The sequence below is a fragment of the Streptomyces sp. NPDC050528 genome, from assembly GCF_044457795.1.
In the GTDB taxonomy this organism is placed as follows: domain Bacteria; phylum Actinomycetota; class Actinomycetes; order Streptomycetales; family Streptomycetaceae; genus Streptomyces.
In genome coordinates this window covers 677,694-732,871 of record NZ_JBITHH010000003.1, presented here as the reverse complement: position 1 = coordinate 732,871, position 55,178 = coordinate 677,694, and the positions used below count along the sequence as shown (strand labels likewise).

At 71.8% G+C, this 55,178-nt stretch carries 52 protein-coding genes and 1 pseudogene (1 of these 53 only partly in view); 26 read left to right on the top strand and 27 right to left on the bottom strand.

What is annotated here, in order from left to right; all coding sequences use genetic code 11:
- Positions 1–249: 249 nt before the first annotated feature.
- Both ACIBK4_RS14780 and ACIBK4_RS14775 read right to left on the bottom strand, forming a co-directional pair.
- A complete protein-coding gene (locus ACIBK4_RS14780; RefSeq protein WP_398995019.1) occupies positions 250–765 on the bottom strand; it encodes a DUF2231 domain-containing protein in 516 nt (171 codons plus the stop codon).
- A gap of 133 nt (positions 766–898) precedes the next feature.
- Positions 899–3,265: a heavy metal translocating P-type ATPase gene (locus ACIBK4_RS14775; RefSeq protein WP_398995018.1), complete on the bottom strand. Its 2,367-nt coding sequence runs from the start codon at positions 3,263–3,265 to the stop codon at positions 899–901.
- 133 nt (positions 3,266–3,398) lie between these two features.
- On the opposite strand from ACIBK4_RS14775, the gene ACIBK4_RS14770 reads away from it, so the two are divergent.
- The 10 genes from ACIBK4_RS14770 (at position 3,399) to ACIBK4_RS14725 (ending at position 11,918) form a co-directional block, all read left to right on the top strand.
- Complete coding sequence (locus tag ACIBK4_RS14770) at positions 3,399–4,085, top strand: response regulator transcription factor (protein ID WP_398995017.1); 687 nt, start codon at positions 3,399–3,401, stop codon at positions 4,083–4,085.
- The gene (locus tag ACIBK4_RS14765; RefSeq protein WP_398995016.1) at positions 4,082–5,485 is read left to right on the top strand and encodes a sensor histidine kinase; all 1,404 of its coding nucleotides are present in this window, start codon (positions 4,082–4,084) and stop codon (positions 5,483–5,485) included. Before ACIBK4_RS14770 ends, ACIBK4_RS14765 begins: the two co-directional genes overlap by 4 nt.
- A 115-nt stretch (positions 5,486–5,600) precedes the next feature.
- Positions 5,601–5,900, top strand: a complete 300-nt coding sequence (locus tag ACIBK4_RS14760) for a hypothetical protein (RefSeq protein ID WP_398995015.1) — start codon at positions 5,601–5,603, stop codon at positions 5,898–5,900.
- Positions 5,901–5,941: 41 nt separating this feature from the next.
- On the top strand, positions 5,942–6,973 hold the full coding sequence (locus tag ACIBK4_RS14755) for an FAD:protein FMN transferase (protein WP_398995014.1): 1,032 nt from the start codon (positions 5,942–5,944) through the stop codon (positions 6,971–6,973).
- Positions 6,970–7,761 carry a ferric reductase-like transmembrane domain-containing protein gene (locus tag ACIBK4_RS14750; protein WP_398995013.1) on the top strand — a complete coding sequence of 264 codons (792 nt, stop codon included), beginning with the start codon at positions 6,970–6,972 and terminating at the stop codon, positions 7,759–7,761. The genes ACIBK4_RS14755 and ACIBK4_RS14750 overlap by 4 nt, the downstream gene beginning before the upstream one ends.
- Positions 7,758–9,080, top strand: coding sequence for an NADH-ubiquinone oxidoreductase-F iron-sulfur binding region domain-containing protein (locus ACIBK4_RS14745; protein ID WP_398995012.1), 1,323 nt, complete (start codon positions 7,758–7,760; stop codon positions 9,078–9,080). Before ACIBK4_RS14750 ends, ACIBK4_RS14745 begins: the two co-directional genes overlap by 4 nt.
- Positions 9,077–9,379 (top strand): ferredoxin, encoded by a 303-nt coding sequence (locus ACIBK4_RS14740; RefSeq protein WP_398995011.1) that lies wholly within the window; start codon positions 9,077–9,079, stop codon positions 9,377–9,379. Before ACIBK4_RS14745 ends, ACIBK4_RS14740 begins: the two co-directional genes overlap by 4 nt.
- A gap of 243 nt (positions 9,380–9,622) precedes the next feature.
- The gene (locus ACIBK4_RS14735; RefSeq protein WP_398995010.1) at positions 9,623–10,522 is read left to right on the top strand and encodes a universal stress protein; all 900 of its coding nucleotides are present in this window, start codon (positions 9,623–9,625) and stop codon (positions 10,520–10,522) included.
- Between the two features lie 15 nt (positions 10,523–10,537).
- Positions 10,538–10,807 (top strand): SHOCT domain-containing protein, encoded by a 270-nt coding sequence (locus ACIBK4_RS14730; RefSeq protein ID WP_398995009.1) that lies wholly within the window; start codon positions 10,538–10,540, stop codon positions 10,805–10,807.
- Between the two features lie 283 nt (positions 10,808–11,090).
- Positions 11,091–11,918 carry a universal stress protein gene (locus ACIBK4_RS14725; RefSeq protein WP_398995008.1) on the top strand — a complete coding sequence of 276 codons (828 nt, stop codon included), beginning with the start codon at positions 11,091–11,093 and terminating at the stop codon, positions 11,916–11,918.
- 118 nt (positions 11,919–12,036) lie between these two features.
- Here ACIBK4_RS14725 and ACIBK4_RS14720 read toward each other — a convergent pair whose 3' ends face one another.
- Positions 12,037–13,041, bottom strand: a complete 1,005-nt coding sequence (locus ACIBK4_RS14720; protein ID WP_398995007.1) for an Acg family FMN-binding oxidoreductase — start codon at positions 13,039–13,041, stop codon at positions 12,037–12,039.
- 132 nt (positions 13,042–13,173) lie between these two features.
- On the bottom strand, positions 13,174–13,875 hold the full coding sequence (locus tag ACIBK4_RS14715; protein WP_398995006.1) for a response regulator: 702 nt from the start codon (positions 13,873–13,875) through the stop codon (positions 13,174–13,176).
- A 225-nt stretch (positions 13,876–14,100) separates the two neighbouring features.
- Between ACIBK4_RS14715 and ACIBK4_RS14710 the strand changes: the two genes are divergently transcribed.
- Positions 14,101–14,679: a hypothetical protein gene (locus tag ACIBK4_RS14710; RefSeq protein ID WP_398995005.1), complete on the top strand. Its 579-nt coding sequence runs from the start codon at positions 14,101–14,103 to the stop codon at positions 14,677–14,679.
- 76 nt (positions 14,680–14,755) lie between these two features.
- Here the strand turns inward: ACIBK4_RS14710 and ACIBK4_RS14705 are convergent, their stop codons facing one another.
- Both ACIBK4_RS14705 and ACIBK4_RS14700 read right to left on the bottom strand, forming a co-directional pair.
- The gene (locus ACIBK4_RS14705; RefSeq protein WP_398995004.1) at positions 14,756–15,415 is read right to left on the bottom strand and encodes a CBS domain-containing protein; all 660 of its coding nucleotides are present in this window, start codon (positions 15,413–15,415) and stop codon (positions 14,756–14,758) included.
- Between the two features lie 47 nt (positions 15,416–15,462).
- Positions 15,463–15,927 (bottom strand): Crp/Fnr family transcriptional regulator, encoded by a 465-nt coding sequence (locus ACIBK4_RS14700; RefSeq protein WP_398995003.1) that lies wholly within the window; start codon positions 15,925–15,927, stop codon positions 15,463–15,465.
- A 196-nt stretch (positions 15,928–16,123) separates the two neighbouring features.
- Here ACIBK4_RS14700 and ACIBK4_RS14695 point away from each other — a divergent pair, with 196 nt between their 5' ends.
- A complete protein-coding gene (locus tag ACIBK4_RS14695) occupies positions 16,124–16,324 on the top strand; it encodes a hypothetical protein (protein ID WP_398995002.1) in 201 nt (66 codons plus the stop codon).
- A 694-nt stretch (positions 16,325–17,018) separates the two neighbouring features.
- On the opposite strand, the pseudogene ACIBK4_RS14690 reads toward ACIBK4_RS14695, so the two are convergent.
- Together ACIBK4_RS14690 and ACIBK4_RS14685 are read right to left on the bottom strand one after the other, a co-directional pair.
- Positions 17,019–17,256: pseudogene (locus ACIBK4_RS14690) on the bottom strand (hypothetical protein); the annotation flags it as partial.
- The gene (locus ACIBK4_RS14685) at positions 17,256–17,573 is read right to left on the bottom strand and encodes a PadR family transcriptional regulator (protein WP_398995001.1); all 318 of its coding nucleotides are present in this window, start codon (positions 17,571–17,573) and stop codon (positions 17,256–17,258) included. The gene ACIBK4_RS14685 and the pseudogene ACIBK4_RS14690, both read right to left, overlap by 1 nt.
- A 205-nt stretch (positions 17,574–17,778) precedes the next feature.
- Between ACIBK4_RS14685 and ACIBK4_RS14680 the strand changes: the two genes are divergently transcribed.
- From ACIBK4_RS14680 to ACIBK4_RS14640, 9 genes are all read left to right on the top strand, one after another.
- Positions 17,779–18,405: a DoxX family protein gene (locus ACIBK4_RS14680; protein ID WP_398995000.1), complete on the top strand. Its 627-nt coding sequence runs from the start codon at positions 17,779–17,781 to the stop codon at positions 18,403–18,405.
- A 148-nt stretch (positions 18,406–18,553) separates the two neighbouring features.
- A complete protein-coding gene (locus ACIBK4_RS14675) occupies positions 18,554–19,447 on the top strand; it encodes a universal stress protein (RefSeq protein ID WP_398994999.1) in 894 nt (297 codons plus the stop codon).
- Positions 19,448–19,477: 30 nt separating this feature from the next.
- On the top strand, positions 19,478–20,503 hold the full coding sequence (locus tag ACIBK4_RS14670) for a zinc-dependent alcohol dehydrogenase (protein ID WP_398994998.1): 1,026 nt from the start codon (positions 19,478–19,480) through the stop codon (positions 20,501–20,503).
- Between the two features lie 5 nt (positions 20,504–20,508).
- The gene (locus tag ACIBK4_RS14665; protein WP_398994997.1) at positions 20,509–21,381 is read left to right on the top strand and encodes a universal stress protein; all 873 of its coding nucleotides are present in this window, start codon (positions 20,509–20,511) and stop codon (positions 21,379–21,381) included.
- An 85-nt stretch (positions 21,382–21,466) separates the two neighbouring features.
- Positions 21,467–23,857 (top strand): phosphoketolase, encoded by a 2,391-nt coding sequence (locus ACIBK4_RS14660; protein WP_398994996.1) that lies wholly within the window; start codon positions 21,467–21,469, stop codon positions 23,855–23,857.
- 46 nt (positions 23,858–23,903) lie between these two features.
- Positions 23,904–24,917: a type I glyceraldehyde-3-phosphate dehydrogenase gene (gene gap, locus ACIBK4_RS14655; protein ID WP_398994995.1), complete on the top strand. Its 1,014-nt coding sequence runs from the start codon at positions 23,904–23,906 to the stop codon at positions 24,915–24,917.
- Between the two features lie 148 nt (positions 24,918–25,065).
- Positions 25,066–27,756 (top strand): GNAT family N-acetyltransferase, encoded by a 2,691-nt coding sequence (locus tag ACIBK4_RS14650; protein WP_398994994.1) that lies wholly within the window; start codon positions 25,066–25,068, stop codon positions 27,754–27,756.
- 12 nt (positions 27,757–27,768) lie between these two features.
- Entirely contained in the window at positions 27,769–28,500 is a 732-nt protein-coding gene (locus ACIBK4_RS14645) for a CBS domain-containing protein (RefSeq protein WP_398994993.1), read from the top strand.
- 21 nt (positions 28,501–28,521) lie between these two features.
- The gene (locus ACIBK4_RS14640; RefSeq protein WP_384884269.1) at positions 28,522–29,031 is read left to right on the top strand and encodes a flavodoxin domain-containing protein; all 510 of its coding nucleotides are present in this window, start codon (positions 28,522–28,524) and stop codon (positions 29,029–29,031) included.
- An 81-nt stretch (positions 29,032–29,112) separates the two neighbouring features.
- Here the strand turns inward: ACIBK4_RS14640 and ACIBK4_RS14635 are convergent, their stop codons facing one another.
- On the bottom strand, positions 29,113–30,102 hold the full coding sequence (locus ACIBK4_RS14635; protein ID WP_398994992.1) for a GerMN domain-containing protein: 990 nt from the start codon (positions 30,100–30,102) through the stop codon (positions 29,113–29,115).
- Between the two features lie 145 nt (positions 30,103–30,247).
- On the opposite strand from ACIBK4_RS14635, the gene ACIBK4_RS14630 reads away from it, so the two are divergent.
- On the top strand, positions 30,248–31,234 hold the full coding sequence (locus ACIBK4_RS14630; RefSeq protein ID WP_398994991.1) for an Acg family FMN-binding oxidoreductase: 987 nt from the start codon (positions 30,248–30,250) through the stop codon (positions 31,232–31,234).
- Between the two features lie 5 nt (positions 31,235–31,239).
- Positions 31,240–31,827, top strand: coding sequence for a hypothetical protein (locus ACIBK4_RS14625; RefSeq protein ID WP_398994990.1), 588 nt, complete (start codon positions 31,240–31,242; stop codon positions 31,825–31,827).
- A 19-nt stretch (positions 31,828–31,846) separates the two neighbouring features.
- Here ACIBK4_RS14625 and hypE read toward each other — a convergent pair whose 3' ends face one another.
- The 12 genes from hypE to ACIBK4_RS14565 all read right to left on the bottom strand — a co-directional run bounded on the left by hypE (position 31,847) and on the right by ACIBK4_RS14565 (position 43,242).
- Positions 31,847–32,881, bottom strand: coding sequence for a hydrogenase expression/formation protein HypE (hypE, locus tag ACIBK4_RS14620; protein WP_398994989.1), 1,035 nt, complete (start codon positions 32,879–32,881; stop codon positions 31,847–31,849).
- A complete protein-coding gene (gene hypD, locus ACIBK4_RS14615) occupies positions 32,878–33,981 on the bottom strand; it encodes a hydrogenase formation protein HypD (RefSeq protein ID WP_398994988.1) in 1,104 nt (367 codons plus the stop codon). Before hypD ends, hypE begins: the two co-directional genes overlap by 4 nt.
- Complete coding sequence (locus ACIBK4_RS14610) at positions 33,978–34,598, bottom strand: CBS domain-containing protein (protein ID WP_398994987.1); 621 nt, start codon at positions 34,596–34,598, stop codon at positions 33,978–33,980. Before ACIBK4_RS14610 ends, hypD begins: the two co-directional genes overlap by 4 nt.
- Positions 34,591–35,952 (bottom strand): Ni/Fe hydrogenase subunit alpha, encoded by a 1,362-nt coding sequence (locus tag ACIBK4_RS14605; protein ID WP_398994986.1) that lies wholly within the window; start codon positions 35,950–35,952, stop codon positions 34,591–34,593. Before ACIBK4_RS14605 ends, ACIBK4_RS14610 begins: the two co-directional genes overlap by 8 nt.
- Positions 35,949–36,704 carry an oxidoreductase gene (locus ACIBK4_RS14600; protein WP_398994985.1) on the bottom strand — a complete coding sequence of 252 codons (756 nt, stop codon included), beginning with the start codon at positions 36,702–36,704 and terminating at the stop codon, positions 35,949–35,951. The genes ACIBK4_RS14605 and ACIBK4_RS14600 overlap by 4 nt, the downstream gene beginning before the upstream one ends.
- Before the next feature lies 1 nt (position 36,705).
- Positions 36,706–37,512, bottom strand: coding sequence for an FAD/NAD(P)-binding protein (locus tag ACIBK4_RS14595; protein WP_398994984.1), 807 nt, complete (start codon positions 37,510–37,512; stop codon positions 36,706–36,708).
- Positions 37,509–37,973 carry a Crp/Fnr family transcriptional regulator gene (locus ACIBK4_RS14590; RefSeq protein WP_398994983.1) on the bottom strand — a complete coding sequence of 155 codons (465 nt, stop codon included), beginning with the start codon at positions 37,971–37,973 and terminating at the stop codon, positions 37,509–37,511. The genes ACIBK4_RS14595 and ACIBK4_RS14590 overlap by 4 nt, the downstream gene beginning before the upstream one ends.
- Positions 37,973–39,112 (bottom strand): 4Fe-4S dicluster domain-containing protein, encoded by a 1,140-nt coding sequence (locus ACIBK4_RS14585; RefSeq protein WP_398994982.1) that lies wholly within the window; start codon positions 39,110–39,112, stop codon positions 37,973–37,975. Before ACIBK4_RS14585 ends, ACIBK4_RS14590 begins: the two co-directional genes overlap by 1 nt.
- A 227-nt stretch (positions 39,113–39,339) precedes the next feature.
- Positions 39,340–39,597: a HypC/HybG/HupF family hydrogenase formation chaperone gene (locus tag ACIBK4_RS14580; protein WP_093623720.1), complete on the bottom strand. Its 258-nt coding sequence runs from the start codon at positions 39,595–39,597 to the stop codon at positions 39,340–39,342.
- Between the two features lie 6 nt (positions 39,598–39,603).
- On the bottom strand, positions 39,604–41,889 hold the full coding sequence (gene hypF / locus ACIBK4_RS14575; protein WP_398995062.1) for a carbamoyltransferase HypF: 2,286 nt from the start codon (positions 41,887–41,889) through the stop codon (positions 39,604–39,606).
- On the bottom strand, positions 41,889–42,395 hold the full coding sequence (locus ACIBK4_RS14570) for a hydrogenase maturation protease (protein WP_398994981.1): 507 nt from the start codon (positions 42,393–42,395) through the stop codon (positions 41,889–41,891). Before ACIBK4_RS14570 ends, hypF begins: the two co-directional genes overlap by 1 nt.
- Before the next feature lie 16 nt (positions 42,396–42,411).
- Positions 42,412–43,242 carry a universal stress protein gene (locus tag ACIBK4_RS14565; protein ID WP_398994980.1) on the bottom strand — a complete coding sequence of 277 codons (831 nt, stop codon included), beginning with the start codon at positions 43,240–43,242 and terminating at the stop codon, positions 42,412–42,414.
- Between the two features lie 166 nt (positions 43,243–43,408).
- Here ACIBK4_RS14565 and ACIBK4_RS14560 point away from each other — a divergent pair, with 166 nt between their 5' ends.
- Complete coding sequence (locus tag ACIBK4_RS14560; RefSeq protein WP_398994979.1) at positions 43,409–44,308, top strand: universal stress protein; 900 nt, start codon at positions 43,409–43,411, stop codon at positions 44,306–44,308.
- A gap of 15 nt (positions 44,309–44,323) precedes the next feature.
- Positions 44,324–47,026, top strand: coding sequence for a pyruvate, phosphate dikinase (ppdK, locus tag ACIBK4_RS14555; protein WP_398994978.1), 2,703 nt, complete (start codon positions 44,324–44,326; stop codon positions 47,024–47,026).
- A 246-nt stretch (positions 47,027–47,272) separates the two neighbouring features.
- Here the strand turns inward: ppdK and ACIBK4_RS14550 are convergent, their stop codons facing one another.
- Both ACIBK4_RS14550 and ACIBK4_RS14545 read right to left on the bottom strand, forming a co-directional pair.
- Positions 47,273–48,118 (bottom strand): hypothetical protein, encoded by an 846-nt coding sequence (locus ACIBK4_RS14550; RefSeq protein WP_398994977.1) that lies wholly within the window; start codon positions 48,116–48,118, stop codon positions 47,273–47,275.
- Positions 48,119–48,149: 31 nt separating this feature from the next.
- Positions 48,150–48,281, bottom strand: coding sequence for a hypothetical protein (locus tag ACIBK4_RS14545; protein ID WP_398994976.1), 132 nt, complete (start codon positions 48,279–48,281; stop codon positions 48,150–48,152).
- Positions 48,282–48,466: 185 nt separating this feature from the next.
- Between ACIBK4_RS14545 and ACIBK4_RS14540 the strand changes: the two genes are divergently transcribed.
- Positions 48,467–49,174 carry a hypothetical protein gene (locus ACIBK4_RS14540; RefSeq protein ID WP_398994975.1) on the top strand — a complete coding sequence of 236 codons (708 nt, stop codon included), beginning with the start codon at positions 48,467–48,469 and terminating at the stop codon, positions 49,172–49,174.
- A gap of 527 nt (positions 49,175–49,701) precedes the next feature.
- Here the strand turns inward: ACIBK4_RS14540 and ACIBK4_RS14535 are convergent.
- The 4 genes from ACIBK4_RS14535 to ACIBK4_RS14520 form a co-directional block, all read right to left on the bottom strand.
- Complete coding sequence (locus ACIBK4_RS14535) at positions 49,702–51,255, bottom strand: acetolactate synthase large subunit (protein ID WP_398994974.1); 1,554 nt, start codon at positions 51,253–51,255, stop codon at positions 49,702–49,704.
- Positions 51,256–51,315: 60 nt separating this feature from the next.
- The gene (locus tag ACIBK4_RS14530) at positions 51,316–52,689 is read right to left on the bottom strand and encodes an FAD-binding oxidoreductase (RefSeq protein ID WP_398994973.1); all 1,374 of its coding nucleotides are present in this window, start codon (positions 52,687–52,689) and stop codon (positions 51,316–51,318) included.
- A 166-nt stretch (positions 52,690–52,855) separates the two neighbouring features.
- Positions 52,856–54,448 carry an oleate hydratase gene (locus ACIBK4_RS14525; protein ID WP_398994972.1) on the bottom strand — a complete coding sequence of 531 codons (1,593 nt, stop codon included), beginning with the start codon at positions 54,446–54,448 and terminating at the stop codon, positions 52,856–52,858.
- Positions 54,449–54,710: 262 nt separating this feature from the next.
- Positions 54,711–55,178, bottom strand: the 3' portion of a protein-coding gene (locus ACIBK4_RS14520) for a DUF4142 domain-containing protein (RefSeq protein ID WP_398995061.1). 222 nt of this gene lie beyond the right edge of the window; only the last 468 of its 690 coding nucleotides appear in the window; its start codon lies beyond the right edge, outside the window; its stop codon occupies positions 54,711–54,713.

Below are 55,178 nucleotides of genomic sequence, written 5' to 3'. Positions count from 1 at the left end.
GTCCGCCGGTCCCGACGGCTTCGTCGCCGGACGCGCTGGTGGCCGCCGGGGATCGTCTTCGTGATGTCGACGGGCGGTGCGGGAGAGGTGGCTGCTGCTGTTTCCCGGCGGGAAGGTACCGAGTTCGCCGATGGTGCTCATGAGGGGTGCGAGGAAGACGACGGAGGTGTTCTTGTCGCCGGCGATGTCCACCAGGTTCCGCAGGTCGCGCAGTCGGAGGAGCCAGCCCCCAAAGTCGCCTTCGTCCCGTCAGCCGCCGTTCTGCGTGGCCGTCTTGGAATAGTTGTCCTTCCAGGCTGCCTTGGCCCCCGAGTCGCCGATCCGGTAGACGTCCACCACGGCGCCGACCGCGACAGCGAGGGAAACAACCACGACCACGCCCCGAACTAGTGCCGAGGGCGATGACGAGGCCCCCGCCGCGCCGTCCGCGGCGGGGGCCGACCGGCGGGCCGTCCACCAAACGACGGCCGAGATCACGAAGAGTCCGAGAGCCCACGGGAGCAGGCCGTCGCCGAGTTCGGCGTGCTTGCGCACCAACGGGTCGCTGCCGACGTGCTGTTCCAGCCATTCCCCCGCATGGGTGGCCACCGGCACGCTGGCCAAGGACACGAGCGCGAGGATGGGCAGCAGCAGGCCGAGTCGGCGGGCACCCGCGGGCCAGGCCGCGCACACCACGAGTGCCAGGGCGCTCAGGGGCACGAGCACGATGACGAAGTGCACGAACAGAACGTGCGCGGGCAGTCCGTTGACGACGGTGAGGCTCATGAGGGTGTTCTCCATGGGGGGTTGGCCGGACTGTGGACGCTGCGGGAGCCTCGGCACTTTTTCACAGGGACTTCTCAGTTACTTCTGAGTCTCGTCCGAATCACTGCCCCGTGGCACCCACAGGCGGGCGGGCTCAGGGAGCGAGTGAGAAGTAGCTCTCCTCCTCCTGGCTGAAGTGCAGGCGGACGACGGAGTGGAGCCCGTACAGGCAGGCGCGCAGGTCGTCGATTTGTTCCGGCTTCAGCGCGCCCGTCTCGTCCGCTATACGGAGGTGGGTCGTGATACGTCGGGACAGGCGGCCGATCTCGGTGTGGGCCCGGCTCATGGTCTCGGTGGTTTCCGGTCCGCCGAGCTGTCTGTTCAGCGCGGGGTAGAGCTGGTCTTCCTCCGCGTATTCGTGGGGGAGCAGCCGGGTGGTGAGCAGCTCGTCGACATGGCGCACGGCGGCCAGCGATCCCGGACCATCCTGCGCGGAGAGCAGACCGGCGGCTTCGCGGATGGCGTCGAGGGCGTCCCTGAGGTCGTCGTGCTCGGCCGCGAAGCGGTGGATGAGGTCCTCCGCGTCCGGTTCGAGAGCGGTACGGGCGCCACGGGCCGGCAGCAGTGCACGCAGGGCGTTGAGGATGACGGCGACGTCGATGCCTTCCTGGAGAAGGGCGCCGACGGCAGGGGGCAGCCAGCCGAGGAGGGCCGCGATCATGGCGAGCAGTGACATCGCCATGCCGCCCGCAGCGCTCTGTACCGCGATCCGGCGGGCCCTCACGGCGATCTCCATGGCGTCGGCGAGGCGGTCGACCCGGTCCGTCGTGAGGACGATGTCGGCGGCTTCGGAGGTCGCCGTGGAGCCGCGGGCGCCCATGGCCACGCCGATGTCGGCGGCGGCCAGGGCGGGTGCGTCGTTGACGCCGTCGCCGACCATGACGGTGACTGCCCGTGCGCGTTCCTCCTGTACGGCCGCGACCTTGTCGGCGGGGAGCTGACCGGCCCGGACGTCGTCGAGGCCCAGGACGGCCCCCACTTCACGGGCGGGTTCGGCGCGGTCACCGGTGAGCATGAGCAGCCGGGTCAGCCCCACCGACCGCAGTCGGCGGACGGTGCGTGGGGCGTCGTGGCGCAGCGGGTCCTGGAGCAGGACGGCACCGGCGAGGGCGTCGTCGACGGTGAGCCAGGCGATGGCGGCCCCGTCGAGAATGGCCCGGTTGTCCACGGCATGGGCCCACTCGGGGAGGGCCTCCTGCGGAACACCGGACTTGCCGACGCCGAGACGCAGGCCGTCCACTGTGCCCGCGGGTCCGCGCCCTGGTTCCTCCGTGGCGTCGGCAGGCATGGACAGCGTGAGGTTTCGGGCTCGTGCTTCGCGGACGATCGCCTCGGCCAGCACATGGGCGGAGACCTGGTCGAGCGAGGCGGCGAGCCGCAGCACCTCGGACGGGGACCGCCCGGGGGCGGCGGCGACCGCCAGGACGTGCGGTCGGCCGACGGTCAGGGTGCCGGTCTTGTCGATCACCAGGGTGCGGGCCCGGCCCAGGCGCTCCAGCGCCCCGCCGTCCCGGACGATGACACCGCGGCGGGCCGCCCGCGACAGTCCGGAGACGACGGCGACCGGTGCGGCGAGCAGGAGTGGGCAGGGGGTCGCCACGACGAGGACGGCGACCGCGCGGACGGCGGATCCGCTCAGCAGCCAGGCGAGAGCGGCCAGCCCCAGCGACAGCGGCAGGAACCAGGCCGCGTAATGCTCCGCCAGCCGCACGGTCGGTGCCCGTTCCGCGCCCGCGTGCTGTGCCAGCCGTACGATCTCCGCGTACGTGCTGTCCTGCGCGGTGGCGGTCGCCCGGAGTTCGAAGACACCGCCCGCGTTGACCACACCGCTGCGTACGGGCTCGCCGGTGCCGCGCTCGACCTGGGCGGACTCGCCGGTCAGCACGGACTCGTCGAGTTCCGCAGTGCCGGTCAGGACGGCGCCGTCGACGGGGACCACGTCTCCCGGGCCGACCACGAGCACGTCACCGACGGCGACCTCGGCGAGCGGGACCACGGTCACCTCACGGCCGTTCCGGCGGCGGGCCGAGCGGGGGGCGTGCTCCAGCAGGGCCCGCAGGTCGTGCGAGGCCCGGCGTTCGGCGGCGGCGTCCAGCGCCCGGCCGGTCGCCAGCATCAGCGCGATCAGCGCACCCGCCAGGTACTCGCCCACCGCCAGGGTCCCGGCCAGCGCCAGCACCGCGATCAGGTCGACGCCGGCCCGCCCCTTCCGCACCGCGGCCAGGACCCAGGCCACGGCGGGAACGACGGCCAGTACGGTGCCGGCCGCCCAACAGGCGTCGGCGACACCCCGGCTCCCGGCCGCCCAGGCGATTCCCCCGCTCAGCAGGGCGGTCGCCGTCACGGCCAGCAGGGCCGGTTCGAGCAGTCCACGGGCACTCCAGGCCTGCCGCCCCTGCCCGTCTCCGGTGGCTCCCAGCTGTGACACGGCAGTGGACCTCTGGCTTCTCCGGGCATGCATGCCGCCGGACGCGACAGTGTTCCCGGATGTCCATGCAATCGCACACCCGGCGACGGACGGCAGGGCCGAACAGCCCACAACCCCGGGCCGGTCGGCCAATCCGGGCAAGGCGGCGGAATCGTAGGATGTCGGCGTGCGTGTACTGGTGGTCGAGGACGACCCGGGGATCGCTGCCTCCCTGGTGCTGGGGCTGGAGCGGGCCGGGTACCGGGCGCGCAGCGTCGACACCGGGCGGGAAGCGCTGGCCGCGGACCCGGAGCCCGATGTGGTGCTGCTGGATCTGGGGCTGCCCGACCTGGACGGTGTCGAGGTCTGCCGTCGGCTGCGGAGCCGTTCCCGCGCGGCGATCATCGTGGTGACGGCGCGCGGGGAGGAGGCCGACCGGGTCGCGGCCCTGGACGAGGGCGCGGACGACTACCTGGTCAAGCCGTTCGGCCTGGCGGAGCTGCTGGCGCGGATCCGGGCCGTGCTGCGCCGCGTCCAGCCGTCCGACTCCGAGTTGCTGCGGCACGGCCCCCTCGCGGTGGACCTGCGGACCCGCAAAGTGACCGTCGACGGCCGCGAAGTCGCCCTCACACCAAAGGAGTTCGACATCCTGGAGTGCCTGGCCGCCGACCCGGGACGGGTGGTCACCCGACAGGAGGTCCTGGAACGCGCCTGGGACGCGCACTGGTACGGCCCCACCAAGGTGCTCGACGTGCACATCGCGGCGCTGCGCCGCAAGCTCGACGTACCCGGACTGGTGGAGACCGTGTACGGCCGGGGATTCCGCCTCGGCGCACCCGATCCCGGCCAGGACCCTGACGCCGGTGCACGATGACCCGGCGCATCGCACTGGCCTTCATCGCGCTGATCGTCATGCTGCTGGTGCTGGCGGTGGTGCCGCTGGGACTGTCCCTGTCACAGCGTGAGCGCACCTCTTTCCGGGACACGACCGAGGCGGTGGACCGGACGATCGCCGCCGCGGCCGAGGAACACCTCTCGGACCACCGTTCCTCCGCCTCCATGCGACAGCTCCTGGAACAGGCCGGGCGGGCCGGGGACTGCGCCGCCGTCTTCGACGCGGCGGGACAGGTCGTGGCGGCCACCGAGTGCCCCGGGCGGACAGGCGACGACGACACGGAGGACGAGGCCGCCGACACCTGGGGCAACCTGGCGCACCAGGTGCTCGCCCACCCGGAGACGGCCACCCGCGAGCGGGATGACCGGCTGGTCGTCGCCGTGCCCATCGGCGACACCACGCGTCCGGTCGGGGTGGCCGTACTGTCCCGGTCGGCGGAGGACACGAACGACCGGATCAGCGCGATGTGGGGGCGGCTTGCGCTGATCGGCGCCGGTGGTCTGGTGGCGGGCGTGCTGTTGTCGGTGGCGCTGGCCCGGTGGGTCGGGCGCCCGCTGCGGGCCGTGGACGCCGCCGCGCTGCGGCTGGGCGAGGGCACGCTCGACGTACGGGCACCGAGCGGGCGCGGTCCGCAGGAGGTACGCAGGCTCGCCTCCACGTTCAACACCATGGCGGCACGGATGGAGGCCCTCATCCACGGCCATCGGGCGGTCGTCGCCGACGTCTCGCACCAGCTGCGCACGCCGTTGACGGCACTGCGGCTGCGGCTCGACCTGCTGGCGGCGGGCGCCGACGAGGCGACGGCGGCGGAGTTCGCCGGTGCGCAGGAGGAGATCGCCCGGTTGTCCCGGCTGGTGGACGGGCTGCTCGCGGTGGCCCGCGCGGAGACCGCGGTGCCCAGGCCGGTTCCGGTCCGGGTCGACCAGGTGGTCGACGAGCGGGTCACCGCCTGGGAGCCGGTGGCGCGCGAGCGTCGGGTCTCGCTCGTCGGCCGTTGCGGCGCCGGGCTCACGGCGTACCTGGGTGCGGGAGATCTGGAGCAGGTGATCGACAACCTGGTCGCCAACGCCCTGGACGCGGTGGGTGAGGGTGCGACGGTCCGCGTCGAGGGGAAGGCGACGCGCGAAGGCGTGCTCCTGCGGGTGGTGGACGACGGTCCCGGGATGAGCGCGGCGGCACGCGAGGCGGCCTTCCGGAGGTTCGGCAATCCTGAGGCGTCCGGCAGCGGACTGGGGCTGGCCATCGTGCACCGGCTGGTCACCGCCAACGGGGGCACCGTACGGCTTCAGGACACGGCCGACGGGGGGCTGACCGTCCTCCTGGAACTTCCCGCGCCGCCGTCGCAGGGGACCCCGCGCGGCCGGCGGGCTGGGGCCTGACCGCTGCTCGGGCGAGATCTTAACCGCTTCTGAAGAACTCCTGAACCGGTTCCCGACGGGCCACCGGGCAGCCTGGGTGGTGGGACAAACCGGCCTCCTAGCGAGGAGTTCATCGATGCCTCTTCCCGAGCAGCCCGCAGCCGCCGACCGATCCGTTCGCGATGCCGTCCGGCGCCGCGAACGAGGACTGCGCCGGGTGGGCGCCACGACCCGTTGGGTGGCCGCCGCGGCCGTCGCGGGCACCGCTGTACTGGGCGCCGGGTACGCGCACGCGCTCCCCGGCATCGCCGTGCCGGCCGGATCCGCACGGCACGGCAGCGGCACCAGCACGGGAACGAGCGGTGGCCTCCAGCCCGCCGGGCAGGCCCCCGCGCCGACCTCGCAGGCACCGCAGACCCAGTCGGGTGCGTCATGAGCGCCACGTCGGCGAACGCCCGTGGCCGAGTCGGAAGCGGCGTGGAGCCCGCCACCGCGGTCTTCACCGCGCTGGGCACCACAGCTGTGCTGCTCACCGCAGATCCGGCCCGCGCCGACGACGCGCTACTGATTCTGCGAGCCGAGCTGGCCGCCATCGACGCGGCGTGCAGCCGGTTCCGGCCCGACTCCGAGCTGTCCCGCGCCAACACCGCTGCGGGCAACGGGCCCGTACCGGTGAGCGCCCTGCTCGCCGAGGCCGTGGAGGTGGCCCTGCGCGCCGCCGAACTCACCGACGGAGCCGTCGACCCCACGGCGGGCCCGGCGGTCGTAGCGCTCGGCTACGACCGCACCTTCGCCCAGGTGGCCGCGCGTCGGCCCGAGGACACCGGTCCTGCGACCGCGCCGCGTCCCGCCGCCGGCTGGCGGACCGTCCGCTGGGATCCGGCCCTGCGGCTGCTGCGGCTGCCCGCCGGTACGACGCTCGACCTCGGCGCCACGGCCAAGGCCCTGGCCGCAGACCGTGCGGCTCGCCGGGCTGCCGCGGCGGTGGGCTGCGGAGTCCTGGTCAACCTCGGCGGCGACCTGTCGGCGGCCGGCGAACCACCGTACGGCGGCTGGCGAGTGGCCATCGCCGACGACCACGCGGCCCCGGAGGGTGGTCGGCGGATCGGGACTGCCGAAGCTCACGCGACCCCGTGTACCGGCCTCCGGCCCCCGACAACCGATGACCGCACAACCCCGTGCACCGGCCCGAGACACCCCGTCGTCTCGATCCGCGACGGCGGCCTCGCCACGTCCGGTACGACCGTACGGACTTGGCGGCGCGGCGGCCGGACCCTCCACCACATCGTCGACCCGGCCACCGGCGACGTCCCGCCGCCCGTCTGGCGCACCGTCAGTGTCGCCGCGGGCAGTTGTGTGGACGCCAATACCGCGACCACCGCCGCGCTGGTCCTCGGCGAAGGCGCCCCCGACTGGCTGCGCGGCACCGGCCTGCCGGCCCGGCTGGTCCGCGTCGACGGCAGAGTGCTGTGCCTCGGAGCCTGGCCCGCCGAGGGAGGCGCCCGATGAACGGCGCCGTCCTGCTCGTCGCGGGAACCTCCGGCCCCAGCCCGCTCTGGTACGCGACCCGGGCCGGCGGCACCGTCGCACTGGTCCTGCTGACCGCGACGGTCGCGCTCGGCATTGCGACGGCGGGACGGTACGCGCCCGCCCGCTTGGGCCGGTTCGAGGTGTCCGCGCTGCACCGCAACCTGTCGCTGCTCACCCTGGCCTTCCTGGGAATGCACATCGTCACCGCCATCGCCGACAGCTACGCCCACCTCACCTGGCCGACGGCCTTCGTGCCGTTCGTGGCCTCCTACCGTCCGCTGTGGGTGGGCCTGGGCGCGGTGGCGCTCGATCTCCTGCTGGCGGTCGCGGTCACCAGCGCGGTCCGCGGACGCCTGGGCCTGCGCCGGTGGAAGGCGGTGCACTGGCTGGCGTACGCGTCCTGGCCCGTGGCGCTCTTCCACGCGGCCGGCACCGGCACGGACACCCGCCTGAGCCCGCAACTGGTGCTGTACGCGGGCTGTCTGCTGACCGTCGTGGCCGCCGTGTGGTGGCGGCTGGCCAGGGCCGGGACAACGGCACTCCGGGTCCGCCGGTGGGCGACGGCCGCCCTGGTGCTGGTGCTGGTGCCCGTGGCGCTGGTCGCGTTCCTGGCCGGCGGCCCGTTGCGGCCCGGCTGGGCGCAGCGCGCGGGCGGCACAGCACAGGCCCCGGCGTCGGCCACCGCCCCAGCGGCCCCCCATCAGTCGTCGACCCCACAGCAGCAGTCCGACCAGCAAGCCGCACCCGAGGGAGACGACGCCGAATGAACTCCGACACCGGAACCGGGACCGTACTCGCCGGAGAACATGCGACGGCCCCCTGCGGCCCCTACGGCGAACGCCTGCTCCACGGCTGGTATGACACCGGCCGGACCGCCGACCTGACGGAACACCTCGGCCGGTACGGCCCGGTACCGCTGTCGTCGGCACGCAGCCGCGGAGCCGCCATGCCGCTGGTACGCGCCGTGGAGGAGGCCGGGCTCACCGGCCGGGGCGGCGGGGGCTTCCCCACCGGCCGCAAGCTCCGTTCCGTGGCCGGGGCGAAGGGGCCCGCCGTGGTGGTCGCCAACGGCATGGAGAGCGAGCCGGCCAGCCACAAGGACGAGGTGCTGCTCTCGCTCGCCCCGCACCTCGTCCTGGACGGCGCGGTACTGGCCGCCGTCGCGGTCGGCGCTAACGTGGTGCACCTGTGCGTGCCCCGTACCCGGGCGACGCAGGCGGACCAGCTCACCGCGGCGGTCGCCGAGCGGCGCCGCGCCCGGCTCGACCCGGTACCGGTGAAGGTCCACACACTGCCCCACCACTTCGTCTCCAGCGAGGAGACGTCTCTGGTGAACTGGCTCAACGGCGGCGACGCCCGCCCCCTCGCCACCCCACCGCGCCCCTTCGAGAAGGGCGTCGGCAAACGGCCCACCCTGATCGGCAACGTGGAGACCCTGGCCCACCTCGCGCTGATGGCCCGCTACGGCCCCGCCTGGTTCCGCGAGAGCGGCAGCCCCCGGACACCGGGCACCACGCTGGTCACGGTCTCGGGCGCCGTCCGGTACCCGGGGGTGTATGAGATCCCGGCGGGCAGTCCGGTGCCCACAGCGCTGGGCCGAGCCGGTGGCCCGCTGGGGCGGCTCGGTGCCGTGCTCGCGGGAGGCTTCTTCGGCAGCTGGCTGCCGGTGCCGCTGAGCACCGCGGCACCGGAACGGGGGGCGGGTGTCCTGGTGGCGTTGCCCGAAGGCACCTGCGGCCTCGCCGAGACGGCAGCCGCGCTGGAGTACCTCGCCACGCAGAGCGCCCGGCAGTGCGGGCCGTGCCGGTTCGGACTGCCGGCCGTCGCCGAGGACTTCGCCGCGCTCGCCCGGGGCAGCGCCGACGCCCAGCGGATCGACCGGCTCCACCACCGCCTCGGACTGCTCCCGGGACGCGGCGCGTGCAGCCATCCCGACGGCGGAGCACGGCTGGCCGCCTCCGCGCTGCGGGTCTTCGCCGACGACGCCCACCGGCACGTACACACAGGACCGTGCCGCGCCGCGTACGCCCCCCTCGTCCTGCCCGTGCCCGCAGCCCGGCCCCCCAAGGAGGAGGAATGGCGATGACCCGCGCCCAAGCCGAAGCCCAGGCCCACGTACTGGCCGTCGATTTCGCCGCCTGCGACGGACACGGCCTCTGCGCCGAACTGCTCCCCGAACTGGTCGGCCTGGACGAATGGGGCTACCCCGTGTTGCACAGCGCCACGGTCCCGGCCGAACTGCTCCCCCACGCCCAACGCGCGGTGGCCGCCTGCCCGGTGATGGCACTCCGTCTGAACCGTGCGCCCACCCCTGCGCCCGATCAGCTCCCGACCTGCGGCACAGCCGCACCACGCCGAGCGGTGTCCCACGGACAGCCGGGGTGACCGTCGATCGCCGTGCTGTCGGCGGACCGTTCCGCGATCGACGTGCGACTGCCTGACTGCCTGATCGGGCGATCCGCGTCCAGCCTGGCGACTCGCGTCGGCTCGGACTCGCCAACTGACCGTCGGCAACAGGGGGATGGGGCCGAATGGCCCCGTGCGCGGCCCCGGTGACCCCTCCCGCAAGGGCAGTTGAGGGACGACGGTGGCAGGGAGGAACACACCGAGCAAGGGGAGGTGCGGATCATGCTTGCGTCCGTCATGGCCGGAGTGGACGGATCTGCGGAGAGTCTGGCCGCTGCCGAATGGGCGGCCTGGGAAGCGCTGCGCCGCGGCCTGCCGTTGCGGCTCGTGCATGCCTGGGACCGGCCTTCGCACCCGGCGGAGGAAGAGTCCGAGAGTGCGGTCCAACGGCATCTGGCGCGCAGTTCTCTGCGGCAGGCGCAGGATCGGGTCCTGGCTGCGTGCCCGGATGTGCGCCTGGTCAACGAGCTGGTGGAGGGGCCTGCGGTCGCGGAGCTGCTGAAGGCGGCCGAGGAGTCCGAGCTGTTGGTGCTGGGCTCGCGCGGCCTGAGCGGGTTCACCGGGTTCCTGGTGGGCTCGGTCGCACAGGGTGTGGTGGCCCGTGCCACGCGCCCCGTGGTCCTTGTCCGGGGCGGCGAGACGACTGCTGACGAGCTCCTGCCGACCGACGACAACGGGATCGGCCGGCGGACCGGGTACCGGGACGTGGTGCTGGCCGTCGACCTGGACGCACCCGGCGACGCCGAGATCGAGTTCGCCTTCGAGGCGGCCCGGCTGCGCGGCGCGCGGCTCCGTGTCGTCCACGCCTGGCAGACACCGGTCCTGGGGCTCGGTCCCGGCGAGGTCGACCTGCTCAACGACCCGCACCGGGCCGAGGAGTGGCAGAACCTCCTGACCGGCGCGCTGCGATTGTGGCGCGACAAGTACCCGGACGTCGAGGTCGTCGCGACGGTGACCAAGGACCGGCCCCAGACCGCGCTGATCCGGGCCGCCTCCGGAGCGTGTCTGCTCGTCGTCGGCCACCGCATTGCCGAGCGGCCCATCGGCCGCCGTACCGGCCCCGTGACCCACGCCGCCGTCCAACACGTCGACTGCCCGGTCGCCGTGGTCTCGCACGTCTGAGGAGCGACCACCGTGATGACGTACTGGAACCACCACGACATGAGCGGCTGGGACTGGTTCGCGATGTCGATCGGCTCGGTCCTGCTGTGGGCCGTGCTCCTGACCGTCGCCGTCCTGCTCATCCGCAACCAGATCCTCTCCTCCCGGCGTCCGAACACCCTCGCCGCGCCCTCGCCCGAGCAGGTGCTCGCCGACCGGTTCGCCCGCGGGGAGATCGACGAGGAGGACTACCGCAACCGCCTGGCCGTACTGCGCACGGACGGTTCCAGGCTCACCGAACACTGAGGTCCGGGGTGGGGCGACGACCGGCGGGAGAGACCCGTCCGCCGCCCCACCCCGTTTGCCTTTTCCCGTGCGGCTCTGTCCCGGTGACGGCGGCGCGGGGTGTCCACCGAAAGCCTCGATCCCCCGGGGACTCATCGGGCCCAACCAGTCTGCAACCGAGGGCCAGTCGGTGTGCTGATGGGTCCGTCCGGCCCCTGTGGGAGCGCCGGGGGCCGCACGAGTCTGGAGTCCAGTGGAGCGCCTCTTCCGTCCAGGGAGGGTGCCTGGAGAGGGGTGGACCGTGATGAGTGGACCGGTGGTCGTGGGAGTGGATGGTTCGCGGTCGAGCCTTGCGGTGGTGGAAGTCGCCGCGAGGCAAGCCGAACGGCTCGGAGTCGGCCTGGAGTTGATGCAGGTCATCGCTTGGCCGTCCGGAGGCGCACGGTCGGGAGTTGCCTCGTGGGACGCGGCCGGGACCGGCGCGCTGGCCGAGGCCGAGCGACGTGCGCTCAGCGCAGCTCCGGGGGTACGTGTCTCGCGCGAAGTTCTTGTCGGCGAACCCGGGAACCTGCTGGCGGCAGAGTCGCACCGCGCGTCCCTGACCGTCGTCGGAAGCAACGGCACACGAGGGCACGGCACCCTGCGCGACGACTCGCTCGCCGGGCGCCTGTCGGCACGCGCGTCCGGTCCACTGCTGGTGGTGCGTGGCAGGCCGAACCCGGCCGGCCCCGTGCTGCTCGCCGTCCACGGCACGTCGACACTCCGTGAAGCCGCCGAATTCGCCTTCGCCGAGGTCTCGTTGCGGGGAGCCGACCTGGTGGCCGTGCATCTGCGGCACGTCGTTTCCACGCGGCCGCAGAGCGGGTCCGCTACCGCCGTGGCGGACGACGACGAGGACCTCGCGCTCGCCGAGACCCTGTCCGAACTGCGCAAGCGGTACCCGGACATCACCTTGCGCTGCCGTCGCCCCCCAAGCCGATCCCGCCGAGCCCTCGTCGAGGCCAGCGGTGACAGCCAGCTCCTGGTGGTAGGAGTGCGTGGCCGGTCCCGGTTCGGAGGCGGCCTGCTGGACCCGGTCGGGCGGACCGCCCTGCGCGAGGCCGACTGCCCCGTCGCCCTGGTCCGCTGCTAGCCCCCGGTGGACGACCGAAACGGAGAGTGGCCGGTGGAGCACCATACGGTGTTCCACCGGCCACTCGCACGTGCGACGGACGACCCGATCCAGGGCTGTGGCCTCGGACAACGGCCGTTCAACGCGGGGCCACACCCGGCACGGCGGTCGGCTGTGAACCCTGCTCCAGCGACTGACCCACCGACCGGCGCGGCGAGGCCGGCCCCTGCCTGCCGTAGCCGAGGCGGAGCACCATCTGTGCGTGCTGCCGTTGGCCGTCCGTGAGGTGCTCGCGCAGGTCGGGCCACTCCAGTGCCTGGTGGAGGAGGGATGCCTTCACGCCGTGGACGGTGGCCACCAGCAGGACGCGTTCGAGCGCCTCCCCGGCGCGCAGCCAGTCGGTGCGGCGGTCGTGGAGGGTGGACAGTACGGCGATGGAGGGCCGCTTCTCGAAGGGGCGGGCGGCGAGAACCGTCGGGTGGCGGTGGGCGCCGAAGTCCCGGAGGGGTAGCTGCTCCCGGGCGTCCTGTGGACCGATCGCCTCCGGTGGCATGCCGAGGGATTCGCCGTCGGGCGGGTGGACCCAGCGGCGGCTCTCCACGGCCCGGCCGGTGTCCGCGGTGTTGCGCTGCTCGGCCTCTCGCGTCAGCCGTAGCAGCCGGTCGGTTTCCGTGGGGCCGGGTAGGTCCAGCACGGCGCCTTCCGCGTGGGCGGCCTCGGTCAGTTCGGTCAGTACGGAGGCGGGCACCGGCCGGTCGGAGAACGGGAAGCGGCTGCTGTGCCGGCGCCACAAGGCGTCGTACAGCTCCGGTGCCGCTGAGAACCGGGTGGTTCCGGCGAGCCGTACGGTGGCGAGCAGTTCTGGTTCGCCGGGCCGGGGGAGTCGCCTGGTCACGGGTTCCCAGCCGCAGTGGGCGACCGCGACGCGCAGGTTGAACAGCGCGCAGCCGACCGATATGTGCAGGGCGCGTCCTGATGGGTCGGTGTGCCGCAGGCCGCGTTCCGCGACGGCTCGGATCTCCAGGGTGACCGTGTCCGGGTCGAGCCGGAAGCGCCAGGGCTGGGTGTTGTGGATCGAGGGCGCGGCGACGGATGCCGCGATCAGTGTTTCCAGGGTCGGGACGTCGAGAACCGTGCTGGACATGGGGTCTCCTCCCCGCCCCGCGCCCGAAGGGCGGCCGGGCTGTTGGCTGTGCCTGTCCAGCGTGGTTCCGCCGGGAGGGCCGGGGGAGGGGCCGTACGGCCCGGGGTCGCGCCGGATGGCCCGGCGGGTGGCTCAGCGGCCCGAGCTGTCGCTGGACTCCGGCTGTTCCAGGTGGGAGGCGAGGACGGCGGCCTGTACCCGGCGCTGGACGCCGAGTTTGGCGAGGAGCCGGGAGATGTGGTTCTTGACGGTCTTCTCCGACAGGTAGAGCCTCTTGCCGATCTCGCGGTTGGTGAGTCCGTCTCCGATCAGCGCGAGGATTTCCCGCTCGCGCGGCGACAGGCTCGCCAACTCCGGTGCCGTCTCAGGGGCTTGGGCTGGCTCGGCGCGCAGTGAGCGCATCAGGCGGGCCGTTGTCGCGGGGTCGAGCATCGACTGCCCGGAGGCGACGGTGCGTACCGCGGAGACCAGGTCGGTGCCCTTGATCTGCTTGAGGACGTAGCCGGACGCCCCGGCCATGATGGCGTCGAGCAGGGCGTCCTCGTCGTCGAACGAGGTGAGCATGAGGACGGCCAACTCCGGCATCTGGTCGCGGAGTTCGCGGCAGACGGTGATGCCGTTTCCGTCGGGGAGGCGTACGTCCAGGACGGCGACGTGCGGGCGTACCGCGGGGGCGCGTACCAGGGCGTGTTCGACGTTCTCGGCGTCGCCGACCACCGAGATGTCCTCCTCGGCGTCCAGGAGGTCGGACAGACCGCGGCGGACGACCTCGTGGTCGTCCAGCAGGAAGACGCGGATGGGGTCCTGCGCGGTGAAGGTGTGTGCCTCGGCCATCTCGACGCCTCGTTCCCCGGAGTATGAACGGACTGCGGGCCGTCCGTGACCTCGATCATCACGCGCCCGGTCCGGAAGCACTAGGGCCGACCGGCCCAACCGGTCCTCGCGACGTGTCCTGACCGGCCCCCGCGCGACGGTCCGGTGGCCCCTCCCGGCGGCGGTTGGCCGGTGAGACCTTCCTGTTGTTCTCGTCTCCATGAGGCCCGTGAGGGGGTGTGACCGATGCGGAAGATCCAGCGCGTGAAGGTCCTGGGGTGGCGCTGGCGGCGCAACGAACTGCGCCGGCCCAGCGACGCGGTCGAGGCGTGGATCGTCCTGGCCGCCTGGGCGTTCGCGGCGGCCGGTGGGACCGTTGCCGGGGTGGCGGTCGCTCAGGCCGTCGACGCCGGTCAGGCGAGGGACGGAGCGGTGCATCAGTCGGCCACTGCCGTGATGCTCCGTACTGTGCCGCGGGGTGCGCGTGCCGCGGCCGACTACAACCGGGTGCGGGCGAACGTGCGCTGGACCGACGCGCAGGGCACCGTCCGTACCGCCACGGCGGACGTGAAGGCGGGAATCGCCGTCGGCAGCACGGTGCCGGTGTGGACGGACGGGCGCGGCCACCTGGTGGACGAGCCCGCGAGCCCGGTGGTGGAGACGGCACGTGTGGTGCTGGCCGGAACGGGGGTCGGACTGGCGGGTGGGCTGTTCGTGCTCGCGGGCGGACGGCTGATCCGGCTGCGGGTGGAGCGGCGGGTCACCGAGCGGTGGGGCGAGGAGTGGGAGCGGACCGGGGCACGCTGGGGGCGCAGGACCGGCTGAGGCGCCGTTGCTCCGCCGGTCGTCGGTGGCCGACGGGGCAACGGCTTACAGGCTCATGGCCCTTTCGGCGCTCTCGCTACGCCGAGCGGTCGCCGGGCCCGTCGAGTCCGAACTCAACGTCCACGACCCCTTCGACGGCTCGCACCAGCCGCGCGGCCACGGGCACCAGGGACGTGTCCCGTACCCGGCCGCCGAGCCGTACGACACCGTCCCGGACCTCGACCCGCACCAAGGACGCCGGGCCGGGGAACAGATTGGCGACAACCTCGCGCCGCACCTCCTCCGCGATCTCCTCGTCGTCCCGGAGGAACACCTTCAGCAGGTCGGCCCGGCTGACGACGCCCTCCAGCCGGCCCGCATGATCGACGACGGGGAGTCGCTTCACCTTGGCCCGGGCCATGGTCCGCGCTGCCTGCGCGAGGGTCGCGCCCGGCTCCACGGTCAGGGCGGGGGCGGTCATCAGGTCGCCCGCGGTCACCGAACCGGCCTTCGCGAGGTCGGACAGCCGGCGCAACTGGGTGTGCCGGTCGGGGTCGCTGTCGCGGAACTCCTCTTTGGGCAGCAGGTCGGCCTCCGAGACGATCCCGATCACGCGGTCCGCCGCGTCGAGCACGGGCAGGGCGCTGACCTTCCGCTCCTGCATCGTGCGCACGATGTCCTTGAAGGCGGCCCCGCGGCCGACGGTGGCGACGGTACGGGTCATCACGTCGCTCACGATGTGTGGTGATCCATGCATGGTCACTCCTCACTCCTCACTCGTCACGGTCGGTCGGAGCGGTCAGGTCACCGCATGCCGCCGCTGCCGTAGGGGCCGTACAGGTCCAGCAGCCGGGTGCGGGCCGAGCGGAGCCGGTGGGCCACGATGTCGCCCACCCACTGGAAGACGTTCACGCCGAACGCGGGATCGTCCTTGCACAGCGTGCGTACGGCCGTGGCGTCGAACTCCCAGGCACGCACCGGGGTCGTCGCCTCGGCGCCCAGGTGCCAGGTGTGCGGGCCGAACAGCCAGGACCAGCCGACGAGTTCGTTGTGCCCCAGCGACTCGATGACGGCGGCCTGACGGCCGGGCACGTGCATGTCGAGGGCGATCGTGCCGGTGCGGATGATCCAGAACCGGTTCGCGCGGGCGTCCTCCTCGAAGAGCCGGACACCCTGCGGGATGGACACCTCGCGAGCGAACTTCATCAACTGGTCGCGGTGCTCCGGGGGCAGGGCCCGCGGCATGCTCATGGTCGGGGAAGCGTTCATGGCCTACCTCCGGAAAGCGTACGGATCTACCACCTCCAGCGTCCGCCCGTGTGTCCCGACGGACCATGGGCCACCCGGCCCGCCGGCCGGGCCGACCGGTGCCCCAGGAGAGCCGTACGGCACCCTGTGCCACCGGGCTGCCCGCGCTTCGATGAAACCGAGAGAGATACTCGACCGACATGAGGGGGTGGACACCGTGGGTACGACCCTGACACCGGAGTTCTGGAGGCAGTTCACCGTCCTGCTGGTGATCGCGACCGTGGCCACTGTCGTGCTCAGCGCGGCACTCGACGCGCTGGTGCTGCGGATGCGCGCCCATCGGGCACCGCAGGGGTCGTCGGGCACCCACGTGGTCCGCACACATCGGCCGACCCGGGGCACTCCCGTCCACCACTGACGCCGCTCGACAAGGGCTGACCCCGCGCTTGCTCGGCGCCCTCGGCGGCAACGCCCTTTCACGCCGCGCGAGTCGCTATGTGTCCCATCCTTGAGCAGGACATCAAGGCCGCGTTCCTGTTGGCGCCCGCCAGTCCGTAGAACGGACTGGCGGGCGCAGCTGCGCCCGGGGCCTGCCGTGACCGGGTGCTAGACGTCGTTGGAGTCCCTGTGTGCCGACGCGAGTTCGATGTCGCGGATTCTGCGGAGCCGGCCGACGAACAACCGAAGGGCGATACCGCAGCCGGCACACCATCCCCAGCCCTCGGTGACGAGGGCGTGGAAACCGTCCTCGTACTCGATGTACACGACCTGCGCGCCGACAGCCAGGGTGATGAACGCGTGTGTGCGTGTCTCCACCGACAGGAGCCAGTCCACGGGCAGCCACAGGGGAGCGGTGAGGTCGCGCAGCCGCATACGGAGCGCCGCCCAGAGGAACCCGAGGGCGTAGCGCAGCCTGCGGCGCCTGGAGAGGACGATGCCGTTACCGGGATCACCGGCCAGGACCGAGGCCCATTCCTCCCGGAGGTGTGACCTGTACTCTCCGGCGACGAAGGAAGCGAGGTCCAGGGTCCGAAGGCCTGCCCGGGCGTTAGGGGTATCCGTGCTCGGAGTGGTCGCGGGCTCTCGTTCCGCCGCCGACTTCCTGGCGTCGACCGCGGCGAGCAGCAACCCGACGGCGGCGAGACCGATCGCGGCTGCGGTCACGGCGCCGAACACCCATCCGGTGGTCAGCAAGGTCTGCGCGAACGCGGGTTCGGGATCGAGCAGCTTCAGGACGTAGCCGATGAGTAGGCAGATCGCTGCAAATGCGCCGCTCAGTACCGGCGTCAGCACCGCGACAACGGCCACTGTTCCGGCGTCGGAGGTCTCGGCGCGCTCCTCGTCCGTGCTCACGCCGCACCTCCTTCAGCCGCTGAGCGCAGCCCGAAGAGCCGAGGCTTCCGCTCCTTGGCCTGGTTGGCCGCTTGCTGGCCGACGGCGGTGAGTTCGTAGTAGTACCGCTTCGGTCGTCCCGGGTGCTCGCCGGATTCCGCATACCGGGTCGCCCATCCCGCGTCGACCAGTCGCTCAAGGATGGGATAGACCGTTCCGGACCCGAGGTCGGCTTCCTCGCAGATCTTGAGTCCCCACGCGGGGTCGTCGGCAGTGGACGTCAGAAGCACCTTGATGACCTCAAGTGTCGGGCGCGTAAGACGAATTGATGCCATGTCACTAGTGAAGCAGTACGCCGACCATGTGTCGAGTACGATATTCGGTCGGTCTTGGCGCCGTCGAGTCGGAGGTCCAACCGGCCCTGTGGAAGGGGTCGTTCAGCCCCGCACCGGCGGACCAACGGCATCAGGTGGCGGACGGCCCGGCACACGAGAGTCAGGGGTGCAACGAACGACCTGACACCTCGAAGGGACCACGACCATGGCCGTGCACGAGCACCCGCACCGCACTTCCGGCTTCCGCCTGCCCACGTCCCGCAGGAACGGCTCGGCGGCGGACGGCGCCGTGACGGCAGCCCCCGCGACGACCACCGCCACCCGTGCCTACGCGTTCGCTTCCCTGCGTCTGCTGACGGGGTTCGTTTTCCTGTGGGCGTTCCTGGACAAGACGTTCGGGTTCGGTTATGCGACGCCGTCCGGCAAGGGCTGGATCGACGGTGGTTCGCCGACCAAGGGCTTCCTGAGTTCGGTGGCGGCGGGTCCGATGGAGTCCACGTTCCATGACTGGGCCGGTGCGGGCTGGGTGAACTGGCTGTTCATGCTCGGTCTGCTGGGCGTCGGTGTCGCGCTGGTTGCCGGTGTCGGACTGAGGCTCGCTGCCGTCGCCGGTACGGCGATGATGGCGCTGATGTGGATCGCCGAGTGGCCGCCCGCGAAGCACCTGTCCGACGGCACGCCGAGTATGTCGTCCAATCCGTTCGCCGACTACCACCTGATCTACGCCGTGGTCCTGATCGCCCTCGCGGTCGCAGGAGCCGGTGTCACGTGGGGTCTCGGCAAGGTCTGGGCGAAGCTCCCGATCGTCCGCGACCACACCTGGCTGCGCTGACCGCAGGAGAAACAGCGGGCTCTCGCGAGGGGGCCCGCCCTCCGGCTGCCCATTGGGCCGATCGGCCCCTATCGGGGACCTGCGGCCCCTGCTGCGGGAACCCCTACGCCACGAAGCTGAAATCACATCCCGTTGAGGAGGACGAACCATGGTCCGCAGTGTTGTCGCAGGTCTCGATGGTTCACCCGAGAGCCGCGCCGCCGCCGAGTGGGCGGCCCGCGAGGCGGAACTGCGCGGTCTGCCGCTGAAGATCGTCCATGTCTGGGTACCCGCCCCGGACCCGTTGGCCCAGGCCCCGTTCATCGGCACGGAGACGCAGCAGCAGTGGAGCGAGCGGATTCCGCGTGAGGCGGGCGAGGGCCTGCGGCGGCGCCACCCCGGCGTGGACGTGACCGTGGAGCAGGTGTCCGGCACGCCCTCGGACGCGCTGGTGCATGCCGCGAAGGACGCCGAACTCCTGGTCCTCGGCTCGCGCGGACTGAGCGGTGTCGGAGGCTTCCTCGTCGGTTCCGTCGGTCTCTCCGTCGTAGCGCGCGTCGAACTGCCCGTGGTCCTGGTCCGGGCCGACGAACAGACCGCCGACCGAGATGAGACGAGCCCCGCGTCTGCCGCCTCGAACCGGCCCGTCGTCCTCGGCCTCGACGCCGACGCACCCGCCGACACGGTGATCGAGTTCGCGTTCGCCGAGGCCGCCCGGCGCGGCACCGGCCTGCGGGTCGTCTACGGCTGGAACCTTCCGCCGTACTACTCCTACGGTTTCGCGCTCGACGCGGGCCTGCACGACGAACTCTCCCGTGAGGAGACCGACTCCCTCACCGAGGCCCTGCGTCCCTGGCGGCAGAAGCACCCCGACACCGAGGTCGTCCTGGAGCCGCGCGTCGGCAGCGCCGCCGACCACCTGGTGGACGCCTCCCGTGAGGCCTCCCTCGTCGTCATCGGCCGCCGGGTCCGCCGCGCTGCGCTCGGCGCCCACATCGGCCCCGTCGCGCACGGCGTCCTGCACCACTCCGTCGCCCCCGTGGCCGTCGTCCCGCACGACTGACCCACCCCCGTCGCCTGAGGAGCAGTAGTCATGAAGGCAGCCGTTGTACGAGCGTTCGGCGATCCCCTCGTCATAGAGGAGCGTCCCGATCCCGAGCCCGGCCCCGGGCAGGTCCGCGTCCGGGTGGAGGCGTCCGGGCTCTGCCACACCGACATCCACGCCGCGCACGGCGACTGGCCGGTCAAGCCGAACCCGCCGTTCGTGCCCGGCCACGAGGGCGTCGGCCTCGTCGAGGAACTCGGTGACGGCGTCACCCACCTGAGCATCGGCCAGCGCGTCGCCGTGCCATGGCTCGGCAAGGCCTGCGGCCGGTGCGAGCACTGCCTGTCGGGCTGGGAGACGCTGTGCGAGCAGCAGATCAACACCGGCTACGGCTGCGACGGCGGCTACGCCGAGAAGATGCTGGCCTGGGCCGACTTCGCCCAGCCGGTGCCCGACGGCGTCAGCGCGATCGACGCCGCCCCGCTGACCTGCGCGGGCGTCACCACGTACAAGGCACTCAAGGTCGCCGGCGTGCGGCCCTCCCAACTCGTCGCCATCTCAGGGGTCGGCGGGCTCGGGCACCTGGCGGTGCAGTACGCGAAGATCGCGGGGGCGACGGTCGCGGCGATCGACGTCACCGACGAGAAGCTCGAACTCGCCACGGCGCTCGGCGCCGACCTCGTCATCGACGCCCGCAAGGACGACGTGGGAGAGGTGCTCAAGCGGCACGGCGGCGCGCACGCGGCGATCGCCCTGGCCGTGAACGAGGCCGCGTTCGCCGCGGTCAACTCGGGCCTCAGGCGCGGCGGCAAGCTCGTCATGGTCGCCCTGCCCGCGCACGGCAGCATCCAGATCCCGATCTTCGACACCGTCCTGAACGGCACCTCGGTGATCGGCTCGATCGTCGGCACCCGGCAGGACCTCACCGAGGTCTTCCAGCTGCACGCCGCCGGCCAGACCAAGGTCATCTCCGAGACCCGCCCGCTGGACTCCGTCAACGAGTCCATCGAGGACGTGCTGCGCGGCGACGTCAAGGCCCGGATCGTGTTCGACCTCCTCGGCACAGGACGGTGAGCGCGATGACACTCCCGATCGTCGTCGGCGTCGACGGCTCCGAGCCCAGCCTGCGCGCCGTCGACTGGGCGGCCGACGAGGCCACCCTGCGCGGGGCACCGCTGCGGCTGGTGTATGCCTCGCTGTGGGAGCGCTACGAGGGCACCTCGATCGCGGAGGACCTCACCAAGCCCGACGAGCAGGTCAGGGCCGAAGACATCGTCGACACCGCCGCACGCCGCGCACGTCGCCGCCGACCCGAACTCGACGTGCGGGTCGAGGTGTTGGCGGAGGAACCCGAATACGCGCTGGTGCGGGAGAGCCGCAGTGCCTCGATGATGGTGACAGGCACCCGAGGCCGCAGCGGTCTCGCCGAGGCGCTGCTGGGTTCCGTGAGTCTGATCGTGGCCGGGCACGCGCAGTGCCCGATGGTCGTCGTGCGCGGCAACCACGACAACCAGGCCCGGAACGGCACGCACGGCCGTGTCGTCGTGGGCGTCGGAGAGAAGCCGGCGGGCTCGGCGGCGGTGCGCTTCGCCTTCGAGGAGGCGCGACGGCGTGGGGTGCAGGTGGAGGCCGTACGGGCCTGGCGCTGGCCCGCGCGCGAGACCACCGACCATCCGCTGATGGCCGGCGAACCCGCCCGGCTGCACGAGCAGCAGGCGGTGGAGACGCTGGACGCGGCGCTCCGGGACGCTCCCGCCGATGTCGAAGCGAGCCGCCGAACGGTCGAGGGCCACACCCGGCCCGCCCTCGTGGACGCCTCCCGGGACGCCGACCTCCTGGTCGTCGGAGCGAAGCGCCGCCCAGGCCACTTCGGGCTCCAACTGGGCCGCGTGGCCCACGGGGTGCTGCACCACTCCGCCTGCCCGGTCGCCATCGTGCCCGAAAAGGGATGAGCGCGATCGTCCCCGACTCCAGCCGCTGGCGCGGTAGTTCCGCCTCCACCGCCCGTTGACCCATCGACGACTTACGGAGCCTCCGATGTCCAAGGCCGAACACCACGACTCCACCGTGTTTTCCGACCTCTCCGACGAAGAGCTGCACACCCTGGACGCCCACTGGCGGGCCGCCAACTACCTTGCCGCAGGCCAGATTTACCTGATGGCGAACGCCCTGCTGGCGGAGCCCCTCCGCCCCGAGCACATCAAGCCGCGACTGCTCGGCCACTGGGGTACCTCGCCCGGCCTCAACCTCGTCTACACCCACCTCAACCGGGTCATCAAGGCGCGTGACCTGGACGCGCTGTGCGTGTGGGGACCCGGGCACGGTGGTCCCTCCGTGCTCGCCAACTCCTGGCTGGAGGGCAGCTACAGCGAGACCTACCCGAACGTCTCGCGCGACGGGGCGGGCATGGAGCGGCTCTTCAAGCAGTTCTCCTTCCCCGGCGGCGTGCCCAGCCACGTGGCGCCCGAGACACCCGGCTCGATCCACGAGGGCGGCGAACTCGGCTACTCCCTCGCGCACGCCTACGGCGCCGCCTTCGACAATCCGGACCTCCTCGTCGCCTGCGTCATCGGCGACGGCGAGGCCGAGACCGGCCCGCTCGCCGCCGCCTGGCACTCCAACAAGTTCCTCGACCCGGTCCACGACGGTGCCGTCCTGCCGATCCTCCACCTCAACGGCTACAAGATCGCCAACCCGACCGTGCTGTCCCGCCTGCCCGAGGCCGAACTCGACGAACTGCTGCGCGGCTACGGCCACGAGCCGATCCATGTCACCGGCGATGATCCGCTCAAGGTGCACCGCGCCATGGCCGCCGCGTTCGACGACGCCCTGGACCGCATCGCCGTGATGCAGCGCACCGCCCGCGAGGACGGCGTCGCCGAGCGCGTGCACTGGCCGATGATCGTGCTGCGTACCCCCAAGGGCTGGACCGGTCCGGCCGAGGTCGACGGTGTCCCGGTCGAGGGCACCTGGCGCGCACACCAGGTCCCGCTGTCCGAGGTGCGCGAAAACCCCGAGCACCTACGGCAGTTGGAGGCGTGGCTGCGCTCCTACCACCCGGAGAAGCTGTTCGGCCCCGGGGGCCGGCCCGTCGCGGACGTCCTCGCCTGCCTGCCCGAGGGCACCAAGCGCCTCGGCTCCAGCCCGTACGCCAACGGCGGTCTCCTCGTACGGGACCTGCCGATCCCGTCCCTGGACCGGTTCGCGGTCCCCGTCGACAAACCGGGCACGACCCTGCACGAGCCCACCCGCATCCTCGGCGACCTCCTCGAGCAGGTGATGCACGACACCTCGGCCAGCCGCGACTTCCGCCTCGTCGGCCCGGACGAGACCGCCTCCAACCGGCTGCAGGCCGTATTCAACGCCAGCGGCAAGGCCTGGCAGGCCGGGTTCCTGCCGGTCGACGAACACCTGGACCGGCACGGCCGCGTGATGGAGATCCTCTCCGAACACACGTGCCAGGGCTGGCTGGAGGGATACCTGCTCACCGGTCGGCACGGACTGTTCTCCTGCTACGAGGCGTTCGTGCACATCGTCGACTCCATGGTCAACCAGCACATCAAGTGGCTGAAGACATCGCGGGAGTTGGCCTGGCGGGCACCCATCGCCTCCCTCAACTACCTTCTGACGTCGCACGTCTGGCGCCAGGACCACAACGGCTTCTCGCACCAGGACCCCGGCTTCGTCGACCACGTCCTCAACAAGAGCCCCGAGGTCGTCCGGGTCTACCTCCCGCCGGACGCCAACACCCTTCTCTCCGTGGCCGATCACGTCCTGCGCAGCCGCGACTACGTCAACGTGGTGGTCGCCGGCAAGCAGCCCTGCTTCGACTGGCTCTCCATGGACGAGGCCCGCGCCCACTGCGCACGCGGCGCCGGGATCTGGGAGTGGGCGGGCACCGAGAACGGCGGCGTACCGGACGTCGTCCTCGCCTGCGCCGGTGACGTCCCCACCCAAGAGGTCCTGGCCGCCGCCCAGTTGCTGCGCCGCCACCTGCCTCAGCTCGCCGTCCGCGTCGTGAACGTGGTCGACATGACGAGGCTCATGCCCCGCGACGAGCACCCGCACGGCATGACCGACTTCGAGTACGACGGCCTGTTCACCGGCGACAAGCCGGTCATCTTCGCCTACCACGGCTACCCGTGGCTCATCCACCGCCTCGCCTACCGCCGCACCGGCCACGCCAACCTGCACGTGCGCGGCTACAAGGAATCCGGCACCACCACCACACCCTTCGACATGGTCGTCCGCAACGACCTCGACCGCTACCGCCTCGTCATGGACGTCATCGACCGCGTCCCCGGCCTCGCGGTACGCGCCGCCGCCGTACGCCAGACCATGGCCGACGCCCGCACCCGCCACCACGCCTGGATCCGCGAACACGGCACCGACCTGCCCGAGGTCGCCGACTGGACCTGGGACGCCTGACCCGGCCCCCCTGTACATCCCCTGCGCCGCAAAGGAGTTCACCGTCATGACCGTACGCGTCGGCATCAACGGCTTCGGCCGGATAGGCCGCACCTATCTGCGCGCGGCACTCGACCGCGCCGAGGCGGGCACCCAGGACGTCGAGGTGGTCGCGATCAACGACATCACCTCGCCCGCCACCCTCGCCCATCTCCTGGAGTACGACTCGACGTTCGGGCGCATCGGCCGCGAGGTCGGCCACGACGACAGCTCGATCACCGTCGACGGCACGCGCATCGCCGTCAGCGCCGAACGCGACCCGGCCGCCCTGCACTGGTCCGACTACGGCGCGAGCGTCGTCGTGGAGTCCACGGGCCGCTTCCGTGACCGCGACTCGGCCGCCCTGCACCTGAAGGCGGGCGCGCACACCGTGCTGCTGTCCGCGCCCGGCAAGAACGCGGACGCCACCATCGTGATGGGCGTCAACGACTCGACGTACGACCGCAGGCAGGACCGGATCGTCTCGGCCGCGTCCTGCACCACCAACTGTGTCGCCCCGATGGTCAAGGTGCTGCACGACGCCTTCGGCATCGAGCGCGGCATGATGACCACCATCCACGGCTACACCAACGACCAGTCCCTCCTCGACTCCCCGCACAAGGACCTGCGCCGGGCCCGCTCGGCGGCCCTGAGCATCATCCCCACCAGCACGGGTGCCGCCCGCGCCGTGGGCCTGGTGCTGCCGGAGCTGGCCGGCGCCCTGGACGGCATCGCGGTGCGCGTGCCCGTCGAGGACGGCTCGCTCACCGACCTCGCCGTCGTGCTGCGGCGCGAGGTGACGACCGAGGAGATCAACGCTGTCTTCGACGAGGCCGCCGAGGGCCCGCTCAACGGCATCCTCCGCGTCTCGAAGGCCCCGATCGTCTCCCGCGACGTCATCGGCGACCCGTCCTCCTGCATCTTCGACCCGGCTCTGACCCAGGCGCACGGCACCCTGGCCAAGGTCTTCGGCTGGTACGACAACGAGTGGGGCTACACCAACCGCCTCCTCGACCTGACAGCACTGGTCGCCGACGACTGAGCACATCGAGAGAGGCCCCATGCGGTGGGCCTGTGCGGCGGGTTCCCGAGGGCCGAAAGGCCCATGGTCCGCCCCCAGGCAGCCCATGGGGCCTCTCTCCGTTCCGCGGGACGCTCGAAGTGTCGAAGAAGCCCTGGAGGAGACCGTGATGACGGACGACGCGCTCAGCCGACCGACAGTCCACGCCCTGCTCGCGGACGGCACCACCGTGTGCATCCGTCCCGTCGTCGCGGGCGACCACGACCAACTGGAGGGGCTCTACGAGGAGATGTCGCCGGAGAACCTGCGGCTGCGGTTCTTCGGGCTGAGCCGCCGGTCCGCCGGGCGGGCGGCCGACCGGGCCTGCCGGCCGCACCCCGGATACCGTGCGCTGCTGGCCGAGGCCAAGGGGCAGGTGATCGGGCTCGCCGAGTACGACAACGGCGGCACCGGGACAGCGGCCGACATCTCCATCGCGGTCGCCGACGGACTGCACCACCGCGGTATCGGCACCCTCCTCGTCGAGCATCTGGTCTCCGCCGCACGCGCCGAGGGCATCACCACGTTCACGGCCGACGCGCTCAGCGAGAACCACGAGATCCTGCGGCTCTTCGCCGACCTCGGCCTGCACACCGCGCGTCGCTTCGAGGGCCCCGAGATGCGCTGCACCATCGAACTCGCCGAGGACGAGAACTATCTGTCGGCCACCGAGGCACGGGGTCGCGCCGCCGACGTCGCCAGCCTCGTACCGCTGCTGCGCCCCGACGCGGTCGCCGTCGTCGGTGCCGGACGCAGGGCCGGCTCCGTGGGCCGGGCTATCCTGCACCACCTGAAAGCAGGCGGCTTCACCCGCCGCCTCTTCGCGGTGAACCCCGCCGCGACCTCGATCCTCGGCGTGCCCAGTTACCCCTCGATCAGCGCGCTGCCGAAGACACCCGATCTCGTGGTTGTCGCCGTACCCGCCGCCGCCGTCCCGGCCACCGCCGAGGAGTGCGGCAAGGCAGGGGCACGCGCCCTCTTGGTCGTCACCGCGGGACTCGACCCGGCCCAGGCCGAGGCACTGACGGCGGCCTGCCGGACGTACGGCATGCGGCTGGTGGGCCCCAACTGCCTCGGTGTCTCCAACACCGACCCGGAACTGAACCTCGACGCGACCTTCGCCGCCGCCCACCCCCGCCCCGGTACCGCGGGCATCGCCGTGCAGTCCGGCGGCGTCGGCATCGCCCTGCTCGACGGGCTGTCCCGGCTCGGCATCGGCGTCTCGACCTTCGTCTCCCTGGGCGACAAGTTCGACGTCAGCGGCAACGACATGCTCCAGTGGTGGGAGAGCGACGGCACCACCGACCTCGCACTGCTGCACCTGGAGTCCTTCGGCAACCCGCGGGCGTTCTCCCGCACCGCGCGCCGCGTGACCCGCCGCATGCCCGTCCTGACCGTCGACGCCGGCCGCACCGACGCCGGCCGTCGCGCCGCCGCCTCGCACACCGCGGCAGCCGCCACCCGCACCATGACCCGGGGCGCGCTGTTCACCCAGGCCGGCATCACCGCCACCCGCTCCGTCGGCGAACTCATGGAAGCAGCAGCGCTGTTGCACTCGCAGCCGCTGCCGACCGGATCCCGGGTCGTGATCGTCACCAACGCGGGCGGAGCCGGGGTCCTTTCCGCCGACGCCTGCGCCGAGGCCGGACTCAGCCTCCCGACCCCCACCCCCGAACTCGTCGACGACCTGCTCGCCGTACTGCCCGAAGGTGCCGCAATCGGCAATCCGATCGATGCCACCGCCGCCGTCACCGAGGACCAGCTCAGGGACTGCGTGGACCGGATCGTGCGGCACGCCGGCGTCGACGCCGTCCTCGTGGCCCTGGTCCCCACGGCGGTCGCCGAGGCGACCGGCGACGACCTTGTACGGGCCCTGACCCAGGCAACGGGCTTCAGCCCCAAGCCAGTTGCCGTGGTGCGGCTCGAACAGCCCCTGCCCGTCGGGCTGTTGCCCACCACCGACGGTCGCACCATTCCTGCCTACGCCGAACCCCAGGCGGCGGCACGGGCGTTGGCCCACGCCGCCCACCGCGCGGCCTGGCTCGCCCGGCCCGCCGGGACGATCCCCGAGCTCGACGGAGTCGAGACGGTGCGCGCCCACACCGTTGTCGAGACCTACCTCGAAGCGAACCCGGACGGCGGCTGGCTCGGCCCGCGCGAGTGCGCCGAACTCCTCGGCTGCTACGGCATTCCCCAGCTCGCCTGGGCCTGGGCGGAGACCGAGGACGACGCCGTCCTCGCCGCCGACCGGCTGCGCGGCGCCGACGGCCGGGTGGTCATGAAGGCCCACTGGCCGGGCCTGCTGCACAAGAGCGAACAGCACGCCGTCCACCTCGACCTGCGCGGCGACGCCCAAGTACGCGCCGCCTTCCGGGACTTGGAGACCCGGTTCGCCGGACTCATGACGGGCGTGGTCGTGCAGCCGCTCGCCGAACGCGGCACCGAACTCTTCGCCGGCGTCGTCCAGGACCAGGTCTTCGGACCGCTCGTCCTCTTCGGCCTCGGCGGCACCGCCACGGAGATCCTCGCCGATCACACCGCCCGGCTCGCCCCGCTCACCGACCACGACGTGCACGACCTGATCACGGCCCCGCGCTGCGCCCCTCTCCTGTTCGGCGCGCACGGCAGCCCGCCCGTCGACCTCGAAGGCCTCGAACAACTGCTGCTGCGGCTCTCCCGGATGGCGAGCGACCTGCCGCAGCTGGCCGAGGCCGACTTCAACCCCGTACTCGCGGCACCGGGCGGCGTCTCCGTCCTCGATGCCCGCGTCCGCCTGCTGCCCACCAGGCCGCAGGACCCGTATCTGCGCCGACTTCGCTGAGGAGGGAACACCATGAAGCACAACAAGGTCGGCTCCGTGATGACCACGGAGGTCGTCCGGGCCACGTACGGAACGCCGTTCAAAGAGGTGGCACGCCTGCTCGGCGAACACCGCATCAGCGGCCTGCCCGTCGTCGACGAGGACGACCAGGTCATCGGAGTCGTCTCCGAGACGGACCTGATGGCCCACCAGGCCGAAGCACCCGACCCGTACGAGCCGAAGAAGCGCTTCCGGTTCGCCGACCTGACGCGCAGCGCCAAGCGGCGGGCCGCGAAAGCGACCGCCCGGACCGCCGGTCAGCTGATGACCGCGCCGCCCGTCACCGTGCACGCCGACGACACCATCGTCGAGGCCGCCCGGACCATGGCGAAGCACCGCGTGGAGCGGCTCCCCGTCCTCGACGAGGAGAACCGGCTCGTCGGCATCGTCACCCGCCGCGACGTGCTCCAGGTCTTCCTGCGGCCGGACGCGGAGATCCGTGGCGAGGTCGTGAGCGAGGTGCTGGTGCGTGCTCTGTGGCTGGCGCCGAGCGCCATCGACGTCTCGGTGGCGGAGGGCGTCGTCACGCTCTCCGGCCACATGGAGCGCAAGAGCGAGACGGAGATCGCCGTCTCCATGGTCCGGCAGATCGACGGGGTCGTGGCGGTCGTCGACAAGCTCTCCTACCGGACCGACGACTCCCGCATCCAGCCGGAGGACCAGCAGTACCACGGTGTCTCCGAGACCTGGCTGCGCCACCTGTGAACTGAGAGGAGGCGGACCGCCATGCCCACCAGCGTGCTGGTCGCCTACGGGACGACGAACGGATCGACCGCGCAGATCGCCGAGGCCGTGGCCGAGGTCCTGCGCAAGGCGGGACTCACCGCCGACCTGTTGCCCGCACGCTCCGTCCTGGACGTGCGGCCGTACGGCGCCGTGGTGGTCGGCAGCGGACTGTACGCCGGCCGCTGGCACCGCGACGCCCGCCGGTTCCTGAGCCGGCACGGCCGCCACCTGGCGAAGCGCCCGGTGTGGCTGTTCAGCAGTGGCCCGCTCGACGCCTCCGCCTCCGAGCGGGACATACCGCCCGTGCGTGGCGTACGGCGTGCCATGGTCCGGCTCGACGCCAGGGGCCATGTCACCTTCGGCGGTTGCCTGGAGGAGGGCGCCAAGGGGTACATCGCCCGGTCCATCGTGCGCAACGGGAAGGGCGGGGACTTCCGCGACTTCGGCGCGATCGAGGAATGGGCGGCGCGGATCGCGGACGAGTTGCTGAAGGAGCGGGAGCAGGAGTGAAGGTGCTGGATCTCTCCAGGGTGGGGAGCAGCCCCGGCGCGGAACCGATGCGCCGGGGCTGCTCCCCACCCTGGACCGGTGTCAGCGGTTCACCGTCAGGGGCACGGTGTCGACGGTCACTGCCCGGCCGTCCTTGGCCGACAGGACGTAGGCGGCCAGCAGACCCGGGCCGGAGCGGCCCGCCTCGCAGGGGATCGTCACGTCGAAGGTGCCGCGGGTGCCGGTACCGGACGTCGCCTTGACCATGACGTCGGCGGCGGTGCGCCCGGTGGAGTCCGTGACCCTCAGCCGGAACCGGGCTTCGAACGTGTTGGCGCTGCCCCACACCCTCAGCGGGGAGCGCGCGGTGTCACCGATCATCGGCGACTCCACCAGTACGGCCGGCGCCCGGTCCTCGAAGTCGGCGCGGCCGACGGGACCGTTCAGAACGACGCCCGCGCGGCCGAAGGACGTGACTGCCTTGCCGTCGAGCTCGAACCCGACCTTGTGGACCGTCGGCAAACGGGTCACCGTGAACACGACCTGGGCGATCCGCTCGCGCAACGACAGGCTGCCGCCTCCGTCGTCGAAGCGGCCGGACAGGTCGACCGTGGCCACGTGGTCGCGGACGACGAGGGAACGCAGACGCGTTCCGGACGGGATGGCCGTAGTTCGGCCGCGGGCCTGCTCATAGCGGTCCGGACCGGCCAGCAAGGCCCGCACGGCGGCGGTGGCGGTCGTCGGCGCGGTCACGGTGCGCGGGGCGGGAGAGACCTTCTGACCGTGCAGGAAGTACACCCCCGTGCGCACACGGGCCGCCGAAGTGCCGCCGACACCAGCGGAGTTGCCGGTGGCGGGGGCCGCAGTCGTCTCCGGGTTCGTTGCCCTGGACGGAGCCGGTGCGCCTGAGGCTCCGCCCGATGTGCCGGTGACCGCCGAGGGAGGCGAGGTCGGGGCGGTGCCGCCCTGGCCTGCCGTACCGGTGGTCGTACCGCACGCGGTGACCGCGAGCAGAGGCAGCGTCAGGGCGGCGGTGAGCACGGTGGACCGGCGCCGGTGGCTGCGGGATGCGAGTGCTGATGTGCTGTTCATGGCATTCTCCTCCGACACTTCCAGCGAACTCCTCCCGTCAGGCGCTCACCAGTGCCGCACGGCTCGTCTCCAGGGCCGGAAGGCTCATGCGCCGGGCGGCGCCGAGCGAGGACCCTGGAAGGGAACGGTCGACGAAGGGGTCACCATGTCTCTGGCCTTCGAACAACACGGCCGCGCGGCCCTGCACTTGGCCCACGCGGCGTCCCTCGCGCCCTCGCCGCACAACAGCCAGCCCTGGTTCTTCGTCGAGGAGGGCCACGACCACGGCTTCGAGATCCACGCGGACCGAGAGCGGCGCCTGGCCCTGACCGACCCGGGCGGCCGGGAGACGGTCATCGCCTGCGGGGCCGCCCTGTTCAACGTACGCATGGCCGTGCGCAACCTGGGATTTCGGCCCGCCGTCGACCTGTTGCCCGAGTTCGGGAACCCGGCCTACCTGGCTCGTGTGGGCTTCGCCGCCCATGCGCCGGCCACGCTCGACGAGGCGCTGATGGCGGGCGCCATGGCACACCGGCACACGCACCGGGGGCCGTTCGGGGCCGAGCGGGTCGCGGAGGAGCTCCTCGACGACCTGCGGCAACACGCACGGGCCGAGGGAGCCGACCTTCAAGTCGTCGTCGATGTCGACCAGTTGGACCGGCTCGCGGATCTGGTGCGCACCGCCGAGGAGACGCATCGCGCCGACCGGGGACACACCGCGGAGATCGCCGGGTGCGTCGGGCCGGCCGGTGTACCCGCCGAGGCGTGCCTGTATCACCCGGACTGTGTCCAGCTGGCCGCCCGTGACTACCTGGGCCTGGTCCGGCAGTTCGCCGTCCCGCCGCAGAAATGGGTGTCGCGCACGGGCACCGTCGTCGTGCTGACCACGCGCTACGACACCCGCGCGGACTGGCTGCGCGCGGGCCAGGCGCTCCAGCGCGTGCTGCTCTACGCGGAGGCCCACGGGGTCCGGGCCGCCTTCCACACCCAGCCCCTCGAAGTGCCCGCCGTCCGCACGGAGGTTCGCACGGGCGTCGCCTTCGGCCGGTACCCGCAGCTGATCCTGCGCCTCGGTCACACGAACCAGACCTGGGCCACCCCACGGCGCGGGCCCGCCGAGACACTGCTCCACAGTGACACGCCGGTCAGGTGAGGATCATGACCCCCAGCAAGCACGTAAAGCCGGCCAAGGTGCGCTGGTGGCGGCTTCGGCCCAACCCGCTCAGGCGCCGCAGCTACCTCGTCGAGGCCTGGCTGCTGATCGCCGCCTGGACCCTCGCGGTCGTGGCGGCGATCGGCACGGGCGCCTGGACGGCCCTCGCCGTCGACCGGCACGTCGATGCCCTGCGCGCCGAGCGCCATCCGGTGTCGGCCGTGCTCGTCGAGGACGCCGTGCGCACCGTGGGCACGAGCGACGGCAGCGACAGCTACCGGGCCACCGTGCGCTGGACCGCGGCGGACGGCACGAGCCGCACGGGACTGGCCCACGTGGACTCCAGCAGCAAGGCCGGGTCCACCACTCACGTGTGGCTCGACACCCGGGGCCGTCTCGTGCCCACCCCCGTGACCGCCGAACAGGCGCGGCTGGAGGGGGTGGTGCTGGCCGTATGGACCGCCGTGGGCGCGGGAGGGACGGTGCTCCTCATCGGCCGGGGCATGTCCGCGCGGCTGGAACGGCGACGACTGGAGCAGTGGGAAGCCGAGTGGGCGCGGGTCGGTCCGCGGTGGGGCCACAAGACCGGCTGACAAACCCGCGGGACAACACTCAGCAGATGCGCGGGAGTTGCTCGCCGAGCGGCATCTCCACGATGCGCCGGGCACCGACCAGTGTCCGCAGGGTCACCCGCTCCCGCTGCCCCTCCCGCAGCACCTCGCCGATCCGCACCGCCTGAGCCCCCTCGGGAAGCGACCGCATCGCGGTCAGTGCGTCCTTTGCCGCGTCGGCGTCGACGAAGGCGACCACACAGCCCTCGTTGGCGACGACCAGCGGGTCCAGGCCGAGCAAGTCGCAGGCCGAGGCGACCGCCTCGGGCACGGGAACCGCGCTCTCCTCGATCTCGACGGCGGCGGACGAGTCGCGGGCGATCTCGTTGAGCGCGGCGGCGAGCCCGCCCCGGGTAGGGTCGCGCAGCACGTGCACGGCGTCACCGAGTGGCGCCAGGGCTCGTACCAGCCGGTGCAGGGGCCGGGAGTCGGAGGCAATGTCGCCCTCGAAGCCGAGGTTCTCGCGGGTGCTGAGCACGGTCGTGCCGTGCAGTCCGATCGGCCCCGACAGCAGTACGGCGTCCCCTGGGCGGGCCAACGCGGCGGAGGGAGCGAGCAGTTGGTGCCGTTGTCCGACGCCGGTGGTGTTGATGAACAGCCGGTCGGCCGCACCGCGCCCCACGACCTTGGTGTCCCCGGTGATCACGGGCACGCCGACGTCCTGGGCCGCTTTCCCCAACGACTCCATGACTGCCCGGAGTTCGGCCAGCGGCAGCCCCTCCTCGATGATCAGCGAGACCGACAGCGCGAGCGGCCATGCGCCCCGCATCGCCAGGTCGTTGACCGTGCCGTGCACGGCGAGGGATCCGATGTCCCCGCCGGGGAAGAACAGCGGGCTGACGACGAAGCTGTCCGTGCTCATCACCAGGCCGGGGTGCCCGGGCAGCAGCGCCGCGTCCTCCATGGGTCCCGTGCCGCCGCCGACGGCGGGCAGCACCAGCTCGTCGAGCAGTTCCCCGGTGAGTCGTCCGCCGGCGCCGTGGCCCAGCAGGACGACCTCGTCCTCGTGGGCGGGGGTGGGGCACTGGATGTTCATGCCGTGCTCCTCGTGGGCGTGCGTCCGGCCGCGTGGAAGGCGGCGCAGGTGCCCTCGGACGACACCATCGGGGCGCCGAGGGGATGACGGGGGGTGCAACGGGTGCCGTACGCGGCGCAGTCGGTGGGCAGCCGGGCACCGGTGAGGATGGTCCCGGCGATGCACTCGGGGTCCTCGACCGGGCACAGCCCGCCCACGTCGAAGCGCCGGGCGGCGTCGAACTCCTGGTACTCCTCCGTGAGTTCGAGCCCGCTGTCGGGGATCTCGCCGATCCCGCGCCAGGCCCGGTCGGTCACCCGGAAGACCTGGCGGACCGCGTCCTGCGCCGAGGTGTTGCCTCCCCGCCGCACGGCCCGCGCGTACTGGTTCTCCACCTCGCAGCGGCCCGACTCCAGTTGCCGTACGGCCATGAGGATGCCCTCCAGCAGGTCCAGCGGCTCGAACCCCGTGACCACGATGGGCACTTGGTACCGGGCGGCGATCGGCTCGTACTCGGTCCAGCCCATCACCGCGCACACGTGCCCGGCGGCGAGAAAGGCCTCCACCTCGCAGTCGGGATCGTCGAGCAGCGCGGTCATGGCCGGCGGTACGAGGACGTGGCTGACCAGCATGGAGAAGTTGGCCAGTCCGAGGCGGGCCGCGTGCAGTACCGCCATCGCGTTGGCTGGCGCCGTCGTCTCGAAGCCGACGGCGAGGAACACGACCTCGCGGTCGGGGTGTTGGGCGGCCAGGCGTACGGCGTCCATCGGGGCGTAGACCACCCGTACGTCCGCGCCCCGCGCCCGCAGCGACAGCAGGTCGGTGTCCGTACCGGGCACCCGCAGCATGTCGCCGAAGCTGGTGAAGAGCACGCCGGGGCGGGCGGCGACGGCCATGGCCCGGTCCAGGGTCTCCAGCGGGGTGACACAGACCGGGCAGCCCGGGCCGTGGATCATCCGCATCCCGGCGGGCAGCAGTTCGTCGATGCCCTGGCGGACCAGGGTGTGGGTCTGGCCGCCGCACACCTCCATGATCCGCCAGGGCCGCGTGGCGGTCCGCCGCAGCTCGTCCAGCAGCCGCCGGGCGAGTACCGGATCCCGGTACTCGTCCAGGTACTTCATCGGTGCGTGAGGTCGAGCCGGACGTCGACGACCCCCTCCACCGCCCGCACCGCGCGGGCCAGCACGGGCACGAGCGAGCGGTCGGGCAGGACACCGCCGAGCGTGACCACGCCCTCGGTGACACTCACCGTCAGGGCGGTGGTGACCGGGAGCCGGCCGAGCACGTGGTGCCGGACCTCTTCGGCGATCTCGCCGTCGCCCCGCAGGAACACCTTCAGCAGGTCGCTGCGGCTGACCACGCCCTGGAGCATGCCGACCGCGTTCACGACGGGCAGTCGCTTGACGTGCCGCCGCGCCATGATGCGGGCGGCCTCGGCGAGCGTGGCGTCCGCGTGCACGGTGACCGCCGGGGCGCTCATCAGCTCGCCCGCGGACACCGCGCCCGCTTTGGCGGGCACCGCCGGATCGCCGTCGGGGGCGCCCCGGTACTCCTCCTTGGCCAGCAGATCAGCCTCGGAGACGACCCCGACGACCCGGCCCTCGCCCGCCAGCACCGGCACGGCGCTGACCTTCCACTGGTCGAGCAGCTCGACGATCTCCTTGAAGGGCGCCTCGCTTCCGATGGCGACGGCGGTGTGGGTCATCACATCGCTCACGGTGTACGGAGATTCAGACATCACAGCCTCCGGTGTCTTCTCTTGAGGTACGGACTACCGTCAGGTCGAGGAAGTGGGTGGAGCACGAGATGCACGGGTCGTGGTTGCGGATCGCCCGTTCACACAGAGCCGTCAACTCGTCGTCGTCCGGGTCGTGTTCGCCGATCGCCCGCTGGGCAAGACGGCGCAGGTCGTCCTCGATCGCGCCCTGGTTCTGCGCGGTGGGCGGCACCAGGAGTGCGCTCTTCACGATGCCGTCGGCGTCGAGTTCGTAGCGGTGGTAGAGCAGCCCGCGCGGCGCCTCGGTGGCGCCGTGCCCGACACCCGCGACTGGCGGCACCTCCGTGTACGGGTGCGCGGGCGGCTCGTAGCCGTCGATGATGCGCAGTGCCTCGGCGACTGCGTACACCGTCTCCACTGCGCGCACCAGGATGGACCGGTACGGGTTGCGGCACAGCGCGCCCTCGCGCGGATCGCCGAGCCCCGCCTCGATCGCCGCTTCCAGCGCCACCGGCGACAGCAGCCGCCCGCTGATCGAGAACCGGGCGAGCGAGCCGGTGAGATGGAGGCGCCCGTCGAGCCGTGAGTGCAGCGCGGTGGAGTGGGCGACGTGCGTCTCGGTGACGTGTGCGGTGAAGTCCCGTACGGGGAAAGAGGTGTTGGTGCCGTCGGTGCGCAGCGCGGTCGGGGTGCCGCTCTCGATGGCGTACGTGTCCGGTTCGGTCAGCGCGAGCAGGTCGGCCTCGACGCTCGCGTCCGGGAACTCGAAGCCCGCGACCCAGCGCACGGTCTCCCACGCGTCGTCGAGGGCACGCTTCAACTCCTCGGTCAGGGAGCGCAGTTCGGTGCGTGCCGGGGCCCGGTGGAAACCGCCGAGGCGGACGTTCACCGGGTGTACAGCCCGCCCGCCGAGGAGCTCCATCAGCGAGTTGCCGGCCTTCTTCAGCCGGAGCCCCCGTTCCACCTCGGCGCGGTGTGTGCGGGCCAGGTCGATCGCGCTCGGCCGGCCCAGGAAGTCCGGGGCGTGCAGGAGGTAGATGTGCAGGGCCTGGCTCTCGATCCACTCGCCGCAGTAGAGGAGTCGGCGCAGATCCCGGATCACCGGGTCCACCGTCACCCCGCAGGCGTCCTCGATCGCCGCGCACGCGCTCATCTGGTAGGCGACCGGGCAGATTCCGCACACCCGGGCCGTGATGTCGGGCGGTTCGGTGTAGGAACGGCCGCGCAGGAACGCCTCGAAGAAGCGTGGCGGTTCGTAGATCTCCAGCCGCGCGTCGGTGACCGTGCCGTCGTGCACATGCAGGCTCAGCGCGCCCTCGCCCTCGACCCGGGAGAGCGAGCCGACGTGCAGCACACGGGATCCGCGGTGCGTCACTTGGACAACTCCTCGTCAAATGAAGCGGCGTTGAAGGTGTGTAGGTACCGCACCACGTCGTCGTCGTCGAGGCCGTCGCGGCGCAGCAGCGGGATCAGCGCGGGCAGGTTCACCGACCCGGACGGGCCGAAGCAGCCGAAGCAGCCGCGCTGGTAGGCCGGGCACAGCGCCCCGCACCCCGCGTGCGTGACCGGGCCCAGGCAGGGCGTGCCGTGGGCGACGGTGACGCAGACCGTGCCGCGCCGCTTGCACTCGAAGCACACGCTGTGGTCCGGCACGTCCGGCTTACGGCCGGCCAGGAACGCGGTGATCACCTCGATCAGCTGCCGCCGGTCGACCGGACAGCCGCGCAGCTCGAAGTCGACGTCCACATGGGTCGACACGGGCGTCGAAGTGGCCAGCGTGGAGATGTACTCGGGGTGCGCGTAGACCGTGCGCCGGTACTCGTCCACGTCCGCGAAGTTCCGCAGCGCCTGGATGCCGCCCGCGGTCGCGCAGGCCCCGATGGTCACCAGGTGGCGGGATTCGGCGCGGATCGCGTGGATGCGCTCGGCGTCCTCGGGCGTGGTGACCGAGCCCTCGACGAGGGTCAGGTCGTAGGGGCCGGGGGCCATCGCGCTCGACGCCTCCGGGAAATGCGCGATCTCCACCGCGCCGGTCAGCGCGAGGAGTTCGTCCTCGCAGTCCAGCAGGGTGAGCTGGCAGCCGTCACAGGAAGCCAGCTTGAACACCGCGAGCCTGGGCAGCGCCATCTCACAACTCCCTTACGGACAGCAGGGGTTCGGCCAGATCCCAGCCCACGACCGCACCGGCCTGGCACACCAGCAGCGGACCGAGCTGGCAGTGCCCGCAGTGTCCGGTCGCGCAGCGCATGTTGCGTTCCAGGGAGACCCGGATCCGGTCGCGGGGCACTCCGCGGTGGGCGAGTTCGCGGGCGGTGGCGCGGATCATCGGCTCGGGACCGCAGACGAACGCCGTCGTGTCCTCGGGGTCGAAGTGCGCCCGCCCCAGCAGCTGGGTGACCACACCGACGTCCCCGAGCCAGTCCGCGTCGGGCTGGTCGACCATCACGCCGGTGTAGGCGGTGGCCCAGCTCTCGATCTCTTTCCGGCCGATCAGATCGTCCGGAGTGCGGGCCCCGATCAGCACGTTGATCCGGCGGTACGCCTCCGGCTCGGCCAGTGCGCTCAGGATCAGCGGCCGCAGCGGGGCGAGTCCGATGCCGCCCGCCACGACCAGCACGTCCCGGCCGCGCGCCTGCTCCAGTCCCCAACTCGTGCCGTACGGGCCGCGGATGCCGACGACATCGCCGACCCGGGCCGCGCACAGTCCGTCGGAGACCGCGCCCACCGAACGGATCGTGTGCGCGAGCCCGCCGGTGGCCTGCACGGAGCTCACCGAGACGGGGATCTCGCCGCGCCCGAAGCAGTGCACCATCGCGAACTGCCCCGGCACGAAGTCGGGTAGCGAGGCGTCCACGGGTTCGAGCCGCAAGGTCACCGTGTCGCCGGTCTCCTGCCGGCGGGCGATCACGCGATGGGGGACCGGTACGGCGGTCATCGCGGTTCCTTCGTCTCGTACGTCCCGTACAGGTCGATCAGCCGGGCGCGGGCCGCGTTGAGCCGGTGGGCCAGCACCCGGCCGACCCAGTGCTCGACGGCCTGCCCGAAGGCGGGGTCGTCCAGGCACATCAGCCGGACGGCGACCGCGTCGAATTCATAGGCCCGCAGCTGCGTCACCGCTCCGGCGCCCAACTGCCAGACGTACGGCTCGTACAGCCAGGACCAGCCGACGAGGTCACCGATGCCGAGCGTCTCGACGACAGGGGGCCGGCGACCGGGCACGTGCATGTCGAGGGCGGCGGTGCCGTCACGGATGATCCAGAACCGGTTGGCGTGCCCACCCTCCTCGAACAGCCGGGCACCCGGCGGGAATTGGACCTCGCGACCGATGTGCAGCAGTCGGTCACGGTGGTCGTGGGGCAGCGCGTGGTTCATACGAAGAGCCATCGAGGGAGGCATCAGTCCTTCTCCGTTCCGTGTTCGGCATCCAGCGCGGCGACTTCCTCCGTGATGTCGATGCCGGCCGGACACCAGGCGATGCAGCGCCCGCAGCCGACGCAGCCGGAGGTGTCGAACTGGTCGTGCCAGGTGGAGAGTTTGTGGGTCAGCCACTGCCGGTAGCGGCTGCGGGGCGAGGAGCGGACCGACCCGCCGTGCAGATACGAGAAGTCCAGGTCGAAGCAGGAGTCCCAGCGCTGCCAGCGCTCGGTGTGGTCACCGGTCAGGTCGGTGACCTCCTCCGTGGTGGTGCAGAAGCAGGTGGGACAGACCATCGTGCAGTTCCCGCAGGTCAGACAGCGCTCGGCGACGTCGTTCCAGCGCTCCGCGTCCAGGCTCCCGCCCAACAGCGCCCGCAGGTCCACCGGCGGCATGGAGCGGCCCATGCGGTCACGCGCCGCGTCCACCGATTCGCGGGCGGCGGTCTCCGTACCCAAGTCGGCCGTACGGTGCGGGACTTGCTCGATCAGCCGGGCCCCTTCCTCGCTCCCGACGCGCACCAGGAACCGGTGCCCGTCCTCGTCGACCACCTCGGTCAGCGCGAGGTCGTAGCCGGGATCGGCCGCCGGCCCGCCGCCCATGGACACGCAGAAGCAGGTCGCGCCCGGTTCGGTGCACTCGGCGGCGATCAGCAGCGCCCGCCGCCGGCGCTTCCCGTACCCGGTGTCCTCGTGCTGTCCGCCGGTCAGCACCCGGTCCTGGATCGCGATGGCCCGCAGGTCGCAGGGGCGGACACCGAGGAAGGCGTACGACGGCGGCTCGGCATCGTGCTCGGTGAAGACCACGCGGCCCTCCGGGGAGCGGTCGGCGCTCCACAGCCGTTCACGCGCCGGGTGCAGATACGACTTCCAGGACTGCGGTCCCGCGCTGTGCGCGAAGGCTGCCCCGTCCTCACGGGGGACCAACCGGTAGCGTCCGGCGTCCAGTTCGACGCCCCAGCCGTACGGCAGCACGTCCGCCGAGGTCAGCTCCGACAGCACGATCGCACCGTCGCGGACGGTCGGTCCGACAACGGTGCGTCCCTGTGCCACCAGAGCCGCGACCAGGGCGTCCAGACCGTGCCGGTCGAGTACGGCGGCCGGGGCTGCGGTGGCGGTCATGTCGTCCTCCTCGTACGGGGCGGATCGCGCTTGTCCACCCTCAGGTTCCGATGTGCGGGAGTGCCCGCGGCAGGGGCCGACCGGCCCTGGTGGACGAGCCGACCGGATCAACCGAAAGGAACGTGACGAGCAGCGCCCCGAAGGGGCGCGGGGAACTGCGCGCCCAGCCACAGACGGCCCGCGGTTTCACGACGGTCCGCGGCAATCCGGCTCCGCCCAGCGGAGCGCTACGGCAGTGGCTCGCCCAACTCGCCCTCCACCGCGCCCGCCATCGCCCGCAGCACGTCGAGCGTGCGGCGCGCTTCCGCCTCGTCGACCAGGGTGATCGCGAAGCCGACGTGCACGATGACGTACGACCCGACGTCCGCCTCGGGCGTGCAACTGAGGCACACCTCGCGCCGGATACCGCCGAAGTCGACCGTGGACATGACGAGTCCGGCGTCGTCGTGGATCTCCAGGATCCGTCCAGGGATGCCCAGGCACATGTGTGTTCACCTCTCCTGGGCCAGTCGTGCGGCGGCGACCGCCGCCTGGCCGTAGCTGATTCCGCCGTCCCCGACCGGGACCTGACCGCCGACCAGCACCCGCAGTCCCTGCGCGTGCAGCCGGCGTTTCACCTCGGTCAGCAGCCGCCGGTTCACGAAGCAGCCGCCGCCCAGGCACACCGTGTGCGGCGCACCCTCGGCCACCGCCCGCGCGACCAGATCCGCGGTAACCAGCCCGAGCGTCACATGGAAGGCGGCGGCCAGCCGGGCCACGGGCTCCCCGTCCGCCAGCCGCTCCAGCAGGTCGACGAGGGTGGGCGTCGGGTCGTACACCCACAGACCCTGCGCGCGTACGACGCGATGGGCGAGCGGTACGGCGTGCTCGTCGCCCGCCGCCGCTTCGAGCAGGACGGCCGCCTCACCCTCGTAACTCACCCGGTCGGCGAGACCGAGCAGGGCGGCCACCGTGTCGAAGAGCCGCCCGGCGCTGGACGCCTGCGGGCAGTTGACGTCCCGGGCGACCATGGCGCGCACGATGTCCACCTCGGCCGGATCGAGCCGGTCCGTGAAGGACCGGGTCAGCCACGGGTACGGGCGCGGAGAGCCCAGCGTCTCACCGCCGAACAGCAGGCCGAGAGCCGTGCGGGAGGGATGGCGTACCGCCGCGTCGCCGCCGGGCAGGGGCGCTGTCGCGAACCTGCCCACGCGGCGGTAGCCGCTCAGGTCGGCGACGAGGATCTCGCCGCCCCACAGCGTGCCGTCGTCGCCGAGCCCGAGACCGTCGTAGGCGATCCCGAGGAACCGGCCCCGCACCCCGTGCTCGGCCGCGCAGGCGGCCACGTGCGCGTGATGGTGCTGCACCGGGACACTGCGCACCCGCTGCGCCTTCGCCCACTGCGTGGACAGATAACCGGGGTGCAGATCGTGGGCGAGGGCCACCGGCTCGATACCGGTGAGCCGCTTCAACCGGTCGTACGACGTCAGGAACGCCTCGTGGGCCGCCACGCCCGCCAAGTCGCCGCCGTGCGGCCCGAGATGGGCCCGGCCGTCGGCGGCCAGCGTGAACGTGTGCTTCAGCTGGGCGCCGGCCCCGGCGACGGGTTCGTCCACCGGCAGGGGCAGCGGGGCCGGGGCCAGCCCGCGCGCCCGGCGGATGGTGATCCGGGTGCGGCCGGTGCACTGCACCACCGAGTCGTCGTAGCGGGAGCGGATGGGCCGGTCGTGCGTGAGGAAGCCGTCGGCGACACCCGCGAGGACGCGCCGGGCCTCCTCGTCGTCGATGGTGATGGGCTCGTCGCCGAGGTTGCCGCTGGTGACCACGAGCGGCCGGTTCAGCCCGTCCAGCAGGAGGTGGTGCAGGCCAGTGGTGGGCAGGAACAGGCCGATCCGGTGCAGGCCGGGATGCACCTCGGGCGCGAGCGGGTCCGAGCCGTGCCACGGCATCCGGGCGAGCAGCACCACGGGACGTTCCGGGGAGGTCAGGACACCGCGCTCGGTGGCGCCGATCCGCGCCAGCCGGGCCGCCGCGCCGAGGTCGCCGACCATCACCGCGAACGGCTTCGTTGGACGCCTCTTGCGGCGCCGCAGCTCCGCCACGGCCGCCGACTCGCCCGCGTCGCACACCAGTTGATAGCCCCCGAGCCCTTTCAGCGCGACGATCCCGCCACCGGCGACGCACGTGACCGCCGCTCGCAGCGCCGCCTCACCGCGCAGGTCCTCCCAGGCCAACTCCGGTCCGCAGACGGGACATGCGATGGGCTCGGCGTGGAAGCGCCGGTCGGCCGGGTCGGCGTACTCGGCCGCGCAGTCCGCGCACAACGGGAAACGGCTCATGGTCGTGCGGACCCGGTCGTAGGGCAGGTCCTCGATGATCGTGGCGCGCGGGCCGCAGTCCGTGCAGTTGACGAACGGGTAGCGGTGGCGCCGGTCGCGTGGGTCGCGCAGTTCGCGCAGGCAGGCGTCGCAGATCGCCGCGTCGGGCGGGACCTCGCGGACCGTGCCGTCCGCGGGTGCGGGCACGCTGTGCCGGACGTGGAAGCCCGGACGGTACGCCGACTGCCGTACTCCGTCGGCCAGTTGGACCCGGCGTACCCGGGCCAGGACGGGGGCGGCGGTGCGCAGCCGGGCCGCGAACTCGTCGATGGCGCGGGGCGGTCCGGCGACCTCGCCCTCGACATGACCGTTGACGTTGGCCACCCAGCCGTCGAGGCCGAGGTCGGCCGCCGTACGGTAGACGAAGGGGCGGAAGCCGACGCCCTGGACGGTGCCGTACACCTGGAAGCGCCGCATCATCACGACCGGCCCCCGGCGAACTTGTCCTGATACCGCGCGAGTTCGTCCTCGACGGCCGTCACGAGCGGGTCCACCGAGGCCGCGACGGCGGGGGAGAGACCGGTTCCGAAGGAACCGTCGGCGCCCTCCACCGCGTACACGACGAGGTGCTCCGGCAGCAGGTCCAGGACCCGGGCCAGTTCGACGGCCTCGCCGAGACCCAGCCCGTGCGAACTGGTTGACCGCGGTCCGTCGATGCGCCCGGCGTCGAGTTCGAGCCGGTGGACGCGGCCGGGAGTGCCCGGGTGCGCGTGGGCCGCGTCGACGACCACGGCGAGCGCGGCGCTCTCCCACAGTGCGATTAGTCGGCCGGGATCACCGTCGCAGGTCGCGAACACGGTGTCCGGGGGAAGTGTCCTGGCCTCGGCGCGCTTGCGGAGCTGTTCGACCACGGTCCAGCCGACACCGTCGTCGCGTCGGAACTCGTTCCCGACGCCGATAACGGCGATGCGCGTACACGTCCTCATGCCCCTCACCCCCGCGCTACGACGGCACGACGGCGACCGGGCACCGCGCGTGCTTCAGGAGTGCCAGTGCCGTGGTGCCCGGGGCGGTGTGGCGTCCGACCACCACCAGCCCGGACGTCTCGGAGGCATGGGCCAGTGCCTCGGCCGGGGGGAACAGCAGCACGTCCTCCTGGACGTCGACGTCCGGGAACTTCCCGCGCCACGGACGCAGCACGTCGGACAGCAGGTCCTCCTCGTGGTCCTCCCAGGTGGCACGGTCCGTCTCCGACACCGGGACGGGCGACGCGGCGGCGCCTGCCGGCAGCGCCCAGGCATGTACCGCGTGCAGCCGGACGCGGTGCAGCCGGGCGGCCTCGAAGGCGAAGCCGAGCGCGCCGCCCGCCGGGTCCCGGGCATCGACACCCACGGTCACGGCGTCGGTGTGGCCCGGCACATCGAGCCCCGCGAGGGTCCCGGGCACGAGCACGAGGGGCCCGGCGCACCCGGTGGTCAGGGCCGCCGCGGTCGAGCCCAGGGGCATCCGGGCGTGCTGACCCTCGCCGCGCAGACCGAGCACGACCAATTCCGCGTCCGCGCTCGCCGCCCGCAGCTCGGGGACGGGTGCCCCGGTGAGGCTCACCGCGCGGACCGTCAACGACGGGTGCCGTGTGGTGAGTTCGGCGACCACGTGGTCCGCCACGGTGTCCGGGCGGTAGGGCCACTGCTCCACCGGGTCCAGGTTCTCGGGCGGTGCCACATGCACCACGCGCAGGGGCAGCGCGCGCCGCAGCGCCTCGCGGGCCGCCCAGTCCGCGGCGACGCGGCTGCGCGCCGACCGGTCGACGCCGGTGATGATCACTCGTTCCATGGTGTGCCGCCCTCCAGGTCCGTGGCCCTACCACTCTGACCGTGCGAGGCGGGCTCGCGCTGGGGCCGAACGGACCCCGGTTGGAGACCTGGCGGCCCATACCTGTCCGTAGGCCGCGGGACGACGCTGGAGTGGAGGAGCAGACCGAGCGCAGGAGGTGCGGATCATGCTGCCGCCCGTCATCGCCGGAGTCGACGGTTCCGCCGAGAGTCTCGCCGCCGCCGACTGGGCCGCCCGCGAGGCGGCACGCCGCGACCGGCCGTTGCGGCTGACCCACGTCTGGAACTGGCACCCGCGCCAGGACGACGGCGAGCCCGTCACGGCCGCCCAGCGGCAGCAGGCGCGGTGCGTCCTGCGGCAGGCCAAGGAGCGGGTCCGGACTGTCGCCCCGAACGTTCGCCCCTACGACGAGCAGGTGGAGGGTCCCGCCACCGTCGCCCTGATCAAGGCGGCGGGGGAGTCCGAGCTGCTGGTGCTGGGTTCGCGTGGGCTGAGTGGTGTCACCGGGTTCCTGGTGGGCTCGGTCGCGCAGGGTGTGCTGGCCCGCGCCACCCGTCCCGTGGTCCTCGTCCGGGCGGGCGAGGAAGCCGCCGACGAACACCTTCCGACGCCCGGCGGCCGCCCCTCCATCCTGACCGGCTACCGGGACGTGGTCCTGGGCGTCGACCTGGGCGACCCCTGCGACGCGGTGATCGAGTTCGCCTTCGAGGCGGCCTGGCTGCGCGGTGCCCGGCTCCGCGTGGTCCACGCCTGGCAGTCTCCGCCCCTGGGGCTTGGCCCTGGCGAGATCGGCCTGGTGAGCGGAGCGCAGCGGGCCGAGGAATGGCTCGGCTTCCTGTCCGCCGTACTCCGGATCTGGCGCGACAAGTACCCAGGCGTCGAGGTCACCGAGACCGTCTCGGAGGGCCGGGCGCAGTCCGCGCTGCTCCGGGCCGCCTCCGGGGCGGGCCTCCTCGTGGTCGGCCGGCACCTCACCGACCGTCCGACGGGTCCGCGCATCGGCCCTGTCACCCACGCCGCCATCCATCACGTCGGCTGTCCCGTGGCCGTCGTACCCCACGAGTGAGAGGCCCGAGTCCTCATGACCGCACCGACCAAGTACGTGTACGAGTTCGCCGAAGGCAGCCGGGAGATGGCCGCCCTGCTGGGCGGCAAGGGAGCCGGCCTGGCCGAGATGACCAGGCTCGGGCTGCCCGTGCCGCCCGGATTCACCGTCACCACCGAGGCCTGCAAGGCCTACCTCAAGACGGGCCAGGAGCCGCTCGAGCTGGCCGTCGAGGCGGCCCGCGCGCTGGTCGGACTGGAGCGGACCATGGGCCGCACCCTCGGCGCCCCCGACGATCCGCTACTGGTGTCCGTGCGCTCGGGCGCCCGCTTCTCCATGCCCGGGATGATGGACACCATCCTCGACATCGGCCTCAACGACCGTTCCGTCACGGGGCTCGCCGAGGCGTCCGGACAGGAACGCTTCGCCTGGGACTCCTACCGGCGGCTCATCCAGATGTTCGGCCACACCGTGATGGGCGTGGACGGCGACCTGTTCGAGCAGGCCATCGCCACACACAAGGCACAGCGCGAGGTGACCGGCGACCACGACCTCGACACCGCCGAACTCGCCCTGATCACCGAGGAGTTCAAGGCCATCATCCGAAAGGAGACCGGCGAGGACTTCCCCCAGGACCCGGCCGAGCAGCTGACCCGAGCCATCCGCGCGGTCTTCGACTCCTGGAACGGCGAACGTGCCCACATCTACCGCCACCGCGAACACATCTCCGAGGACCTCGGCACCGCCGTCAACGTCCAGGCGATGGTCTTCGGCAACCTCCGCTCCCCTGTGACATTCGAAAGCAGCGGTACGGGCGTCACCTTCACCCGCGACCCCGCCACCGGCGAACGCGGCATGTACGGCGACTACCTGCCCGACGCCCAGGGCGAGGACGTCGTCGCGGGCGTCCGCGACGCACTGCCCCTGAGCGAGCTGAAGCGGCTCAACCCGCGTGCCTACATCCAGCTCAGCGATCACCTCCGCACCCTGGAGCACCACTACCGCGACCTGTGCGACGTCGAGTTCACCGTCGAACGCGGCAAGCTGTGGATCCTCCAGACCCGCGTCGGCAAGCGCACCGCCGAGGCCGCCTTCCGCATCGCCCACGACCTGCGCGAGGAGGGCACGATCACACCGGACGAGGCCCTGGTCCGCGTCGACGGCGCCGAACTGACCCGCCTGATGTTCCCCCGCTTCGACACCACCCCGGCCGACGTGCCCCTCGCCCAGGGCGTCCCCGCCTCCCCGGGCGCGGCCGTCGGCGTCGTGGTCTTCGACTCGGCCGAGGCGGTACGCCGTGCCGCGGCCGGCGAGGACACGGTCCTCGTCCGCCGGGAGACCACCCCCGACGACCTCCCCGGCATGATCGCCGCACAGGCCGTCCTGACCAGCCGGGGCGGCAAGACCAGCCACGCGGCCGTCGTCGCACGCGGCATGGGCAAGGTCTGCGTCTGCGGCGCCGAAGCCCTCACAGTCGACCCGGTGGCACGCCAATTCACCACGGAATCAGGCGTGTTGGTGCACGAGGGCGACACCGTCTCCGTCGACGGCACCGCCGGCACCGTCCACCTCGGCGCACTTCCACTGACGGCGTCCGACGTCGGCCGCACGCTGGAGACCGGCACCGCGAGCGGCCCGCTCACCGAGGCGGTCCTGGGCGCCCTCGCCCACGCCGACTCCGTACGACGCCTCGAAGTCCGGGCCAACGCCGACACCCCCGAGGACGCCGTACGAGCCCGCAGCCTCGGCGCGCAGGGCATCGGTCTGTGCCGCACCGAGCACATGTTCCTCGGCGAACGCAGGGCGCTGGTCGAGGCGATGATCCTGGCCCGCGACGACAACGCCCGCCAGAAGGCCCTCGCCGCCCTACTGCCCCTGCAACGCGAGGATTTCACCGGCATCCTGACGGCGATGGACGGACTGCCGGTGACCATCCGGCTCATCGACCCGCCCCTGCACGAATTCCTGCCGGACCGCACGGAGTTGGCCGTACGCCTGGCCCGCACCGAGCACCCCGACCCGCACGACCGCGAACTCCTCGCCGCCGTGGAGCGCATGCACGAGCAGAACCCCATGCTCGGCCTGCGCGGCGTCCGACTCGGCCTGGCCGTGCCCGGTCTGATGGCCATGCAGGTACGGGCGATCGCCGAAGCCGTGGTCGCACGATCGCGGGCCGGTGGCCGACCGCGCGCCGAGATCATGATCCCGCTCGTCGACACGGTCGAGGAACTGCGCCTGGCACGCACCGAGGCGGAAACGGTCCTTGCCGAGGTCCAGGAGGAGACCGGCACGACTCTCGACTGCCCGATCGGCACGATGATCGAGCTGCCACGCGCCGCACTCACCGCAGGACGCATCGCGGAGTACGCCGACTTCTTCTCCTTCGGCACCAACGACCTGACCCAGACCACCTGGGGCCTGTCCCGAGACGACGCCGAAGCCTCCTTCTTCCCGCTCTACCTGGAGAAGGGCGTCTTCACCGTGTCGCCGTTCGAGACGATCGACCAGGAAGGTGTGGGCCGGCTCGTGGAGATCGCCGTCGAGGCGGGCCGAGCCGTCAACTCCCGCCTGGAGACAGGGGTCTGCGGCGAACACGGCGGCGACCCCGAGTCCATCCACTTCTTCCACCAGGTGGGGCTCGACTACGTTTCCTGCTCGCCGTTCCGAATTCCGGCGGCACGGCTGGAGGCGGGGCGGGCGGCGCTCATGGACATCACCGGGGGTAGCGACAGTCGGTGAGCAGCCCGGTCAGCCATGAAGGTAGAGGGGGCGTAGGTCTCCGTGGTCAATCAAGGAGCGTCGTAGCTTCATGACCACGGGGCCTGTGCCCGCCTGGGTTTGAGGATGTCCTGAGCGCCGAGTGCGCACTCTGGATCATCGGGTCGAGGCTTGCCTCGGACGGTCAGGTGCAGCACGTTGTCGTTCACGGGCCCGGACTCTTGGGCCGGGCCAGCGTGGGGTAACAAGCAGCAGGGCCGCCGCATCCTAGTGATCGTCCGTGCACTCGTACTGTCCCCAGCTCAGTGAGCCGTGCGCACGGTCTACCTGGATCCGCCCGTGGTTGAGGGCGTACGGGTTGGTGGCGAGTCTGGGATCGGCTCGGACAATAGCGACAGAGAGCGCGGCGACTCGCGCGTCGATCGCGGGTTCGGCACCCAGCAGGATCTGGTCCAGGTACGCGGCGTAGTGCCGCGCGGCGCCTGGGCGTCGGTCCAGGGCGGCTCTGGCGGCGCGGAGCTGCTGCTCGGTCAGCTCGCCTTCCTGGTGGTTGCGTTGGCATCTGCGGCACAGGCGGATCAGTCGCCAGGGATCGGGTGCCTCCGGCTGCTCTCCTGTCTTGCGGAATCCGGGCGGCCATCGCGTCGGGTCGGGATCCTCCATGAGGACGATGTCGAGGAGCTGCCGGGTCTCCTCGCACACCGAGCACTCGGGGCTGAGTGCATGCAGCAGCCCCCGGGTGGCGTCGGACAAGGGTGGCGGCTCGGCCTGGTTGGCGCGGGCGTCCTCCTCGTAGCGTGCCTCCTTCCAGAGCCGGTCAATCCGCCGGTCGATGTTGTCGAGACTCTCCTCGCGATCGGTCCCGGGCCCGAAATCTCTTACTCGGTCTGCCAGTTGAAGGGCGATGGCCGAGACCACCTTGAAGCTGGGGAGCTCCGGCTTGCTGAAGGCGTTGTGGATGGTGGTGTGGCCGAACCGGCCGTCGAGACGCTTTGCGATGTCACGGGTAGTGGGGCACCCGGCCCTTTTGTGCAGCCTGTGCAGCTGCTGATTGAGGTCGCGGAGTGCCCCGGGACGCAGTTGAGGCTGCTTGATGGCTCCAGATCGGCCCATGCGGTGCTCCCTTCTGTACCAGTGTCGGGTATCAGCTCTCGGAGGCTTCCTGGCCTGATGTGTGGTCAGTGTGGCGCCGCCGCCAGTGGATCCTCGCCTGACGGGTGCCCCAGATGATCAACGTGACGAGGAGACCGGAGGCGACGTTTTCGATGAAGGCCATGAGGCAAGCCTTCATCCAGCCCAGGGCTGGATGGACAGATATGAACAGCGGAGGCCTGCCGATTTCAGTGGGCCGGCCCAGAATCGCGTCTCTGATGCTGAGCCAGTTCCCTGCGATTGGCGGTCAGGTTGGTGCCGGGACGGAAATCCTGCCCGGATGTCAGCGGCGGCGGCCACACTTGGTGCATGACGCAAGATCGTGCCGCATGGGCATCGCAGTTGCTGGTCCCCGCCGGACCGGCCATCAACCCGATGGCGTTGGGCCGGCAGATGCTGCTGCCCATCCTGGATGCCAACGCGCTCCTGGTCGAAGCCTGCTACATGGTCAAGCACGGCCTTCACGAGGACAAGATCACCGGTCTGGCGCGCACGGGCCGCTCCAACCCCTACATTGCCGCGCACGTCCCCGGCGAGATCGCCAGGCACCTGCCGCGTATGGCGGACCACTACGAGGTGCCAGAACAGCAGGTACGCCGTCTGCTCGAACGGGAGATCCTCCCCTCCCTGCGGGTGGTCGACCTGGAGATCCGTGATCATCTGTCCGGCCAGACTGAGCGCATCCTGCGGGTCGACCCGGAGATGCCGTTGAGACATCGGGGCGACCCGGACGACGCGCCCACGATGGCGCTCGCGGAGTTCCTGGGGCCGTGCGTCATCGTTTCCCAGGACAGCGTCTTCTTCCGTTTCGGGTTCGGCGTCATCGAGTGGGTCCCCGTCGCCCAGGGGGTACTGCGCATGGCCGGCCTGGAAGCCACGGCCGCGGACGCGCTGGTCCTCATCAACCTCGTGTTTGAGCTGTTCGGAGCCGGTCTCCGAAACCTGATCGTCCTGGCCGCGAACCACCCGCTGCTCACGACGGTCATTGCGGCCGGGCTGCTGTGGTGGTGCCACTGAAACGGCTACCTGACCCGCGACAACTGGCGTCAACACCTCGCGCGGGTGAGGGAGGCGGCCAGGCCACTGCTGGAGGTGACCGAGGCTGCGATGAACGAGCACCAGGCGCTCAGTGACTCCCTCGTCGTAGTGCAGCCCCCGGCCTACCCCACCAGTGAGCAATTGGCTGCCCGGCACCTCGCGCGCTGCGGTCGGTCCCTGACACCTGCGCAACTGCGTGACGCGCTTGCCCGACGAGGCCACGTAGTCTCCGCCGCGCAGTTGAAGCGGGACATGCAAGCACACCACGCGTTCGTCCGGGCGCCCGGCGATGTCTGGACGATCGGCCGCCCGGTCCAAGGATTCGACGACCTGTAGTACCTCGTTCCCGTACCAGTCGCATCACCACGATTGCCCAGGCCACCTTTGTCTTTCATCGAGTCGCAAGGTGAGTTCGGCAAAGGCTTCACTCTCGGTGCCCCCTTTGACTCAATTGTCGCGGGTCTTGACCAATGGCGGGCAACATCGGGCCGTTGGTCGGTGACGGCTCAGAACAGCGTCGGCACAACCGCCTCGATCAGATGCGGCCCCGGCTCGGCGAAGGCCTCTCGCAACTGGTCCGTGAAGTCCTCGGCGGTCATCGCGCGCGACGCCGGTACGCCCATCCCCCGGGCGAGGGCGACGAAGTCGAGGCCGGGCCGGGCCAGATCGAGCAGATCGCGGTGGGCGGGGCCGTTCGCGGGTGTACCGAGGCGCTGGGACTCCATGGTGAGGATCGCGTACGAGCCGTTGGCGAAGACCACGGTGGTGATGTCGAGCCCCTCGCGGGCGTGGGTCCACAGCGCCGAGATGGTGTACATGGCACTGCCGTCGGCCTCCAGGCACAGCACCGGCCGGTCCGGACACGCGAGTGCGGCACCCGCGGCGAGCGGCAGGCCCTGGCCGATGGCCCCGCCGGTGAGAGCGAGCCAGTCGTGGCGCGGCGCGCCCGCCGTCGCCTCGGGGAGCCAGAGCCCTGAGGTGTTGGCCTCGTCCACCACGATCGCCCCTTCTGGCAGGAGTGCCCCGACGACGGCCGCAGCGGTCTCGGCGGTCAGTTCGCCGGTGGGCAGTGTCGGCCGTACCGCGGCCTGGAACACCGCGGGTGCGACCGCGGCCAGGGTGTCGGCCAGGTCGTCCAGCGCGGCGTGGATGTCGTCGGACGTCGTGGCCAGGGTGTGGATCCGGCAGCTGTCGGGGGTCAGCTCACTGGGCAAGGTCGGGTGGGCGAAGAACGACACGGGGGCGTGGGCGCCGACCAGCACCAGGTGCCGTACGCCGTCGAGTTGGGCCATCGCGCCCTCCGCCAGGTAACCGAGCCGCTCTACGGCGGGCAGGCCCGCGCCGCGTTCCAGGCGGGCCGGGAACGTCTCGCACAGGAGGCGGGCGCCGGTGGCGGCGGCGATCCGGCCGGCCGTGCTCAGGGCCGGTTCGCGGGTGGCGGCGCCGCCGAGGAGGAGGGCGGTGGGCTCGTGGGTACGTAGGGCTGCGGCCACCGAGGCAACGGTCTGCTCGGGTACGGTAGTTGGCGGCTGGGCGCTGACCGGCGGCGCGGGCCGGGCGCCGTCCGACCAGGACACGTCTGCGGGCAGCAGCACGGTGGTCACCTGGCCCGGGGCGCCGGTCGCGGCGGCCACCGCCTCCGCCACGTCACCTCCGACCGTGCCCGGGTCGTCGCAGCGGCGGACCCAGCCGGAGACGGTACGGGCCAGGGCGTCGACGTCCGACTCCAGCGGTGCGTCGTACTTCTTGTGGAACGTCGCGTGGTCGCCGACCAGGTTCACCACCGGGGTGCCGGCGCGGCGGGCGTTGTGGAGGTTGGCCAGGCCGTTGCCGAGTCCGGGGCCGAGATGGAGCAGGGTGGCGGCGGGGCGGCCGGTCATCCGGCCGTAGCCGTCGGCCGCGCCGGTGGCCACGCCCTCGAACAGGCAGGGCACGGCCCGCAGGGCGGGCTCGTCGTCCAGGGCGGCGACGAAGTGCAGTTCGGAGGTGCCGGGGTTGGCGAAGCACACCTCCACTCCGGAGTCGATGAGGGTCCGGGCGACGGCATGGGCACCGTTCACGGTGATTCCGCCTTTCAGGCGCTCAGTTGTGTTCATTCCGGCAGTTACATGTGTTCCGGTTCAGTCGAAGAGGACGCCGGGGTTGAGGATCCCGTCGGGGTCGAAGGCCCGTTTGATCCCGCGCATCAGCTCCACCTTCGTGGGGTCTTCCAGCTCCAGGAAGTAGCGCTTCTTCGTCGTGCCGATGCCGTGTTCGCCGGAGAGGGCACCGTCGAGGTCAATTCCCGCGCGGTACAGGCGCCGTAGGACTTCGTCCCGTAGCTTCTCGTCCGGCTGGAAGACCGCGAGGTGCACGTTGCCGTCGCCCGCGTGTCCGCAGCCGGTGACGATCGACGCGCTGTCCCGGGCGATGACGTCCGCCTCGGCGAGCAGTCGGGGGAGGGACGCGCGGGGTACGACGATGTCCACGACCTCGTCGGCGCCGGCCGACTTGGCTGCCCAGAAGGCCCGTTCCCGCGCCTCGATCAATTGGCGTGCTGCCGCTGCCGGCAGTACATAGACGTCGGCCGCGCCCAGGTCGAGCAACTGCCCGCCCAGGGTTTCCATATCGGCGTCGAGGCGCTCGGCCGACCGCGCTTCGAGGACCACGACCAGATAGCCGAGGGCGGTGGCGCGAACCTGCTCGGGGATGCCGAGCCCGAGATCCTGCTGGGCGGTCATCGCGGCCATCGTGAGCATGTCGACGTACTCCAGGGCCAGCGGGTCCAGGCCTCCGGCCAGCAGGCGCGGCACCGCTCGCGCGATCTCCTCCACCGAGGTGAAGGGCGCCAGCACCGTCACGCCGTGCCCGGCGCGGGGCTTCAGTCGCAGGGTCGCCTCGGTGACGAGGGCCAGGGTGCCTTCGGAGCCGACGATCAACTGGGTCAGGTCGTAGCCGGTGCTTGTCTTGACGTATTTCCCGCCGCTGCGCACGACCGCGCCGGAGGCCAACACGGCTTCCACGCCGAGGACATGGTGCCGGGTGACGCCGTGCCGGACGGCGTGCATCCCACCGGCGTTGGTGCCGATCGTGCCGCCGACCGACGCGCTCTGCTCACCCGGGCGTACGGGGTAGCAGAGTCCCGACTCGGCGGTCTGGTCGTCGAGTTCGGCCAGGGTGACTCCGGGCTGGACGACGGCGACGTGGTTGTCGGTGTCGATCTCCAGTACCCGGTTCATCCGCTCGAACGACAGGACGATGCAGTCCGCGCCGGGTACGCAGGCTCCGGACAGCCCGGTGCCGGAACCGCGGGCCGTCACGGGGACGTGCCGGGCGGCGGCGACCGCGACGACTCCTGACACCTCGGCGGTCGACGCGGGCCGCACCACGAACCTCGGCCGCTGTGCCACGGCGGCCAGCGACTCGTCGTGCCCGTACTCCTCCGGCACACGGTCCTCCGTGAGGACGTGCTCCGGCCCCACCACCTTCGCCAGGAGCGTTCCGGTGTCGGTCATGATTCGGGTCCCTTCGTCGAACCTCTCGCCCCGGACGCCCGCACCTGCGGGCCGGTGACGCGCTCGCCATGGTGGGTGCACGGCAGTTGGCGGGGGACCCGGCCAACTGGCCCTGATGTAGGTCCAGTTGGCCCTCTCATCGGCTCCACACGGCGCCCGTGCTTCTTTACGTCAGCGCGGACTTGAGCACGTCGAAGGCGGTCGCAGGATCGGCCAGTGCGTGGTAAATGCCCGGTATCTCGCGGTCATCGAGGCCGAACAGGCCGTAGACGGCGTGCATCGCGCCGCGCACGGAGTACTCGACGGTGAAGACCACGTCCTCGGGAATCTCCGTGAACTGGCCCAGGAAGGCGAAGTTGGCCGAGTCGCGCGGGATGACCAGGGGCCGGTCGTGCGTGGTGCGCGGGGCGAACTGGCTGGTGATGTACGGCATCATCACCGGGATCACGGTCGTGGTCGCCGCGACCTGCTCCTCGATGTCCGACATGCCGAGATGGCCGAGGAGTTCGGTGAGGATCTCCCGGCCCGTGGCCTCGGCCAGCGGCTTGCCGACGAAGTCTCCGGCGCGGTCGGTGAACAGGCCGTAGCCCCACAGGGTGCAGACGTCCTCGGGCTGGCCGTCGAAGTGCGGGGCGTGCGGTACGACGACGGACATGAGCCAGTTGGAGTCCTTGAACGTCATCAGTGCGCCGGTGCCGGGGAGGTTGCCGGACAGTTCCTCGATGCGGTGCAGGAGGAGTGGGTCGCGCAGGGTGAGGGTGAAGGACTCCCACTTGGCCTCGTCCACGTTGCCGTTGAAGGCGGTGGGTCGGCCGAAGTCGTCGGCCTTGGGGGCGAGGGTCTCCCAGAGCCGCCATCCGCCGTCCCGTTTGTCGCGGACCAGTTCGGGCGCGGTGTCGTCGCTGCCGTAGGCGGCGTCGGCGGTCATCGAGCCCAGGGTGAGGAACGCGTAGTCGTCGGCGGTGAGTTCGTACGTGTCCGGGTGCCCGTCGCGTTCGAGGTGCAGGCGTCGCGCCCGCCGTACGCCGTCCTCGTCGGTGGTGAAGTCGACGTCGGTGACCCGCACGCCGTACTCGAAGACCACGCCACGGGCCTCCAGCCAGGTGCGCAGCGGCCGGATGATCGAGTCGAACTGGTTGAGGCGGGTGCGGCGTACACCGGCGAGGGTGTGCATGCGGGGGAACTCCTGCATGAAGCGCAGGAGATAGCGCTTGAGCTCGATGGCGCTGTGCCAGTTCTGGAAGGCGAACGTGGTGCGCCACATCGTCCAGAAGTGGGTGGCGAAGAAGTGCGGGGAGAAGAAGTCCTCGATCCTGCGGGCTCCGATGACCGCTTCGGGCAGCACCAGCAGACGGGTCAGCTCCAGGCGGTCGCGGGTGTCGAGGCCGTAGTCGGCGGCGTCCAGGATCGTGGTGCCGCGGCCGATCAGGCGGGCCTTGGCGTCGGTGGGCCACTTGGCGTTGAACTCGGTGATCTCCTCGCGTACCGAGACCGTCTCGTCGGTCAGGGTGGGGATCGTCTCCAGGAGGTTCCACAGGCAGGTGTAGGCCTCCTCCTCCAGCATCCGTCCGCCGCGGGTGACGTACCCGGCGGGTTCGCCGCTGCCGTCCATCGAGCCGCCGGCGACGGGGAGTTCCTCCAGGACGTGGATTCGCTCGGCGGGGAAGTCCGCGTCGCGGACGAGGAAGGCGGCGGCTGCGAGGGAGGCGATGCCGCCGCCGACGAGGTAGGCGTGGGATGAGCGCGGAGCGTCTGCCATGACGTTCCTCCGTTCTGCCGCCAGGGTCGTACGGGCGGCCGACAATGTTCAGGACCCTGCGCGACAGGCACCCGGTGTGGCTGTGCGGTGTGGGGCGCGGGGACGGCGCCGGACTGCTCGGGGCGAGCGTGGCGGCCATGCCACCAGCCAACTCGCGGGGCGTTGACCAGGGCAGGGGCCGAAGGTCCCTGCCCACCTGCCGATTGCCCCCGGTTGAACAGGACGCGGCAGCCAGGTCGATGCGGACGGCTCGGCCGTGTCCTCAGCCCACCGTCGGACTCGGTGAGAGCGTGCTGTTCGCCGGCGGAGCGAGAACGACCTGCGGCTGTGTCGCAACCGGGGGCGGCGGGGTCATGTCCTGGGCCGGGAGCGTGGGCGCGGTGGTCTCCTGGACGAGTACCTGGCCGAAGTCGACCAGGCCGGTCTTCTCCAGGACCGTGAGGTCGTCCAGGTCGGTGTCGTTGGCCTGGTCGGCCAGGGCGCGGACCAGCGAGTTCCTCGTGGTGGTGCGGACGCTCGCGATCGTGGAGAGGACCTGACCGTCCGCCGCGCGCAGGAGGGTGGCCATGTCGGTGTCGAACCGCTTGCCGCTGTCCGCCTTCAATGCGGCCACGAAGCCCCGCTGTTGTGGCGACGGCCGATCGGGCAGGGTGATGTCCAACCGTTCGGCGACTCTGCGGCTGGAGGCGTCCAGCGAGGCACGCCCGTCGATCAGCTGCTCCCCTGCGAT

What these genes read in the sequence shown, in the direction of transcription:
- ppdK (WP_398994978.1), top strand. Translation starts at nt 44,324, where the DNA reads ATGACCGCACCGACCAAGTACGTGTACGAGTTCGCCGAAGGCAGCCGG.
- ACIBK4_RS14540 (WP_398994975.1), top strand. Translation starts at nt 48,467, where the DNA reads ATGACGCAAGATCGTGCCGCATGGGCATCGCAGTTGCTGGTCCCCGCC.
- ACIBK4_RS14745 (WP_398995012.1), top strand. Translation starts at nt 7,758, where the DNA reads ATGAACTCCGACACCGGAACCGGGACCGTACTCGCCGGAGAACATGCG.
- ACIBK4_RS14665 (WP_398994997.1), top strand. Translation starts at nt 20,509, where the DNA reads ATGACACTCCCGATCGTCGTCGGCGTCGACGGCTCCGAGCCCAGCCTG.
- ACIBK4_RS14600 (WP_398994985.1), bottom strand. Translation starts at nt 36,704, where the DNA reads ATGGCGCTGCCCAGGCTCGCGGTGTTCAAGCTGGCTTCCTGTGACGGC.
- ACIBK4_RS14570 (WP_398994981.1), bottom strand. Translation starts at nt 42,395, where the DNA reads ATGAGGACGTGTACGCGCATCGCCGTTATCGGCGTCGGGAACGAGTTC.
- ACIBK4_RS14700 (WP_398995003.1), bottom strand. Translation starts at nt 15,927, where the DNA reads ATGAACGCTTCCCCGACCATGAGCATGCCGCGGGCCCTGCCCCCGGAG.
- ACIBK4_RS14580 (WP_093623720.1), bottom strand. Translation starts at nt 39,597, where the DNA reads ATGTGCCTGGGCATCCCTGGACGGATCCTGGAGATCCACGACGACGCC.
- ACIBK4_RS14630 (WP_398994991.1), top strand. Translation starts at nt 30,248, where the DNA reads ATGTCTCTGGCCTTCGAACAACACGGCCGCGCGGCCCTGCACTTGGCC.
- ACIBK4_RS14670 (WP_398994998.1), top strand. Translation starts at nt 19,478, where the DNA reads ATGAAGGCAGCCGTTGTACGAGCGTTCGGCGATCCCCTCGTCATAGAG.
- ACIBK4_RS14595 (WP_398994984.1), bottom strand. Translation starts at nt 37,512, where the DNA reads ATGACCGCCGTACCGGTCCCCCATCGCGTGATCGCCCGCCGGCAGGAG.
- ACIBK4_RS14765 (WP_398995016.1), top strand. Translation starts at nt 4,082, where the DNA reads ATGACCCGGCGCATCGCACTGGCCTTCATCGCGCTGATCGTCATGCTG.
- ACIBK4_RS14610 (WP_398994987.1), bottom strand. Translation starts at nt 34,598, where the DNA reads ATGTCTGAATCTCCGTACACCGTGAGCGATGTGATGACCCACACCGCC.
- ACIBK4_RS14685 (WP_398995001.1), bottom strand. Translation starts at nt 17,573, where the DNA reads ATGGCATCAATTCGTCTTACGCGCCCGACACTTGAGGTCATCAAGGTG.
- ACIBK4_RS14625 (WP_398994990.1), top strand. Translation starts at nt 31,240, where the DNA reads ATGACCCCCAGCAAGCACGTAAAGCCGGCCAAGGTGCGCTGGTGGCGG.
- ACIBK4_RS14650 (WP_398994994.1), top strand. Translation starts at nt 25,066, where the DNA reads ATGACGGACGACGCGCTCAGCCGACCGACAGTCCACGCCCTGCTCGCG.
- ACIBK4_RS14675 (WP_398994999.1), top strand. Translation starts at nt 18,554, where the DNA reads ATGGTCCGCAGTGTTGTCGCAGGTCTCGATGGTTCACCCGAGAGCCGC.
- gap (WP_398994995.1), top strand. Translation starts at nt 23,904, where the DNA reads ATGACCGTACGCGTCGGCATCAACGGCTTCGGCCGGATAGGCCGCACC.
- ACIBK4_RS14530 (WP_398994973.1), bottom strand. Translation starts at nt 52,689, where the DNA reads ATGACCGACACCGGAACGCTCCTGGCGAAGGTGGTGGGGCCGGAGCAC.
- ACIBK4_RS14705 (WP_398995004.1), bottom strand. Translation starts at nt 15,415, where the DNA reads ATGCATGGATCACCACACATCGTGAGCGACGTGATGACCCGTACCGTC.
- ACIBK4_RS14735 (WP_398995010.1), top strand. Translation starts at nt 9,623, where the DNA reads ATGCTTGCGTCCGTCATGGCCGGAGTGGACGGATCTGCGGAGAGTCTG.
- ACIBK4_RS14590 (WP_398994983.1), bottom strand. Translation starts at nt 37,973, where the DNA reads ATGCCTCCCTCGATGGCTCTTCGTATGAACCACGCGCTGCCCCACGAC.
- ACIBK4_RS14525 (WP_398994972.1), bottom strand. Translation starts at nt 54,448, where the DNA reads ATGGCAGACGCTCCGCGCTCATCCCACGCCTACCTCGTCGGCGGCGGC.
- hypD (WP_398994988.1), bottom strand. Translation starts at nt 33,981, where the DNA reads ATGAAGTACCTGGACGAGTACCGGGATCCGGTACTCGCCCGGCGGCTG.
- ACIBK4_RS14565 (WP_398994980.1), bottom strand. Translation starts at nt 43,242, where the DNA reads ATGGAACGAGTGATCATCACCGGCGTCGACCGGTCGGCGCGCAGCCGC.
- ACIBK4_RS14780 (WP_398995019.1), bottom strand. Translation starts at nt 765, where the DNA reads ATGAGCCTCACCGTCGTCAACGGACTGCCCGCGCACGTTCTGTTCGTG.
- ACIBK4_RS14585 (WP_398994982.1), bottom strand. Translation starts at nt 39,112, where the DNA reads ATGACCGCCACCGCAGCCCCGGCCGCCGTACTCGACCGGCACGGTCTG.
- ACIBK4_RS14680 (WP_398995000.1), top strand. Translation starts at nt 17,779, where the DNA reads ATGGCCGTGCACGAGCACCCGCACCGCACTTCCGGCTTCCGCCTGCCC.
- ACIBK4_RS14760 (WP_398995015.1), top strand. Translation starts at nt 5,601, where the DNA reads ATGCCTCTTCCCGAGCAGCCCGCAGCCGCCGACCGATCCGTTCGCGAT.
- ACIBK4_RS14750 (WP_398995013.1), top strand. Translation starts at nt 6,970, where the DNA reads ATGAACGGCGCCGTCCTGCTCGTCGCGGGAACCTCCGGCCCCAGCCCG.
- hypF (WP_398995062.1), bottom strand. Translation starts at nt 41,889, where the DNA reads ATGATGCGGCGCTTCCAGGTGTACGGCACCGTCCAGGGCGTCGGCTTC.
- ACIBK4_RS14545 (WP_398994976.1), bottom strand. Translation starts at nt 48,281, where the DNA reads ATGGCCTTCATCGAAAACGTCGCCTCCGGTCTCCTCGTCACGTTGATC.
- ACIBK4_RS14740 (WP_398995011.1), top strand. Translation starts at nt 9,077, where the DNA reads ATGACCCGCGCCCAAGCCGAAGCCCAGGCCCACGTACTGGCCGTCGAT.
- ACIBK4_RS14775 (WP_398995018.1), bottom strand. Translation starts at nt 3,265, where the DNA reads ATGCATGCCCGGAGAAGCCAGAGGTCCACTGCCGTGTCACAGCTGGGA.
- ACIBK4_RS14715 (WP_398995006.1), bottom strand. Translation starts at nt 13,875, where the DNA reads ATGGCCGAGGCACACACCTTCACCGCGCAGGACCCCATCCGCGTCTTC.
- hypE (WP_398994989.1), bottom strand. Translation starts at nt 32,881, where the DNA reads ATGAACATCCAGTGCCCCACCCCCGCCCACGAGGACGAGGTCGTCCTG.
- ACIBK4_RS14635 (WP_398994992.1), bottom strand. Translation starts at nt 30,102, where the DNA reads ATGAACAGCACATCAGCACTCGCATCCCGCAGCCACCGGCGCCGGTCC.
- ACIBK4_RS14560 (WP_398994979.1), top strand. Translation starts at nt 43,409, where the DNA reads ATGCTGCCGCCCGTCATCGCCGGAGTCGACGGTTCCGCCGAGAGTCTC.
- ACIBK4_RS14720 (WP_398995007.1), bottom strand. Translation starts at nt 13,041, where the DNA reads ATGTCCAGCACGGTTCTCGACGTCCCGACCCTGGAAACACTGATCGCG.
- ACIBK4_RS14725 (WP_398995008.1), top strand. Translation starts at nt 11,091, where the DNA reads ATGAGTGGACCGGTGGTCGTGGGAGTGGATGGTTCGCGGTCGAGCCTT.
- ACIBK4_RS14660 (WP_398994996.1), top strand. Translation starts at nt 21,467, where the DNA reads ATGTCCAAGGCCGAACACCACGACTCCACCGTGTTTTCCGACCTCTCC.
- ACIBK4_RS14640 (WP_384884269.1), top strand. Translation starts at nt 28,522, where the DNA reads ATGCCCACCAGCGTGCTGGTCGCCTACGGGACGACGAACGGATCGACC.
- ACIBK4_RS14710 (WP_398995005.1), top strand. Translation starts at nt 14,101, where the DNA reads ATGCGGAAGATCCAGCGCGTGAAGGTCCTGGGGTGGCGCTGGCGGCGC.
- ACIBK4_RS14645 (WP_398994993.1), top strand. Translation starts at nt 27,769, where the DNA reads ATGAAGCACAACAAGGTCGGCTCCGTGATGACCACGGAGGTCGTCCGG.
- ACIBK4_RS14730 (WP_398995009.1), top strand. Translation starts at nt 10,538, where the DNA reads ATGACGTACTGGAACCACCACGACATGAGCGGCTGGGACTGGTTCGCG.
- ACIBK4_RS14550 (WP_398994977.1), bottom strand. Translation starts at nt 48,118, where the DNA reads ATGGGCCGATCTGGAGCCATCAAGCAGCCTCAACTGCGTCCCGGGGCA.